We start from the raw sequence: 43,332 nt of genomic DNA, 5'->3' as shown, positions 1-43,332 counted from the left end.
CGATAATGTCGCGGAACTGGCGCTGCGTCTCCCACGCCTGCATCGCGCGCGGCTGCACCGTGTCGTACGCCTGCTCGCGGCTCCAGCCCTTGTCGATCAGCTTCGTCATGACGCGGCCGGAGAACGGTACGCCGTACGCGCGCTCCATGTTGCGCTTCATGTTTTCCGGGAACACCGTAAGGTTCTTGATGATGTTGCCGAGACGGTTCAGCATATAGTTCAGCAGCATCGTCGCGTCGGGCAGGATGATGCGCTCGACCGACGAGTGGCTGATGTCGCGTTCGTGCCACAACGGCACGTTCTCGTACGCGGAAATCATGTGGCCGCGAATGACGCGCGCGAGGCCGGACATGTTCTCGCAGCCGATCGGGTTGCGCTTGTGCGGCATCGCCGACGAGCCCTTCTGTCCCTTGGCGAACGGCTCTTCGACTTCGCGGAACTCGGACTTCTGCAGCGCCCGGATTTCCGTCGCGAACTTATCCATCGAGGTCGCGATCAGCGCCAGCGTCGCCATATATTCGGCGTGGCGGTCGCGCTGCAGCGTCTGCGTCGAGATCGGCGCCGGCTTGATGCCGAGCTTCTTGCAGACGGACGCTTCGACGTGCGGGTCGATGTTCGCGTACGTGCCGACCGCGCCGGAAATTTTCCCGAACTGCACGCCATCGGCAGCATGGCGGAACCGCTCCAGGTTCCGCTTCATCTCTTCGTACCAGAGGGCGAGCTTCAAGCCGAACGTCGTCGGTTCCGCGTGCACGCCGTGCGTGCGGCCCATCATGGCGGTGTCCTTGTAGCGAACGGCTTGCTCCTTGAGGATGTCAATGAATCGAATGATGTCGGCTTCGAGAATCGCGTTCGCTTGCTTCAGCAAGTAGCCGAGCGCCGTGTCGACGACGTCCGTCGACGTCAGACCGTAGTGCACCCACTTCCGCTCCGGACCGACCGTCTCGGATACCGCGCGCGTGAACGCGATGACGTCGTGGCGCGTCTCCAGCTCGATCTCGCTAATGCGATCGATATCGAAGCCCGCCTTCGCGCGCAGCGCCTCCACGTCCTCCTTCGGAATGACGCCGAGCTCGCTCCACGCCTCGCAAGCCGCGAGCTCCACCTCGAGCCACGCTTGGAACTTGTTTTGCTCCGTCCAGATCGCGGCCATCTCGGGCCGGCTGTAACGTTCGATCATCGTATGGTTCCTCCTCCGTCTATCTAGCCTTCCTTAACTTATTCGCTGCATCATCCGCTCCGCGGCTACGACCAAATCCCGCACGTCTCGATCCAGCGCAGCGCCTTGTCCGGGTCGTCGGCCAGCAGGTTCACGTGCCCCATCTTCCGGCCCGGCTTCGATTCCGCCTTGCCGTAGAGATGAAGCTTCGCGACCACGCCTTCCGGCAGCGTCCGCTCGCCGCCCGCTTCCATCCAATGCAGCAGCGGCGCGACGTGCTCGCCGAGCACGTTGACCATCACGACCGGCGTCAGCAGCTTCGGCTCCGGCAGCGGCAAGCCGCAGACGGCTCGCAGGTGGAGCTCGAATTGCGACGCGGTGCAGGCGTCCATCGAATAATGGCCTGAGTTATGAGGCCGCGGCGCCAGCTCGTTGACGTATAGCGTACCGTCCGCCTTCAGGAACATCTCGACGGCGATGAGGCCGACGACGTTCAGCGAGGCGGCGATGTCCGCCGCCATCTTGCGCGCGCGGGCGTCGACGTCGGCCGGGATGAGCCCCGGCGCCGCCGTCGACGTGTGCAGCACGCCGTTCACGTGCACGTTCCACGCCGGGGGGAACGTCCGCACCTCGCCGTCCAGCCCCCGCGCCGCGACGATCGACAGCTCGCGCACGAAGTCGACGAACTGTTCGACGATCAGTTCTACGTTCCCGCCGCCGAGCGACGTGAACGCCTCGGCCGCTTGTTCGTGCCGCCGAATGACGAACTGCCCCTTGCCGTCGTAGCCGCCGGTCGCCGTCTTCAGCACGCACGGCGCGCCGAACGCTTGCAGCGCCTCGCGCAGATCGGCGATCGTCGCGATCTCGCGATAAGGCGCCACCGGCACGCCCGCGGCTTCGACCGCCCGCTTCTCGCGCAGCCGATGCTGCGTCGTGCGCAGCAGCTCGCTGCCTTGCGGGACGTACGACTCCCGCTCGAGCACGGCCGCGACGCCGGCGTTCACATTTTCGAACTCGTACGTAATGACGTCCGCGATGCGCCCGAGCTCCCGCGCCGCTCCCTCGTCTCCGTAATGCGCCGTCACCTGGCGGTCGCACACTTGCCCGCAGGGCGAATCCGGCGTCGGGTCGAGCGTCGCGAACCGATACCCCATCTCGCGTCCCTTCAGCGCCAACATGCGGCCGAGCTGGCCGCCGCCGAGCACGCCGATCGTGGCGCCCGGCAAAATCCGCTTCATGTTAAGAGTTTCCATGTCGGTAGTATTCTCCAATTCACGGCAGGTTATCGCCGATCGATTCCACTTCCGCGCGGGTACGGTCCCGCCGCTCCTTCAGCCGCGCCGCGACCTCAGGGTCGTACGCGCCAACGATTTGCGCCGCGAGCAGCCCCGCGTTCGTCGCCCCGGCCGCGCCGATCGCGACCGTCGCCACCGGCACGCCGGCCGGCATCTGCACGATCGACAACAGCGAGTCGAGCCCGCTCAGCGCCTTCGATTGCACCGGCACGCCGATGACCGGCAGCTCCGTCTTCGCCGCGATCATGCCCGGCAGATGCGCCGCGCCGCCCGCCCCCGCGATAATGACCTTGAGCCCCCGCTCCCGGGCTTGCTCCGCATACGTAAACATCAGATCCGGCGTACGGTGGGCGGAGACGACGCGCTTCTCGTACGGGACGCCGAGCGCCTCCAGCATATCGCACGCGAGCTTCATCGTTTCCCAGTCGGACTTGCTGCCCATGACGACGCCGACGATCGGTGTTGACACGATTAAAGCACTCCTTCGCTTCGTATAATATAGGTACGCTTGCCGCGTTTACAAAACAAAAGTCCGGGCGCCATCGTGCAGCCCCAGGACATATGTCGCCGTTCCGGTAAATTCTCCGTTTCGTCTTTAGTGTACCAATGCTTACATGGCAATGTCAACGTAAAAAGCGAACATTCCCCGATCGACTTGAGATATAGTTCGTATTTTTAAGGTTTTGCAAACTGCAAAAATAATAGTGACCGAAGTTCCAACTTATGGTATTGTAATGGTAAATTAGTAGCACACCGAACGTGCATCCGCAAGCGAAGCGCATAGGACAGGGTAACGGCAAACTTTTCCGAAAGGGAAGGACGCAAAGCTATGGGTCTACCGCTTCCGCCGGAGGCTACGATCGCCAAGCCGCCCTAGAGACGGACGACATACAGGCGGGTCTAGTTTTATGGAAGCGTTGCGTTCTTCCTTCGCGGGCGCGAGGGGGTAAGGCGTTGTACAAGCTCGAAGACTCCGATTCATTGCAACCGCTTCATTCGTCCGGCAGCGATCACGAGCTGCTCCTTACGGACGACGAAGACTCGCTGCGGCTTATGGTGCTGCGCATCACCGCCGCTCTCGTCGGATCGTGCAAGCATTGTCTTATGATTTCCACCGACATCGCCGACGACGCCCCGATCTATTGCGGGAAATCGAACGATCTGTGCTATATGCGGAAGATTAACGTGGAAAGCTGCCTGGACTGCGGAGAGTACAAGAACCGCGCTCCCTCCTAAGAACCGAATACGCCCTCGGACGTTAAGTCCGGAGGGCGTATTTTCGTGTTGCGCTTATTTCTTCGTGCCTTTGCCGTTTTCGTAGCCTTGCCCTTTGCCGTTGCCGACGCCTCTCGCGAACAGATCTACTTGGGCGAGCAGCGGGTCGTGGTCGCTGACGCGGCCGTCGCGTTCGCTGAAATCCGCGTTGATGTGGATGATATCCAGCGTCGTCGCGGGCGCGAGCCGTTCGGTCACGAGGAAGGAATCCAGCGTCTGCGAGTTGCCTTGATACACGTAGGAGTAGCGCTCCGGAAGCGGCAGCAGGTCCACCATATTGACGAGCTCGTCGCCCTTCAATAGGTCGAGCGTCTTCGAAAACTGGAAGTCGTTAAAGTCTCCCAACAGGACGACGTTCGCTTTGTGGTCCTCCTTCAGCACGCCCGCGACGAAGTCGTTCACGACGTTCGCGATTTTATGGCGCTGCGCTTCGCTGCCGAGCGTCGGCGGCAGCGGCTGCACGGCGCCGAACGGCGCTTCGTCTCCGCCCTTCGAGTTGAAGTGGTTGTTGACGACGATCACGCGCTCCCCTTTGAACTCGAATTCGGCGGCGAGCGGCTTGCGGGAGCTGTCGAACGCGTCGTTCGTCGGCGCGATCCGTCCCGGGTTATGCGATAAGCCGTACTTCTTGTCGTACGACACCGCCGTCGTCGCGTCCCCTCTCGGCTTCTCCGTCAGCGTCACCCGGTCCGGGTTGTACAAGTAACCGACTCGGATGTTGCCGCCGGGCGCGCCGCCGTCCCGGTTGTTCTCCGGCGCGATATCCGTATATGCGTACTTCGGTCCGCCCGCCGCCGCGATCGCCGCGATCAGCGCCTCGTAGCTCTTGCTCGCGTCGGTCGTGCCGTCGTCCGTCTGCCCGTTATTATCCTGCACTTCGATAAGACCGATAATATCCGGGGCGTTCAGGTTTTCGACGATCGCCAACGCGATTTTGCGCTTTTTCTCGGCGCCGGACGCGCTCGGGTTATCCCAGAAGTTTTCGATATTGAACCCGGCGATCGTCAGTTTATCTTCGTCGAACGCGATCGAGGTTCGTTCGCGCGTCGCCGCACCCTTTTCCGCCGCAGGCAAATTGCCTTCCGGAATGACCTTGAAGTTGCTGTAATCGTAGCCGAGCACGCCGACGATCGGCGCTAGGAACCGGTCCCCCGTCTTATAGCCGTCGACTTCCTTCTTCACCAGCACGCGCTGCGGGTTGAGGTCTTCGCCGGTGAGCAGAATGCCGCCGTTCGGCGTCATCGTCTCGCCCGGCTGTTCGCCGAGCACGACCGGAATTTCGTAATCGAGCGGCCCCACGACGCGGGCGTCCCGCAGCTCGAGGCGCATCGACTCCAAGCTTTCGTAGAAATCAAGGGCGTCTTCTTCCGGATCGAAAACGGTCATCCCGTCGTTGTCCACGATCGACTTCGGGATCATGCGGTCCCGCTCCAGCGCGACCGGCGCCGGCAGCGCGTTCCCGCGGCTCGCCCGAGTGACGAACGCCGAGCCGATCGCCGTCGTCAGCAGGTCGTTCGCATCGTCGTAGCCTTCTTCCTTCCGCTCCTCGACCGTTCCGTCGACGAGCACGCGGTCGCCGGGCGCCACGCTGTACGAGGAGTACACCAGAATCGCTTCCGACGTCCGGTCGTCTCCGTCTTCTTGAGCGGTGACCGTCTGCATGTAAAATTTGCTCGTGCCGATCCGCTGCGTGACGATGCCCTCGAGATCGTTCACCTTATGCCCTTCGAACGGGGAGGCGTGTCCCGCCGATTGCACGTCGTGGATGGCGAGGCCTTCGTAAGTCTTTTGCTTCACATAATGGAAGGAGTAGACCTCGCTGACCTTCCCGTCGACCGCGGCGATCGCGCGGATCGTCACCTCGTCGTCGCGGACGACGATCGGCCCCGCGTACGGCGTCCCCGTCTCCGGCGTCGGCTCGGAGCCGTCCGTCGTATAATAGACGGCCGCTCCCGGCTGCGGCGAGAACAGGGCGATGCCCGTCCCCGGCGGCACGATGCCCGGCGGCGTCTCCGCGATCACCGAAAACGTCTTCTCGACGACGTCGAACCGATTGCGCGGAACGAGCATGTAATCGCCGAAGGAATACGTAAGAACGCCGGCGATCTGATCGTACGTCTTCCCGGATTCGATCCAGCCGGACTTCACGATCGCCGCGCCGTATTCGTCTTGGATCGTAAATTCGTTAAACTCGTTGCCCGGCCCGATCGTCGCGGACTCCAGCTTGACGAGGCGCGCCTCGTTCGGCTCGGCGAACCCGCGCGAATCGACGACGATCGGCGCCGGAACGCCCGCCTGCGGCGCCAGGACGGCAACTTGGCCGGCCGCGGTCTGCAGCTGCGCCAGTCCGAAGTAATCGGTCAGCGTCCCCGATACGCGGATGCGGTCCCCCGGGTTCGGCGTCAGGTTCGCGCCGCGGACGACGATGCCCGCCGTCTCGTCCTGCACATACAAGTTGTTCTGGCCGCCGGCAGACTCCTTGTAGGTGACGACGCCTTCGATGCTCGCGGCGGCGTTCGCCGGCAGCGTACGCGCCTCGGCGATCGAGAGCGTTTCGACGACGTCGTAGGCGAACGTCCGCACCTCGCTGCGCACGGCACCTTTCTGCGCGTAAGCTTCGATCGTCGTCGCTTGCGTAATCGGGATCGGCCCCGCGTAGGGCGCATCGATCACGATCGCCGCTCCGTCCGCCGCGTATACGCTGTAGTACACGGTCGCCGTAACGGTCGCGCTGCTCAGCGTGACCTCCGTCCCTCTTTCGACGGCGCCCGGCGCCGGCGAAGCCGAGACGCCCGCCACCACGTCGTCGCCGAGCGGCGGCTCCGCGGGCGAGGCGGCGTTCCGCGGCGTCGGAGCGGCGGTGAAGAAGTCGGTCTTGTTATCGTTGGCGTCGTAGCCGTTGCCTTGCCCCGGCACGTACCCCGCCGCGTCGCTCTTGCGCTGCGCGCTGACCGAGCTCGAAGGCGTCGGCGTCCCGCCGCTTCCCTCGTACGCGCCGGCGCCGCCGTAACCGACGAAGTCGACGACGTCCGGGTCGTCCTTCCCGGCAATCGCTTCGCCGTTCGAGACGAGCGCCACCTTGCCGCTTCCCGCCGCCATCGCGATGCCGCCTTCGTCGTCCGGCGACGGCAGCGAGACGTTGCCGCCGCTCCCGTCGGCGGCCTTCACGAGATAATACCCGTGAGGCGCGACGATCCCGGTCAGCTCGACATACATATTCGACGCCAAGCTGAAGCTGCCGGAGGACGACGCATACTGTATGGTCCAACCCGTTACGTTAACGGCCGTCTCCGTCGGGTTGTACAGCTCGATGAAATCGCTCCTCCATGTCGATCCGCTATTTCCTCCCCCTCCGTATACTTCGCTGATCACTAGATGCCCCGCTCCCGTCGCGTTCGCCGACGGCACGGCCGCCGGCGACAGCGGCGAAGCCGAGATCGCCGCGGCCAGCGCGAGGCTCGTCCACCTGACCCATTTCTTGTTCCGCTTCATCCTCTCTCCTGCCTTCCGAATAAGTAGTAGAATAGCTGCAATCCATTGACGATGCTAACCATCGGTCAATCCTTGCTATCGTTATCGTTGCATAGTTTTCGGAGATTTTCACCTCCTTTTTAACAACCCTACATGATTCTGGCAGAGGATTGTTAACTGCGTTCGCGATTCATATAAAGAAATTATTGCGCCGATTTCATTTTCCGCTGTCTCCATTCCCTCCGTTTCCGTTTCCATTTCCGTTTCCATTTCCGTTTCCATTTCCTGTTGCTTCCAGTCCCTTCTGTTCTGTTTCCGGGCTTCTTTACGACCTGCTTCCCTCTGCTCAGTCTCGGACGGTGTTGCCCCTCTGTTGCTCCTTTTCGACCTGTTTCCCTTTAGCTCAGCACAGAGGGGCGTCTTCACGCATGGTAAGCCGCTTCTTTTGAAACATTGGAATTCATCCTTTACACGGGAACATCTGTTCGGTATAATGAAGTTGTCAGGAGGCGATGGGGATGGGGTTTATTTCTTCCAACGATGAGTTTTTTCAGCGACGGTGGCCGGACGGCTTCGTCTGTCCGCAATGCGATTATCGCGCTTACTATTTGATCCAGACTCGAAAATCGCCGTTGTATCAGTGCCGCCTATGCCGTCATCAGACGAGCGTAACCGCCGGAACGATTATGGACAAGAGCCGCACCCCGCTGGAGAAGTGGGCCGCCGCCATCGACCTGCTCGGCTCGACGAACGGCATCAATGCCAAACGATTGAGCGCCGTCATCGGCGTTTCGCATAAGGTGGCATGGACGATGCTTCGGAAGTTTCGCGGCGCCATTCGGGAGCTCGAAGCCGAACGCAAGCTTTCCGGGACAGTCCATGCGGGGCTTCGCGCCTTGGCGCCGAAAGCCATTTTCACCTTCCTTCCCCATCGACATTACCGCTGCGAGCGCGTTGTCAGCGTCAGCGCCGCCGTCGATTCGTTCGGCATGCCGAGCGAACTGAAAATCAATGCGGTTCGAACCGAGGACTTGTATCTCGGCTGGAAAGAGTTGACGGGGCAAGGCAAGGAACGTATCACTTCGGAAGTTGCCTCCCCTGGCTCGACAATCCAATGGTTGAACGACCGGAGGATGGAATGCAGCCCGCTCCGCGAGTGTTTCCGCGAAGCAAGCCATTGGCTTATCCGCCTGTTTAACGGCATCGGTTCCGCCTATCTTCAGAGCTACCTCGACGAGTTTTGTTTTCGCTGGAATGCGGCGGCGAAGGGCGCCTCCTTGCGCGACGAGTGGCATAAGCTTTGCTTTCGAAGCCCGAACCGTAAACCCGCTGCGAATCATGCCAAGTTGCGCTCCGCTGCATGAACGACTCACCGGACCGTTCTTCCGGCGCGAACAGCTATCCTTCTTTGGTGCCTGACAGCGTAAAAGCTGATCAGAGGGAAACAGGTCGTAAAGAGACGCGAAGGACGATGATCCCCTTTCCAATCGATACGACGACTTATTGCGAAACGTAAAAACTCCCGCCCCTTCGACGCGGCGGCTCGAGCGACGAGCCTTCCGGCGAAAGCGGCGGGAGCTTCCAACTTACTCTTTAATCGCGCCGATCATGACGCCTTTCACGAAATACTTCTGCAAGAACGGGTACAGAAACAGGATCGGCAGCGTCGCCACCATAATCGTCGCGTACTTGATCGTCTCGCCCACCGGCATCTCGTCGCCCGAAGGCACGTTGCCCATCATGCTGCTGGTGTCGTTGGCGATCAGAATTTCCCGTAGAATGAGCTGCAGCGGCAGCAGCTCGCGCGTCTGCAAATAGATCATCGCGGGAAACCACGAGTTCCAATGGTACACGCCGTAAAACAGCACCATGACGGCGACGACCGGCAGCGACAGCGGCAGCACGACGCGGAACAAGATCGTCCAGTCTCCCGCGCCGTCCAGCCGCGCCGACTCCTCCAGACTGACCGGCACGCCTTGGAACGCCGTGCGCATAATGATTAAATTGAAGGCGCTCACGGCCGTCGGGAGGATGAGCGCCAGGCGCGTATCCAGCATCCCCAGATTGCCGACGAGCAAGTAGAGCGGAATGAGGCCGCCTTCGAAAAACATCGTAAACACGATCATGAACATAATCGCGTTCTTCCACAGCACGTTCCGCCTCGATAAGCCGTAGGCGCCCAGCGACGTCATGACGAGGTTGACCGTCGTGCCGCAGACGACGTAGACGAGCGTATTCAAGTACGCGGTCCTGATGTTCGGGTTGTCGAACACCAGCCGATAAGCGTCCAGATTAAACCCTTTGGGATATAACAGCAGCCCTCGGTTCCTTACGACCTCGGCCGGGTCGCTCAGCGAGGAAAACAACACGAAAACGAGCGGATACAGCGTAATCAGCGACAGCGCCAGCATGAAGGCGATATTGCCGGCGTCGAAGGATCGCTCCCCCCAGCTTCTGCGCATACGGTGTTACCTCCATTACCACAGTTTAGTCTCGCCGACGCGTCTGGCGATCGTATTGGCCAGAATGAGCAAGGCGAAGCTGATCGCCGCGTTGAACAGTCCGATCGCGGCGCTGTAGCTGAAGTCCGCCTGCAGAATCCCTTTGCGATACACATAGGTTTGAATGACGTCCGCCGTCTCGTACGTAACCGGGTTGTACATGAGCAGGATTTTCTCGGCGCCTACGGTCATGAATCGGCCGATGAACAAGATCAGCAGTATCGTGACGGTCGGCAAAATCCCGGGGAACGTAATATGCACCGCTTGCTTGAATCGGTTGGCGCCGTCGATTCGGGCTGCCTCGTACAGCGCCGGATCGATGTTGCTGATCGCGGCGAGGAAGATGATCGAGCTCCACCCGAGGTTTTGCCACAGCTCCGAGCCGATGAACAGCGTTCGGAACCAGCCCGGGGTCCGCATGAACGGGATCGGTTCGATCCCGAAGACGGAGACGAGCAAATTGTTGATCAGCCCGTTCGAGGACAAGAAGTCGACCATCATGCCGACGATGACGACGAGCGAGATGAAGTGCGGCATGTACGTAATCGTCTGCACCGCCCGCTTGAACTTCGGATTCGCCACTTCGTTAAGCAAGAGCGCTAGCACGATCCCCGCCGGGAAAAAGAAAATCAAGCTGTAGAAGCTTAACAGCATCGTATTCCCCAGCAACCGCCAGAAGTAATAGCTTTCGAAAAATTCTTGGAAATGCTTCAACCCTACCCAAGGGCTGCCCGCGAACCCCTTCGCCGGAATGTAATCCTTGAAGGCGATCTGAAGCCCGTACATCGGACCGTATTGGAAAATGAGATAATACAGCACCACCGGAAGCAGCATGAGGTAGACGGTTCGGTTGAGCTTGAAGTCGCGCAGGACGCGAGCCCCGAACCGGTTGCTCTTGAACTCCGGGGCCGGGATGAGCTCTCGCTGTAACCGAGCCATGGGCGTTCCCCCTATCGATTATTGAAACGATCGAGCGCCGCTTGCTGAATATCGATAGCCTCCTGAATCCCCATGCCCTTCAGCGTCTCCGCGTATTGATCGAATCGGTCGAGCGGCTCGACGCCCATTATGAATTTGGTTACCATCTCGTCGGAGTACGTGTTCAGGTCCGTCATGATCGACGCGAACCGCTTGTTCTCGTCCGCCGTCATCGTCACCTTCGGCATCTGGATTTTATTTTCCGGCTCGCTCCAGATTTGAATGGCTTCCTTCTGGGAATCCCGCTCCATGTACTGCTCGATATACCGTTTATCCTGGACGAACGGTCCGTTATACGCCGCCCGGAAGTGCATGCTCATCGCTTGGGAGACGTTCAGACCCTCCGGATTTTTCATAATGTGATCGGAATATTTCGGATACCCGTCGACCCAATCGTAGGACACGCCTTCCTTCCCGAAGTTGAACAGGTTATGCCCTTCCTCGCTGTAGGCGAAGTCGAGCCACTTCACGATGCGTTCGGGGTTCATGGCCTTGCCCGTAATCGCCGCCGCGATGCCCGAGAAGGCCGTATCGCGCTGGCCGAGCGCCGCCTTGCCGCCCTTCTCCAACGCCGGATAAGGCGCCGGCCACAGCTCCGCTTCCGGATGGTCCTTCTCCATCAGTCCCATATATCGGCCGATGCCGCTGCCGGCATACCAATAGAAGGCGCCCAGCTGGTCGCCCGTCACCTTCGCGTCTCGCAGCGCGCCGTCCGTGGCGGCGAAGTCCGGGTCGAGCAGCCCTTTCTCGTACCACCGGTTCAGCACGGTCAGGAATTCCTTGAATTCCGGTTGAATTTCGCCGTATCGCACCTTCCCGTCCACCTGGTAGAACTGCGCGCCGATGCCGAACGTGCCGATCAGCTGGTTCATGCCCGGGTCCTTCACGTTGCCGTCGTACTTAATGAAGAACGGAATTTCGTCCGCCTGTCCGTTGCCGTTCGGATCCTTCTCCTTGAAGGCGGTCAGTACCGCTTCCCATTCGTCGATCGTCGTCGGGATGTCCATGCCGACGCGCTCCAGCCAGTCCTTGCGGATGATCGGCCCGTGGAACACCATAAGGCTCTCGTGGCCGCGGATGAACGGGAAGCCGTAGATGCTGCCTTCGTCCGTCTTGATCAGCTTCTCGATATCGGGATGTTCGTCGAGATACTTCCGGAAGTTCGGCGCGTGCTTCTCGATCAGCTCGTTCAGCCGCAAAATCGTTCCTTCTTGAATGGCGTTCTCCGGCCCGCGGGAAATGTTGAGCCAGTTCGTCTCTACGACGTCCGGCAAGTTCTGGGAGGCGATCATCAGATTCAATTGTTCGGTAATTTGGTCGCCTTCGCCGCTCGGATGCTTAAACTCCACCTTCGTGCCCGTGATTCGTTCCAGCTCCTGATATAACGTCACTTCGTTCATCGTGGTGGCGTGCCCTTTGATATGGTCGACCATCGGGATCCAATACGTAATCGTCTCGGGATACCCGATCTCCGCGCCGTCCCCCTCGCTTCCGCCCGCCTCGGCGTTCGGCGGCGTCGTCTCTCCTCCGGCGTCGGCGCCGGCGTCCCCGCCGCTTCCGCTTCCGGTGCAGCCCGCCAATAAGGCGAGCGCGGACATCGCCGCGGCCGTCGACAGGGTCAACCTTCTTGCCCGCTTGCTGCGCTTCTTCATTCGTGATCCTCCCTTTGTTTCATTGATCGTCCGTTCCAAGCCAAGCATAAACAGAGGAGGAAACAAAGAAAATCGTACCTTCGCTTGATCCGTTATCCGATTTTTGGAACCGCCGTTATCGATTTTTTAGAACGGTTATCCGTTCTTCGTTTTCCAGGTTCGCGCGGTATTGCCCCGGGGTGATGCCCTCGATCTTCTTGAATACCCGAATCAAGCCCACGCTGCCCGCGTAGCCGACTTTCTCGGCGATATCGGCTAACGTCCAGTCGGTGTCCCTCAGCAGCCTCTTGCTCTCGGACACGCGAACGCGCGCGATGTAGTCGGACACATTCTCCCCGCTATGCTTCTTGAAGAACGAGGATAGATACGCGGGATTCATGCCGAAGTGGTCGGCGATGGCGTTCAGGCCGAGATTGCCGTCCGGCACATGCGCTTCCACGTACCGCTGAATGCGTTGATACAGCTGGTCGCCCGGCCGGGGACGCTCGCTGTCGATCCGCTCGCACAGCTGCCGGAACAACGCTTTCGTTCGGCGGAACATCTCCTCGGCGGTGGCCCCGCCCGCCACCCACTTGGCGGGATCCGGATCTCCGAACGGCGTCTCCGCCGGACCCAGCGTCGCCGCGAGCTTGAAGTACGTGCTTACCAGGTCGAAGAAGAGGCACTTGCCCATCTCCGGCGTCAAGCCGCCGGCGTGGAAGTTCACCTCGTAGATTTGGTTCAGCGCCGTCTCCGCGTTTTCGAAATCGCCGCTCTTCGCGTAATTCATCAGCTGCGCCTCGACGGCCGTCGGATAATGGTAATAGCCCGGCTCCAGCTCGGCGAGATCGTCGTAATAGATGACTGAATGATGCCCCTTGATCAGCTTGTAATCGAGCGCCAGAATCGCTTCTCCGTACCCCTCCGCGATCTTGCCGAGCCCCCGGTGCACGCGGCTGATCGCCAAGGTGACCTGCGTCAGGAAGCGGCCGTCCAGCAGCTCGCGGAGCTGACGGACGAAGTCGGGCAAGTACGCCGACGGCTCCGGCTCCCGCTCCGGCAGGCTGATCAAGAACAGCACGCGGTTGCGCTCCATCTCGATCGAGTGGCCGGCCTCGCCGAGCAGCTCGCCGCCTAGATTGCCGATGACGAAGCGGACGAGCGCCCATTCCTTCTCGGAATCTTCCCGCATGAACCGCTTGCCGTCGTCGACGTCCACCAGCACGATGCAGAATCGGTCCGACAGGAAGCTCACGCCCATGAACCGTAAATCCTCGTCCGTGACCGAGGAGGCGTCGACGTGCCCGCGAACGAGCCGGGACAAGAAGTCCGCCTGAATGACCGGCGCCTGCTTCGATATCGTGCGCTGCAGGCGGCGCTCCTCGGCGATGGAGGAGGCGATCGATTGCTTGATGAAATCGTATTCGTTCGAGGAACGGTCCCGAGGCATGCTCCGGCCTTGCACGAGCGCGTTGACGACCTCGCGGATCGGGCGATAATTTTTATAAGCCATGGAATAGGAAGCGACGGCGCCGCCGAGCAGGCAGACGAGCACGAGCGAGACGGCCCAAGACTTGACCGTCATGACCTTCGCCAGCACGATGTGCTTCGGAACGACGGATACGTACGTCCAGCCGTTGTCCGCCGAGAACGTATACGTGACCACCATCTCCTGGCCGGCGTCGTTGACGTAGGATAAGTAATCCCGCCCCGTGTTCAACCGGGACTTCAAGCGGCCGGACAACTCGTCGTCCGCCGCCGTCGTCATGACGATCTCCCGGTCTTCGTTCAGGATATAGATGGACCCGCTGTTCACCGATTCGATCTGCTCGAGCGAATCGCGGATTTGCTTCTCGTCGACGAGGATGATCAAGGTGCCCTTCGGCGCCGTCCGCTCGCCGAGCGGAAGCGATTGCGCGTATGTGACGACGCGGGCGTCGTTCCGCAGCGCGGCGGAGGGGAGGACCGAACGTAGATGATAGCCTTCGAGCACCTGCTCTCGATAGGCGTCGTAGCTTACGTCCTTGTAACCGGAAATTTCGTTGTAGTACATCCGGGAATTCGTGCGCATGCTGGGCGTCAAGACGGTGTCGGTGTTGGCGAAGTACACGTAGAAGTTGTTGATCGAGCTGCTGACCGTGCCGTACCGCGCTAAATCCTTCATGAATTCGATGAACTTGTACAATTCCTGGGAATCGCCGTACTCCTTGCTGTCCAGCAGCCATTGCAGCTTCGGATTGAGCGAGATTTGAATCGCCAACTTCTCTACCTCGGACACGCGGCTGTCGACGGCCAAGCGGACCTGCTCCAGCATCGCCTTATTGGAACGCGAGGCGTTCTCGACCATAATGCCCTCCACCTTGTCGTAGACGACCGCTCCGATCATGACGGGCAGCAAGAAAATCGCGATATACGACGAAAGCAAAGTGAGAAACGCGCTTCGACGCGGATTCGCCCTTCGAATAAAGCGCTTCCAAAAATTCATAATTCCCCTCCCTGTTCGCCAAAGATTTACATTCAGTATACGTCTTCCTCCTTTAGCCTGTCATTATGCCCTTGGACGTAAGACAAGGGCCGCCTCCCTTGGGAGACGGCCCTATGCGAACAACTTTCCGATATGAACGCTTATTCTCCGCCGAAGAACGCGAACCGCGCGATGACGAGCGCCGCCAGCAGCCACATCATCCAGTGAATCGGCGCCTTCTTGAGCGAGAACAAGTTGCAGAAGCCCGCGACGATGACATACGTGACGATGCCCGCCGAGATCCCGTTCGCGATGCTGCCCGTGAACGGCATGAACACGATCGTCAGGAACGCCGGGAGCGCCTGCGTGAAGTCGTCCCATTGAATATCTTTGACCGAGCTCATCATAAGCACGCCGACGATGATGAGCGCCGGAGCGGTCGCCGCGGACGGCACGATGCCGGCAAGCGGCAGAATGAGCAGGGCGAGAATGAACAGGATGCCGGTCGTTACCGACGTCAAGCCGGTGCGGCCGCCTTCGGAGACGCCCGATGCGCTTTCGATGTACGCGGTGATCGTGCTCGTGCCGAGCAGCGCGCCGGTGCTCACGCCCGCCGCATCGACCATCATCGCCTTGCCGATCGTCTTCTTTCCTTCCGGCTGGTTCACGTCGATGCCCGCCTTCGAGACTGTGCCGACGAGCGTGCCGAACGTGTCGAACAGCTCGACGAACGTGAACACGAAGATGATTTCGAGCAAGCCTACGCCGAGCGCCGCGCCGATATCGAGCTGGCCGACGGCGAGGTTGTCGAAGCTGGGAATCCAGTTCGCCGTGCCGAGCGCGCCGAAGTCGACGACGTTCAGGCCGAGGAACGGCAGACCGCCGATGATCGTCGTCGCGACGATGCCGATCAGGAGCGCGCCGCGCACCTTCAGCGCCATCAGAATGCCGATGATGATCAGGCCGAGCAGCGCCAGGAACGTGTCCGGGTGCGTCGCCGGGTTGAACGAACCGAGCATCAGGTTGAAGCTCGAGCCCGGTACCGGAACGGTCGCGTCGACGCCCGGGTTGATCGAGATCGCCACGATGTTGCTAAGCTTGAAGCCGATGATCGCGATGAATAAGCCGATACCGACCGTAATGCCGACTTTGATGCTGTTCGGCACCGCCGTAACCAACATCTGACGTACTTTCGTTACTGTTAAGATGATGAAGATGATCCCCGAGATGAATACGGCGCCCAGCGCCGTCTGCCAAGTGATCTCCCCGTTCGAGCTCAACACGACGCTCATGAAGTACGCGTTAAGTCCCATGCCCGGCGCCAGCGCGACCGGAATATTTACGAAGAGGCCCATCGCGATCGTGACGAGACCCGCTCCGAGCGCCGTCGCGAAAAACACCGCTTCCGCCGGCATGCCCGCGCCGCTCGGTCCCAGGAAGATCTGGTTGACGAACAGGATGTACGCCATCGTCATGAACGTCGTAAGTCCCGCGATCATTTCCGTGCGAACGTTCGTGCCTCTCGCCTTCAGTTGAAATAAGCGATCCATCGGTCGAAACAACTCCCCATCTTTATTCGAATTCATATGTAGTGTCGTCCTTTTTCCAAATATTATTAGGACGATTGATGGACGACGATACTTATTGTAAGCGTGGTTAATTATTTCTGTCAATAAAAAAACCGAACATTGCAAGGGTGCCTACGGATTTACGTTCGGGTTCCAGGTACACCCCATATAACGCTAATCTCAAATAACGAATTGTCAGTAGCGGTAAAGAGTCGGGGACAAAGAAAGGCCTGCGCGATGGCGCAGGCCTTTCTTTCATTTTCCAACCCTTATTCCCACTCGATCGTCGCCGGCGGCTTCGATGTGATGTCGTAGACGACGCGGTTGACGTTGTTCACTTCGTTCACGATGCGCGTCGAGATGTTCTCGAGCACATCCCACGGAATGCGCGCCCAGTCGGCGGTCATGCCGTCGATCGACGTGACGGCGCGGATGCCGACCGTGTACGAGTACGTGCGGGCGTCGCCCATGACGCCGACGCTCTTCATGTTCGGCAGCGCGGTGAAGTATTGCCAGATTTCGCGGTCGAGGCCGGCCTTCGCGATTTCCTCGCGCAGAATGGCGTCGGATTCGCGCACGATCTCGAGCTTGTCCTCCGTCACCTCGCCGAGCACGCGAATCGCGAGACCCGGACCCGGGAACGGCTGGCGCCATACGATTTCCGCCGGCAGGCCGCACTCTTCGCCCACCTTGCGCACCTCGTCCTTGAACAGCGCCTTCAGCGGCTCGACGAGCTTGAACTTGATGTCCTTCGGCAGGCCGCCGACGTTATGATGCGACTTGATCGTCTGCGCCGTCGCCGTGCCGCTCTCCACGATATCGGTGTAGAGCGTGCCCTGCGCCAGGAATTCGAAGTCGTCGAACTTCGCGGACTCTTCCTGGAAGACGTAGATGAACTCGTTGCCGATGATCTTGCGCTTTTGCTCCGGATCGTCCACGCCCGCGAGCTTGCCGAGGAACCGGTCGCGCGCGTCGATCTTCACGACCTTCATGTCGAACTTGCCGACGAACGTCTCCATGACGCTCTCCGCTTCGCCCTTGCGCAAGAGGCCGTGGTCGATGAACATACACGTCAAGCGGTCGCCGATCGCCTTGTGAATAAGGATCGCGACGACGGACGAGTCGACGCCGCCGGACAGCGCGCACAGCACCTTCTTGTCGCCGACCTGCTCGCGGATGTCGCGAATCGCGTCTTCGATGAACGTCGTCATGCTCCAATCGCCTTCGCAGCCGCATACCTCGAACAGGAAGTTTTTGATCATGTCGTTGCCGTACGTCGTATGGCGCACTTCCGGATGGAACTGCACCGCGTACAGGTTCCGTTCGCGATGGCTCATCGCGGCGATCGGCGCATGCTCGGTGCTGGCGTCGATCGCGAAGCCCGCCGGCGCCTCGATGACGAGATCGCTGTGGCTCATCCATACTTGCTGCTCGCCGGTAAGCCCCGACGTCAGGACGCAATCCGGCGCGAAGCGCACCATCGCCTTGCCGTATTCGCGCTTGCCCGCGGCTTCGACTTTGCCTTGCAGCTGATGGCTCATCATTTGCATGCCGTAGCAGATGCCGAGGATCGGCACGCCGAGCTCGTAGACGGCCGGATCGACGAGCGGCGAGTTTTCGCCGTAGACGCTTGCCGGACCTCCGGAGAAGACGATGCCCTTCGGCGCGAGCTCGCGGATTTTCTCGGCGCTCGTGTTATACGGCAGCAATTCGCTGTACACGCCGAGGTCCCGAATGCGTCGGGCGATCAATTGGTTGTACTGCCCGCCGAAGTCGAGGACGACGACGATTTCGTTCGGTTTGTTCATCGGAATGTACGAGCCCCCTAGTAATAATAGAAACTATTCTACAAGATCGTTCGACCCCATGGCAACCTCTAAAGTTTCGAGAGCCATGCGGACAGTGCCTCGTTGAAAAGCTCGGGGCGCTCGAGATTGGACAGATGGCCCGCCTCCGGGACGACGCGGAGCTCCGCGCCGGGGATCGCGTCCGCCATCTTTCCGGCGACGTCGGGCGGCGTGATCGCGTCGTCCTCGCCGACGATGACGAGCGTCGGGACGCGAATGCCGCCGAGCGAGGCCGTCCGATCCGGCCGGGCGGCCATGCCGAGCGCCGCGGCCGCGATCGCGGACGGCGGCGCCGACAGCATGATGCGCTCGGCTTCGCGTTGGACGTCCGGACGGCGATCGGCCGTCTTCGGCGACAGCAGCTTATGCAGCATCGCATCGACGGCCGCCTGCGGCCCTTGCTCCAGCGCGTTCGCCGCCAGTGCGCGCCGCCCCGCCTTCCCTTCCTCGCTGTCGGCCTCCGCCCGCGTATCCGCGAGCGCGAGTCCGGCCACCCGGTCGCCGTATCGCTCGAGCAGCGAGAACGCGACGTACCCGCCCATCGAGAACCCGACGACGACGGCCTTCGCCGCGCGGCCGGCCGCCGCGTCGAGCGCCTCGATCGCCTTGTCGGCCATCGCGTCCATCGTGGCGGGCGACGTCTCGAGCCGCAAATCCGGCGCGACGACGCGGAAGCCTTGCGCTTCGAACGCCTCCCGCTGCGGCGCCCACATTTCCGGACTGAACGGGAATCCATGCAAGAACAGTAAAGCGATATCGTTGTGCGTCATGCGCTAGAGCGCCCCTTTCGTTTCCCGAATCGGTTCTGCTCTTATTATAGCCATTATTTGGCTCGTTTCGCGATCGTACGCCAGACGTCCTTCACCCAGCGCCGCGACACCGGCCGTCCCGAGCCGCCGCCGTAGCGAATCGCCTCGTCGCGGCGAACGAGCTCGAGCAGCGCCGCCCGCGCCTCCGGCGTCTCCGCCGGCAGCCGTGCGGCATAGTCGCGCAGCGTCTCCTCCGGCGTGCGGGGGCCGTGGCGCCGATAGAGGCGGCGCCACAGCCGGTCGAGCCGGCGGCGCTGGGGCGGCGCGGGGAACGCCGCGTAACCGGGCGCCGCCCCGCGGCGGACGAACCGCGCCAGCGCGAAGGCCGCGCCGAGCGCCGCGGCGGCGGTCGCGCCGCCGGCGAGCGCCCAGCCGAGCGGCGCCGCCCATTCGCGCGGCACGCGCTGCGCCGCGGCGTCGTAGACGGCGGCCGCCGCGTCGAGGCCGCCGCGCAGCCGCTCCCGCGCGGACGCGAGCCACGCCTCGACGGAGGCGGCCGCGCCCCCGCCCGCTTCGGCTTCGTCCGCAGCCGACGCCGATGCCGACGCCGATGCGGAAGCGGTCGCCGCCGTCGCGAGCACGGTGCCCTGCGGCAGCTGCATGTTGGCCGGCTCCGCGCCAAGCCCCGCGAAGCCGGCTTCGACGCCTTCGGCCGACGCCGGCGGCGTCGCCTCGAACGCCACCCAGCCCGCGTCCGCGAACCGCACCTCGACCCAGGAGTGGGCGTCGGACTGCCGCACCGCGTACGTACCCGGCCGATCCGGATCCGGCGTGCCCGGCGCGAAGCCCTTCACCCATCGCGCCTCGACGCCGATCGAACGAAGCAGCACGACCATCGCCGTCGAGAAATGGTTGCAATACCCCGCCCCCGTCTCGAACAGGAAGTGATCGACGAAGTCGGCCCCTTCCGGCGGTACGTCCGTCTCCAGCGTGTAGCGGTAATGCTCCTGCAAATACGACTGCACGGCGACCGCCTGCAAATACGGGTGCGCCGGCACGTCCCGCACGATGTCGCGGGACAAATCGCGCACCCGCTGCGGCAGCGAGCCCGGCAGTTGCAAATGCCGCGCCGAGGACGCGTCCGCCTCCGGCGACCCGTCCGCGATCAGCGCCGCCGGATCGCTCGCCGCGAGCGCCGTCTCCATCCGGTACGAGCCGAGCCGCACCGCATTCGTCCCGACGAAATACGAGCCGTCGTCCGCGTCGTATCGCAGGTGGATGTCGGACAGCCGCGAGCCGTCGTCGTCCGTCAGCTCCGGGAAGCGCAGCACCTGCCCGCCGGCGAAGACGTTGCGCTCCAGGGCGCGCGACAGCACGTCGACCTGCTGCGAGATGACGACGGCCCCCTCGGGGGCTTCGGCGGCGCGGAACGTCGCGGCCGTCTCGCCGAGCGCGCTGCTCCGCCAGCCTCGGCCGGTGTAGACGTCCTTGCTCTCGCCTCGCCAATACGTCGCGAGCTCCGTCGTCGCCGTGAAGGCGAGCGCGTCGTCCGGCGACACCGCCCGGCCGAGCCGGCTGTCGTCCGCGCCGTACCCGGTCGCCGCCGGGAGGACGGAGGCGAACGCCCCCTCCCCCCGCGACGTCGCCGCGCTCCGCGCCCAGTCGGCCCATCGCTCGAGCGACACCGGCTCGACCGCCGCGGTTTCCCGCGCGGACAAGCCATAGCCCGAGCCGAGCGCGATCGCGGCGCATAATGCGCCGGCGGCGATGCGGGAGAGCGCCGCCCCCCGGCTTTCCGCGAAGCGATTCCCAAGCAGCCGCTCCCACTTCGTCCCGTGCTGCGTCGTGAGCAGCAGCAGCCCGAACGCGGCCGACCGCAAGATGCCGCCGGTCGTGTCGAGCCCCGGCCACAGCTGAAGCAGGACGAGGAACAGCAGCGTCGACCCGACGAACCACAACGCCTGGCCGCGCTCCGTCACGATCCGCTGCACCGCGTACGCAAGCGCCGCCCAGCCGGCGAGGAACAGCAGCGTTCGCGTCTCCGGACTGACGAGCCAGACGCCGGACAGCAAGCCGCTCGCATCCTCCAAGACGAGCGTCGGGAAGTCGATCAGCCATCGTCCGGAAGAAAGCGCCTCGGGCTGGAACCAATATCCGATCCACAGCGCCGTAAAAATCAGCTTGAGCGGCCAGCCGATCGCCCCGTGAAGTCGTCCCGCGTCGATCGCCATATAAAACGCGAGCGCCCCAAGGAACGGAAGCAGCCGGTACATGTCCGTCGCCTCCGCCATCGAGGCGAGCGGACGCAGCCATTCGGAGAACAAGCCGAACAGCAGCGCCGTGACGAACAAATTACGAAGGAACGGAGAACCGGCCGTCGTCATCGCGCCCGCCTCCTTCCGCAGCGATTCGGTCGCCGGCGGCGTCCGTCACGGCGATGCGGACGCCCGCGCGCCGCAGCCAAGACGCCAGCTCCTCCGGAAGCTCCGCGTCGCCGGGGCGAACGCCGGGTTCCCCGCGCGCGAGCAGGAGCAGCACGTCGCGGCCGCCGGTTTGCCACTCGCGGCACAGCGCCGCCGTCTCCGGCCGCAAGGCCCCGCCCGCGACGACGACGACGCCGGAGGCGCCGCCCAGCGTCGCCGCGCCGGCCCGGATCGGCGGCGCGGCGACTTCGAGCGCGGCCAACCGCCGGCGCCAACCGCCGGCGTTGCCGGCGGCGACGGCGGCGGCGTACAGCCGGAACGTCCGCCGGCGCACGCCGAGGGCGACGAGCACCCCCGCGGCCGCCTCGGCGCAGTCGTCCGTCGCCGCGGCGACGGCGGCGTCCACGACGACCGCCGTCTCCGTCGCGGCGCGCGGCGGCTCCTCCGTGCGGACGTACCACTCGTCCGAACGAGCGGCCCGCTTCCAGAGCACGCGGGCGAGCGAATCGCCGTCGCGGTACGCGCGGACGTCCGTCCGCTCGCCGCCGTCCCGCCGCAAGCCGGCAGCCCGTCCGTCGCCTAGCGATAGGATCGCGTGCTCCACCTCATACCCGAACCGCCGCGCCCGCGGCGCGACGATCACCTCCGGGATCGCCGTTCCTCGGGCGCGAACGCGCTGCTGCACGATGCCGAACGGGTCTCCCGCCCACAGCTCCGTCGGCTCGAAGGCGAACACGCCCCGGCTCGGCAGCGGCAGCGCGTAACGATACGTCGCGCGCGTCGACCACCACGGGCCGTGAAGCAAGTCGTGCTCCGCCTCGCCGATCCTTTCCCGGGCGACGAGCCAAGGGATCGGCAGCGCGAACGGCCGACGCAACGTCACCTCGACGATCGCTTCTTCTCCGGCTTCGAACGCGCCGTCCGGCGGCGCGGCTCCGTCCGGGCACCGCACCGCGCGCGTGACGCGAACGCCGCGGAGCCCGATCCAGCGGACGGCCCATCCGTAAGCGACGATGAAGCTGTACGAATAAAACAAAAAGGAGAAGGCGAACCCGCCTCTCGCGGCCATTCCCCACCCCAATAACGCCCATACCGCCAGTGCGGCCCACCGATGCGTCCGCATTAGCCCGCGCCCCCCGCCTTCGAGGCGACCGGGGCCGACGGCACCGGCGTCGTCGTGAGCAGACGCGCCATAACGCTCTCGGCCGTATGCCCGGCGTAGCTCGCTTCCGGGCGCACGGCGAGTCGATGCGCCAGCACCGGCATCGCGAGCTCGCGCACGTCGTCCGGGACGACGTACGTCCGCCCGCGCAGCAGCGCAAGCGCCTGCGCCGCGCGGTACAAGCCCAGCGATGCGCGGGGACTCGCGCCGAGCGACAGCTCCGCGCACGTCCGCGTCGCCTGTACGAGCGACACGATATACAGCTTCACAGGCTCGTCGACGTGGACGGCCGCCGCCGCGCGCTGCAGCTCGCGAAGCTCCTCGACGAGCAAGAGCGCCCGCGACGACGCAGACTCGGTGGAGGAGCGCGACAGCAATGCGGCTTCTTCCGCCGCCGTCGGATAACCGAGGCGCAGCTTCAGCAGGAAGCGGTCCAGTTGCGCTTCCGGCAGCGGGTACGCCCCTTCGAAGCCGTGCGGGTTTTGCGTGGCGATGACCATGAACGGCTCCGGCAGCGGATGCGTCTCGCCGTCCACCGTCACGTGCCGTTCTTCCATCGCTTCCAAGAGCGCCGACTGCGTCTTCGGCGTCGTGCGGTTCAGCTCGTCCGCCAGCACGACGTTGGCCATGATCGGCCCCGGGCGGAACTCGAACGTCTCCGTCGATCGGCGGTACACCGACACGCCGGTAATGTCCGAGGGCAGCACGTCCGGCGTGCATTGGATGCGCCCGAACGTGCAGCCGAGCGTCCGCGCCGCCGTCTTCGCCAGCAGCGTCTTTCCGACGCCCGGCACGTCCTCCAGCAGCGCATGCCCTCCGCATAACAAAGCTACCAATAAGTGCTCTATCGTCTCTCGCTTGCCGACGACGATTCTCTCGATTTGACGCACGACGCTTTCTAGCAGCGCCTGCGGGCGATCCCATAACATGCCATTCCCGGACAATCGCATACCTTCTCCTCCTTGACTTCGTAACCGTCAGATTACTGTCAAGTGTTTCCGGTTTGCGAATCTTTTAGACGTGTGTTTTCTCGTATAAGAGAACATGATATATTGAAGAATAGCGCTTACATGGAAAATGGTCCCTCCGTCACCGATAGATTTCAAGCTTCATCGCTCGTTCGGCGAGACGGTCCAGCTCTTCCTTCGGAAGCGGGCTCTCCTCGTGACGATGCTTGAAGTCGCTGATCGCGTCGGCGATGTCGTGCACGTCGGCGAAGCCGACCGTGAGCGCCACGCCCTTCAGCGTGTGCGTCTGGCGATAGAGACGGTCCACCAATCGATCGTCCGTGACCGTTCCGAGGCGCCATCGTTCGATCGTCTCCGCGATGTCCGCGCTTTTGGCTCGCAGTTCTTCCAGGAACAACGATTTCGTGCTTTCCAGGATTCGTCGGTATCGTTCTTCGCTCATCACGCGCGAACCACCTCGCTTTATCCATTATTCCCAAATTATATCATGAAATCGAAGGCCCGTTCGTGGGAAAAAGAATCGCTATGATCGACGACTCCAGCGCGTTCCGCCTGTTGATCGCTTCGCTGCTGGATATCGACGGCTTGGAAGTCGCGCCGTTCCCGCGCTGAAGTCCGGCGCGCGGACCGCCTCGATTCCGGTGCTGCCGCTGACCGGCGACGCCGGTTACATCGCCAAGCCGATCATCCGGAATCGATCGTCGAGCGCGTGCGCATCGTCTTGGAGCTCGGGTAGGGATTAGCACGCCGGCCCCGCTGCCCGTTTCGGGTCACCCGCGCCCGCCCGCTCCGCTCCCTGACCCGATCCGGGTCAACTCGCCGGCCGTTCGGCGCCCCTGGCCCGTTTCGGGTCACCCGCGGCCGACGCGCTCCGCTCCCTGACCCGATCCGGGTCAACTCGCCGGCCGTTCGGCGCCCCTGGCCCGTTTCGGGTCACCCGCGGCCGACGCGCTCCGCTCCCTGACCCGATCCGGGTCAACGCGCCAGCCGTTCGGCGCCCCTGGCCCGCTTCGGGTCACCCGCGGCCGACGCGCTCCGCCTCCTGACCCGATCCGGGTCAACGCGCCGGCCGTTCGGCGCCCCTGGCCCGTCTCGGGTCACCCGCGGCCGACGCGCTCCGCTCCCTGACCCGATCCGGGGCTGCTAGCGGATTGGCCGGCCGTAGAAAAAGGAGCCCTGGCGGCCATGGCCGTCGGAGCTCCCTTGAATCTCTATTTCGTCTTCATATGCTCGACCAAGCGGTACAGCGTCTGCGACGCCTCCTCGAGCTGCCGCATGGAGCCGGCGAGCCGATCCATCCGCGCGTACTGCTCGGACGCGTAGCCGCTCAGCTCGCCGGCCCGCTCCGCGGCTTCGGCGGAGAACGCCGACATCTCCTCCACGGAGGCGCTCACCTGCTCCGAGCCCGCGGCGAGCTGCTGCGCGACGGCGGACACGTCTTCGACCTGGCCGCCGACGGACGCCATCGCGCCGCGAATGTCGCCGAAGCGCTCGAACGCGACGTCCAGCTTCCGCGCGCCGTCGCCGACCTCGAGCGCCGCCCGCTGCAGCGAAGCCGCCGTCTGCGCGGCGCCCTCGCGCACCGCGTCGAGCAGCCCCGCGACGCGGGCGGTCGCTTCGCCGGACTGCTCGGCGAGCTTGCGCACTTCGCCGGCGACGACGGCGAAGCCGCGCCCGGCCTCGCCCGCGCGAGCCGCCTCGATCGACGCGTTCAGCGCCAGCAGGTTCGTCTGCTTCGACACGGACGAGATCAGCTCGAGCACCTCGGCCACGCGGTTCGCCGACTCGCGCTGCGCATCGGCCGCGGCGACGGACGCTTCCATCGAGCGCTGCATCTCCCGCATCTGTACGATCGCCGCTTCCATGAGCGCGCCGCCGCTAGCTGCCAGACCGTTGGCGTCATGCGCCGTCTCCGTCACCGAAGCGGCCGCCCCCGCGATGCGGCCGATGCCGACGGCCATCTCCTGCATCGACTGCGCGCTGTCCGCGGCGCTCGCCTGCCGCTGGCGCGCCCCGGCCGCCAGCTCCGAGACGGAGACGTTCATCCGCTCGCCGTCCGCCTTGGACGTATCGGCGAGCGCCGCCGTCTCCGTGGCGGATTCGCTCAGCCGCTCGGACAGCGCGCGCACGTCGCCGACGACGCGGCTGAAGCTCTCGCGCATCGTCTCGTAGGACAACGTAAGCACCCCGATCTCGTCGGGCCGCGACCGATCCTTGGCATCGGTCGCCGCGCTCAGGTCGCCTCCGGCGACGGCGCCGAGCGCGCCGGCGATGCGCTGCACCGGGCGCACGATGTCGAACCGCAGCCAGAGGAGCAGCACGACGGCCGCGAGAACGATCGTGCCGCCGACGAGGGCGAGCGTCAGCCGCATGTTCGCCTGCGCCCGCTCCGACGCCTCGAGCGGAGCCGCGACCGTCAGAGACCCGACGTTCTCTCCGTTCCAGCCGGCCAGCGCGACGACCGCCTCCCCGACGCGCCCTGCATCCGAGGAGACGATTCGAAACCCTTCCGCCGGAGCGCCCGCGCCGCCGACGGCCGAGACGCGGGCATGCAGCACCTTCCCGAGCTGCGCGACGACCGCTTCGTCGACGTACCGGCCGAAGACGAGCGCGCCGGTCGGCGCCTTCGTCGCTTCCTCGTTCGTCGCGCCGGAGACGACGACGACCGCGAGCCGGCCGCCGACGACCATGAGCCCGTGGAAGTCCGGCGTCGACCGAAACTTCTCCATCACCGCGGGATCGAACGAGGTGCCGAACTCGCCCGCGTCTCCCGCCGTTCCGATCACGTGCCCGTCGGGATCCGCAAGCGCGGCGAAATGAACGGTGGAGACGACGTCCGTCACCGAAAGCACGTTCTCTTCGATCCACGGCATATCCTTCGCTTCGGCGGCCGCCCGAAACTCCTCCCAATACGTATACGATTTCGCGACGTTCAGCGCATCCTCCCCCATCTGGCGGAGCAGTTCGACGCCCGACGCGCTCAAGCTCTTCAGTTGCGCCTCTTCGACGCTGCCGAGATCCCGATCCAAACTATAGTAAAAATATGCCCCTACAGCCGCCAATGGCACGACCATAATGACGACCAGCACCGCGACGATTCTCGCCTGCAACGTTCTTAACGACATCCGTTCTCCGCCTCTTCGATTAACGTCATAAATCTTTAGACCTAAATATAACCGAAACATGCGACGAAAGCACGAAAAAAGCGGACAAAGCTCGGCTTCGGTCCGCTTGCGGTCGGGATCGATTCCCGGACGTATTCGATTGTCCTGACTTCAACAAGGCGACGCCTTCGCCGTCCCCTCCGCCGCGCCGTGGGCGAGCGCCCATTCGCGAAGATGCTCGATGACCGGACGCAGCGCGGCGCCCCGTTCCGTCAACGTATATTCGATGCGGACCGGCGTCTCCGGGTAGACGATCCGGCGGATGATGCCCGCTTCTTCAAGCTCCTTGAACCGCTCGGACAACATCCGGTCGCTTACGCCGGGAACGCTCTCGGCCACTTCCTTGAACCGGCGCTGCCCGTTCAACAGCGCCTGCAGAATGAGCCCCGTCCACCGCTTGCCCAATAGCTCAAACGCTGACTCTACGCTTGGGGACGAAACGCAGTCCCGGTTTAGCATAGGACAGCCCTCCTACCTCGAATGCGCTGCAAAGCAGGTCGACGTGCTGCGTCGCGAGCGGGAGCACCTCGTCGTACGTCAGTTCGAACTGGATCGCGTACGAAATAAGACCGTGCAACGCCATGAACAAATTCCACGGCAGCGTGAACTGCAGCTTCTCCCGGTCGGGATGGTCGTTCAAGCATTCCTGAATGATCGAGGCGAACAAATTCATGTTCTCCGCCTGTTCCGTGCGGGAATAACGCTTCAGCTCCGGATCGCGAATCAAGAACATAATCTCGTAATGATGCGGATTGTCCAATCCGAATCGCACGAATTCCAGCATGAGCTGCTTGAGCGCCTGAACGTCGCGCTGCTGCAGCCGGAACAACAAAGACGTCTGCCGCACGATGAGCGCATTGAAATCTTCCACGACGAGCGCATAAAACAATTCCGCCTTGTCTTGGAAATAATAGTAAATCGATCCGTGACTGTAGCCGAGCTTCCCCGCGATCTTGCGCATCGACACCGACCGATATCCTTCGCTGACAAACAGCTCTCGGGCCGCGTCCAATATACGCTCCCGGCTAAGTTCTTGCTCAACGATCCTTCTAGCCACCGTTATCCCTCCCCTATTTCGTATAATTATACGCAAGGAAGTATAATGCTTCAACACTTTTTTGCATAAAAGCATTAAAGCAAGTTCGATGGAAGTTGACTATGCTCCACATACTCCGCGCCATCCACTTGAATCTGTGTTTGACCAGCAGTCAAATCAGTAATCCATTCGATAAAACGCGCACTTTCGGACGCGTTCGGCAAGCATCGAACTGTCACTTTGTCCGTGTATTCAATGTCTCCGAACCGGACGCCGCGTCCGCGAAGCTCGTATTCGACCGTCCCGAGCAGCGAATAATCGAACGTCAGCGTGACCGGCGTATGCAAAACTTTATACACCGCGCCCGCCGCGGCGAGCCCCGCGACCGCTCCGTCCGTGTATGCCCGCACGAGCCCGCCGGCCCCGAGCATGATCCCGCCGAAATACCGCGTCACGACGACGGCGACGTTCTTCAGCTGCTGGTGCTTGATCACCTCGAGAATCGGCTTCCCCGCCGTGCCGCTCGGCTCGCCGTCGTCGGACGCCTTCTGGTGCTGGTCCCGCTCGCCGACCATATACGCGGAGCAGTTATGCGTGGCTTGCTTATGGCGCGACTTGATCTCCTCGATGAAGGCGACCGCCTCCTCCTCGGTGTCGACCGGCTTCGCATGGCCGATGAATTGCGACCGCTTGATGACGATCTCCGCTTCCCCGTACGCGCGTACGGTCTTGTAATACGGCAAATTCACTCCGATCCCCCCTTTTACGGAAAACGGCCCACCCGGCGTCTCCGCCGAGTGAGCCTATGCGCCCGCTCTTCTCTTACAACCCGCGCAGTCTCGCTTCGAGCTCCGCCTTCTTCGCTTCGAAGCCCGGCTTGCCGAGCAGCGCGAACATGTTGACCTTGTACGCTTCGACGCCCGGCTGGTCGAACGGATTGACGCCGAGCAGGTACCCGCTGACGCCGCAGGCTTTCTCGAAGAAATACACCAGATGGCCGAACGTATACGGCTTCGTGTCCGCGAGCGTCACGACCGTATTCGGCACGTTGCCGTCCGTGTGCGCGAGCAGCGTGCCTTGGAACGCCTTCTTGTTCACGAAGTCGATCGATTGCCCGGACAGGAAGTTCAGTCCGTCGACGTTCTCCGGATCGTGCGGGACGTTCAGCTCGATGGCGGCCTTTTCCACTTGGATGACGGTTTCGAACAGGTTGCGAGTGCCCTCCTGGATGAACTGGCCCATGGAATGCAGGTCCGTGCTGAAGTCGACCGACGCCGGATAGATGCCCTTGTTGTCCTTGCCTTCGCTCTCGCCGTACAGCTGCTTCCACCATTCGGAGACGAAGTGCAGGCTCGGCTCGTAGTTGACGAGAATTTCGATCGCCTTGCCCTTCTTATAGAGCGCGTTCCGCACCGCGGCGTACTGATACGCTTGGTTCGAATCTAAGCTCGGGTTCGCGTACAGCGCCTGCGCGTCGGCCGCGCCCGCCATGATCGCGTCGATGTCGACGCCCGCCACCGCGATCGGGAGCAGGCCGACCGCCGTCAGCACCGAATACCGGCCGCCGACGTCGTCCGGAATGACGAACGACTCGTAGCCTTCGGCGTCGGCCAGCTTCTTCAGCGCGCCCTTCGCCATGTCGGTCGTCGCGTAGATGCGCTTCCGGGCGGCTTCCTTGCCGTATTTCGTCTCGAGCGCCTCTTTGAAAATGCGGAACGCGACGGCCGGCTCGGTCGTCGTGCCCGACTTCGAGATGACGTTCACGGAGAAATCCTTGCCTTCGAGCGCTTCGAGCAGCTGCGCCATGTAGGTGGAGGAGATGTTGTTGCCCGCGTAGAAAATGTGCGGCGCATTGCGCTTCTCCTTGGACAGATGCGCGCCGAACGGATTCGTCAACATCTCGATCGCGGCGCGCGCGCCGAGGTACGAGCCGCCGATGCCGATGACGACGAGCGCCTCGGAGTCGCTGCGGATGCGCTCCGCCGCCTGCTTGATGCGCGAGAATTCGTCGCGGTTAAAGTTCGTCGGCAGGTCGATCCAGCCGAGGTAATCGCTGCCTGCGCCGGATTTCGCGTGGAGCTGCTCGTGCGCGAGGCGCACCGCCGCAGCGCTGTAGTCGATTTCGTGCTGCTGCACGAACGGCAGCGCCGGCTTGTAGTCGTATTTCACGGGAGATGTCAAGGGAAATCCTCCTTATAGACTGATCTGATATATATCTCCACATAGGATACTTGAACGATTCGGACGAATGCAAGCGAAGCGGTCGCCGCGCGGACGAGCCGCATCTGTTCAATCGTCGGAAAGTAGTGGTAAGATGGAGCGAGAGAATCATTTTTTCGCGAATAACGTCGGAGGTGCTCGCATGCGGATCATCGGATTTATCGGTCTGGGCACGATGGGTTCGCCCATGGCTTTAAACTTATTGAACAAGGGCTACGAGGTCGTATTGTACAATCGCACGCGCGGCGTCGCCGAGTCGCTCGCCGCGGGACGCCCTTCCGCGTCGGTCGCCGCTTCGCCGAAGGAGGTCGCTCGGGAAGCCGACATCGTCGTCACGATGCTCGGGGACGACGCGTCCGTAGAATCGATCTACTACGGCGCCAACGGCCTGTTCGGGGGACTTCGCGCCGGCATGACGGTCGTCGACTGCAGCACGGTGTCCCCGGAGCTGAGCCGCCGTCTCGCCGCCGACATGGAAGAGCATCTCGCGGACTTCCTCGACGCGCCCGTCACCGGCAGCAAGCCGGCCGCGGAGAGCGGTACGCTGCTCTTCATGGTCGGCGGCCGCGAGGAAGCGCTCGACGGCGTGCGCGACGTGCTGTCCGCCATGGGACGCGCCGTCGTTCACATGGGTCCGTCCGGCGCCGGTTCCCAGACGAAGCTCGCGCATAACGCGATCGCCGGCATCATCGGCGCCGCGGTGGCGGAAGGGCTGGCGATGGCGGTCAAGGCCGGCGTCGATCCGGCCAAGTTCCTTGACGTCGTCGGCAGCGGCGGCGCGGCGAGCCGGTTCCTCGAGCTGAAGAAGGACAAGCTGCTCGCAGGGGACTTCAGCAATCAATTCTCGCTGAAGCTCATGTTTAAGGACTTGAAGCTCGCCTCCGCGTTCGCGGGCGAACTTCAGGTGCCGACGCCCGTCTTGTCCGCTACGAAGGAGCTGTTCGCGATCGGCGAGTCCCGCGGCCTCGGCGAGCTCGACTTCTCTTCGATCGCGCGCGTCTATGAGGACTGGATTCGCGTCTCCGTCCGCGGCGCTTCGGCCCCGGCGGACGCCGCTTCCGAAGCGTCCGCGGCGCCGACCGCCGAAGCCGCTTCCGCCGCCGCCAACGGGAAGAGCGACGACCGCCGCCGCGCCCCGCGCGTCGCCTTGAACATCCCGCTCCATATTTCCGTCTACCAGTGGGAGCAGGAAGGCTCCTTCTCGGGGCAGCAGATCGAAGCGACGTTGTACGACCTGTCCGAGAGCGGCCTGCAGGTGCGGTCCTCGTTCCCGCTGGCGGTCGACATGTTCGTCGTCATCCACTTCCCGCAGGAGGCCGATCTGCCGCCGATCACCGGCAAGATCATCCGCGTCGTGCCGGATCGCGGCGCCTTCCGGTACGGCTGCATGCTGTCCGGCCTGCCGCCGTTCGTGCGGCTGCAGCTCGAGGAGTATTTACAGCGCAAAGCGACATCTTGACGAATGCAAATACGGGCTGTCCCGGTCGATCGCGACCGGGACAGCCCTTCTTTCATCGATCCGTCGCGTCGCGCGCGACGGTCACCATCTGTTGCAGGTTGCCGCGTTCGTCCGTAACGGGCATGCCCCGAATATCCACCACCACCCAGCTCCCGTTCGCATGCCGGAACCGCAGCGCGATCCGATACGGCGAATTCGTCTCGACCGACTGCCGGAAAGCCGAGAGCAGTCGCGGGACATCCTCCGGATGGATGATGTCGAGCACCTCCATGCCGAGCATCGATTCGGGCGAATGACCGAGGACGCGCCGATGGGAGGGCGAGACGTACACCAAGTTTCCTTCCGCGTCGGATATCGAGATCAGGTCCGTTACATTTTCCACAATGAGCTTATACTGCTTATGGACCCGATGGAGCTCCTCTTCGGCTCGCTTGCGCTCGGTGATGTCGATGGCGGAACCGACCACCTCGACGACGACTCCGCCGCGGCGGATCGGCGTTAGCGAGGCGAGACACCACACGCCCAGAACCTTCGCCTCGTAAGTAACCTCTTCCTCCCCGTCCCAAGCTTTTTGGTATTGCTCGTTGAGCGGCGCGACCTCGTCGGGAGCGACGATTTCGCTGACATGCTTGCCGACGACCTCTTCGGCGTCGACGCCGAAGCGTCGCAGCAATTGCCCGCCGCATAACGTAATCACGAACCGACCGTCGACCTTCTTATATTTGAACGTTAAGCCCTGCTGCAGCCGCAGCGTCTCTTCCAGCTCCTTGCGGGCGAGCCGCAGCTGCTCCCGCATCCACATTCGCTCGGAATACGCGGCGCCGACGCCCAGCTCCCTCACGATGTTCGGAATCGAATCCAGCATTCCTTTGAGCTCCTCCGCGGAAACCGGACGTTGGAACAGATAACCCTGCGCCTCGTCGCATAATTGCCGCTGAAGAAAAATGAGCTGCTCCTTCGTCTCTACCCCTTCCGCCACCACCCGCAGGTTCAAGTTATGGGCCATCGAGATGATCGTTCGCACGATCGTAGCGTCGTTCTCGTCCTTCGTGCATTCCCGAATGAACGACTTGTCGATCTTCAGCGTATGCAGCGGGAATCGCTTCAAGTACGAGAGCGAGCTGTATCCCGTACCGAAGTCGTCCACGCTGATCCGAACGCCGAGCCGCTTCAACCGGTTCAAGATCGCGATCGCGGATTCGACGTCCATCGTCATGCTCTCCGTAATTTCCAGTTCGAGCTGCTGCGGAGGCAGCCCGGTCTCCCGTAAGATCGACCATACCGTATCCACCACGTCGCCTTGCGCGAATTGCCGGGGCGACAGGTTCACCGATACGACGAGCCGGTCGAAGCCGGCCGTTCTCCATGCCGCCGCTTGGGCGCACGCCTGGCGCAGCGTCCACTCCCCGATCGGCAGGATCAGGCCGCTCTCTTCGGCGATCGGGATGAACGCCGCCGGCGAGATCGAACCGAGCGTCGGGTGACTCCACCGCAGGAGCGCTTCCGCGCCGACGACGTCGCCCGTTCGGATGTCGACCCTCGGTTGGTAGTAGACCTTAAGCTGGCCGTCGCCCACGGCGGTTCGGAGCGCGTCCAATAAGCGGATCGAGGAGAGGTTTCCGTTATCCATGGCGTCTCCCTCCGTCCCGATCACGTTCGTCATTATGTCAGCATTACCACTATTTGTAGTCCATAGTCGAAGCCGCCCGTTTCCTCGCTAGGTCGTACCGGTAATATTCCATCACGACGTCGTCCAACTGCTGGCTGATCGCCACGACGTCCGGGTGGGTCAGCGCTCCGAGAGCGCCGTGCGCCTGAATCATCGTAGCCCGAAGGCGCTCCATCTTGTCCGCGACTGTCATCCTTCTCTCTCCCGCCATACGATTCTAGTATGCTTTGCTTGTCCTTCATTGTGCACGACTTCGCGCTAGGCAGCTATCGACCGCCGCTCTTATTTCGCGTCTCGACGCGAGTAAGAGCGCGCTCCTATCCGGCGGCTCCGGGCGACGCGCGGGGGACGTCGAACGAAACAGGCCGGTCCCCTGGGGGGCCGGCCTGTTCGAATCCTTACCTTTACTTCGCTTTCCTGTACAGCTTCTCTCCGCGGTGCACGTCCTCGTAGCGATCCGCGTACCTCGTGTACGCGACCGTCTCCTTGTCGCCGAGGCCGAGGATGCCGAACAAGCCCAAGCTTTCGTAAAACAGCGTATGCACCTTCTCCTGCAGCGCCTTATTGAAGTAAATCAGCACGTTCCTGCAGAAGATGACGTTGAATTCGTTGAACGAACCGTCGGTCACTAAGTTATGCTGCGCGAACACTACGTTCTTCGTCAGGCGCGAATCGAATTTGACCCCGTTGTCCGTGACATGATAGTAATCGGAGAAGGCTCCCTTCCCCCCGGACTTGATATAATTGCCGGTGAATTTCTTCATATCGGACAGCGGGAAAACGCCGGCCTTCGCCGTCTTTAGCGCATTCGCGTTCACGTCCGTCGCGTAGATCGTCGACTTTTCGTACAATCCTTCCTCCTGGAGCAGAATCGCCATCGAGTACACTTCTTCGCCCGTCGCGCAGCCCGCATGCCAGATCCGGATCGACGGATACGTCCGCAGCGCGGGCACGGCCTTCTCCCGGAACGCGGCGAAGAACGCCGGATCGCGGAACATCTCGGTCACGTTGATGGAGAAGTCCGCGATGAGCCGCCGCAAGCATTCGGAATCGTGCAGCAGCTTGTCCAGCAGCGCGGTCACGGTCGGCGCTTTCTCCGCTTGCATGCGATACCGGATCCGCCGGCGGATGGAGGAATACGCGTAGTCTCGATAATCGTAGCCGCACCAGGCATACAATCCCTGGAGCAGCAGCTCGATCTCGATCCGCTCCAGATCCTTCTCCGCGTTCTCCATCATGCCTCCCCCTCCGGATACACCCACACCTTCATCAAGGAAAGCAGCTGCGCCGGATCGACGGGCTTCGCGATATAATCCGACGCCCCGACCTCGAGGCACCGCTCTCGATCCTCTCGCATCGCCTTCGCGGTCAGCGCGATGACCGGAAGACGCTCGAACGCCGGCTTCGCCCGCAGCCGTCGAATCGTCTCGTAACCGTCCATCTCGGGCATCATAATGTCCGTCAGCACGATGTCGAACGGCGGGCTCCGCTCCAGCAGCTCCAGCCCCTCCGCCCCGTTCTCCGCGAACGTGACGTCCATGCCTTGCGCCTCGAGCGCGCTCGACAGCGCGAACACGTTCCTCACGTCGTCGTCGATGAGCAGCGCCCGCTTCCCTTCCAGCCCCGATCGACGTTCGGCCGGAGAAGCGTCGAGCCCGGCCGACGCCTCCGAACGGCCCGCGCCGGAGGAGAGGAACAGCTCCAGCTCGTCCATCAGCCGCTCGGGCGAATGGGAATCCTTAATAATGATCGTATGCGCGTATTTCTTCAGTTGGATTTCTTCTTTCGACGTCAAGTCGCGGCCCGTATAAATAAACACGGTCACCTGCTCCTGCGTTCCGTCCGTCTTGATCGTCTCGAGCAGCTCGAAGCCCGTCGTGTCCGTCAGCCCGAGATCGAGCACCATGCAGTCGAACGTATCGACCTTCAGCTGTTCGAGCGCTTCCTTGCCCGTCGGTACGGCCTTAATGATGACGTCTTTGCCGCCGAGCAGCTCCATTAAGCTGCTGCGCTGTCGGACGTCGTCGTCGACGATCAGCAGTTTCTTGATGTGAGGGACGGGCGGAATCGGACTGGGATTCGGCGTCGGTTCGACGGCGCCCGGCGTCGGAGGAGGCCCGGCGTTCTCGACCGCCGCGGCCGCTTCGACCGCGGCTTCCGCGAGACTGCGCGCGTCGTCCGTCCCCTCGTAATCGCCTACGTAGAACGTAAAGACGCTCCCCTCGCCCTCGCGGCTCTCGACGGCGATCTCCCCGCCCAACAGCTCCGCGATTTCCCGGCAGATGGACAGCCCCAGCCCCGTTCCGCCGTACTTGCGGCTGGTCGTCCCGTCGGCTTGTTGGAACGCTTGGAAGATCAGCTCCAGCTTGTCCTCCGCGATGCCGATGCCGGTGTCGGCCACCGAGAAGGCGATCGCCTTCTTCCCTCGGTCGGCGACGCCGATCTCGAGCGCGACGTCGCCTTCGTGCGTGAATTTGAACGCGTTCGACAATAAGTTTCGAAGCACCTGCTGCAGCCGGCGTTCGTCGCTGTAGACCGTCTCCGGCAAACCGTCCCGCAGGACGACCCGGAACCCGAGCCCCTTCTCGCTCGCCACCGCGCGGAAGCTCGCTTCGGCGAATTCCGCCAATTCCGCGAGGCGGACGTCGCTCGGCGCCGCGTCCATCTTCCCGGATTCGATCTTGGCCAAATCCAGAATGTCGTTAATGAGCGCCAGCAGGTCGCTGCCGGAGGAATAAATGATTTTCGCGTATTCGATCTGCTTCTCCGTCAGGTTCCCCCCGTTGTTGTCGGCCAGCAGCTTGGACAAAATCAACAAGCTGTTCAGCGGGGTGCGCAGCTCGTGCGACATATTGGCCAGAAATTCGGATTTGTACTTGGAACTGAGCGCGAGCTGTCTCGCCTGCTCGACCAGACCGACGCGGGCGATCTCGATCTCCTTGTTCGTCTCTTCGAACCGCTTGTTCTGCAGCTCCAGCCGTTCCGCCTTGTCCTTCAGCTCGGCGTTCGTCTGCTCCAGCTCCTCTTGCTGCGCCTGAAGCTTCTCCTCGGATCGTCTCAACGCCAGCGTCTGCTCCTCGAGCTCTTCGTTCGTCGCGCGCAGCTCTTCCTGCTGGGACTGGAGCTCCTCGGACTGGGCTTGCAGCTCCTCCGTCAGCGCTTGCGACTGCTCCAGCATAGCCGCCAATCGAATGCGGCTCGCGACGCTGTCGAGAATGATCCCTAGATAAGACCTCATCTCCTCCAAAAACTCTTGCTGGATCGGCGAGAACGGCTTGAAGGAAGCGATCTCGACGACCGCGAGCACTTCTTCCTTGAAGCTGATCGGCAATACGTACACATTCATCGGGGGCGCTTCGCCCAATCCGGAGCGCACGGTGACGTAATCCGACGGCACGGAGGTGAGAAGGATGGGGGCATTTTCCAAGGCGGCTTGTCCGATCAATCCTTCGCCCATCAAGAACGTGTTGGCGAGATGCTTCCGTTCCTTGAACGCATACGACGCCGTCAATTTCAATGCGGGTTCGTCCCGGAACGCCTCCGGTTCGATCGCGTAAAACACCGCATGACAGCCCCCCACCGCCGGCACCGCCTTGGAGAGGAACGCCTTGGCGACGGCTTCCGCGTCCCGGGCTCCCGTAAGGAGCCCTGTAATTTCCGCGACATGGGACTTGAGCCAATGCTCGTCCCGCTCCCGATCCCGCTGCTCCGCGAGCGATGCGGCCATGCGGTTGAACGACCGCGCGACGTCGTCGATCTCGTCTTGCGACGTCGCTTCGATCTTCGTCCGAAGATCGGACGTTCCGTCGGCGACGCTCGCGATGATGCCGGATACGCGGTTCAGCCGCACGGCGACCGTCCATACCCGCCAATACAAGGAAGCCGCGGTCAGCACGACGCCAAGGAGCGACGCCATGCCGAGGATGAACAGGTTGCGTTGGGAATCGCGCGGGACTTCGGTAAGGGCGCTCTTCATCTGGGACTCCAGATCGTCGGTCAACTTCGAGATCGCTTCGAAAAACCGGTCGTGGATCTCATGCCCCCGTTCGTTGATCAACGCGACGCCTTCGGCGCGCCGGCCCTCGGCGAAATGCCGCACCACCTCGTCCTTGTACTCGATGAACTCGTGGTTTACGTCGTGCACCCTCTCCACGAGCACCCGCTGCTCGGGCGTCTCCACCATCGATTGGAGCATCGCGATGTCGGCCATGACGGACTCGCTCTCCGCCTGCAGCAGCTCGATTTCCTTGTCGATGGACGCATCGTCTTCGAATAACGCGATATTCCGCAAGTAGATCGCTTCGTTTTTCACTTTTCGATGAATGTTCTCGGCAAGAAACGCGGTGTCGTAATCCTCCTGAAGGGAAGCGCTCATGCTCTTCAAAGTCGCATTCTGAATCCAGCCGACGGCGACCAGCAGCACGAAGAGGACGGGCAGCGCGCTGAGCCCCAGCATCAACTTCGTCTTAATTTTCATCAGGAACCCCTTCTCTCCCGGCCGACCCTACCCGGACATTCGGTTCGCTCGAACCGCTTTCCCTTCGTCGATGCACGTCTGATAAATTTTAGCCATCGCCTGGACGCGATCGTTGACGTTGAGCTTCTGGAAAATGTGCGTAATATGGTTCTTCACCGTATGCTCGCTAATAAACAGCTTATCCGAGATTTCCTTGTTGTTGAACCCGTTCACCATCAAATGGAACACGTCGAATTCCCGCGGGGAAATCGAGTACGTCTCTTTCGTATGAAGGAGCGCCCGGTTCAGGATTTCCTGGTTTTGGCTTTCCGAAGGCTCGTCCCGAACGACGTGCAGCCGCTCTTGCGGGACGCCGGGGGTATTCGTTCCGTCCGGCTTGCCCGGATGGTCCGGCCGGTTCGCCTGGCAGCGGGTTAGGAACGCTTCGAAATCCGCCGCCTCGACGGGAGGGCAGAACAAGTATCCTTGGAACTCGTCGCAATGCAGCTCTCGCAGCTTGCTAAGCTGCCCTTCCGTCTCTACGCCTTCCGCAATAACGGTCAAGCGCAGACTTTGCGCCAACGAGACGATCGCCTGAACGAACGGCGTGCTGTCGGACGCGCTCTTGCCCAAATCTTGCACGAACGACTTGTCGATCTTGATCGAATCGACGGGGAACCGCCGCAAGTAGTTGAAGGACGAGAAGCCCGTCCCGAAGTCGTCGATGCTGACGGCGACGCCGGACGACTTCAACTGCTGCAGCGTTCTCGTTACGCTCTCCTCGTTCCCCATGAGCGCCGTCTCCGTAATCTCGATCTCCAGCAGCTCGGGGCGCAGCTCGTTCTGTTCGAGAATGCGCCGAATCCGTTCGCCCGCGTCCCGATGCAGAAACTGGTGAGCGGAAAAGTTCACCGCAACGCGGATCGGCGCGATGCCGGCCCGCTGCCAATGTACGCTCTGCTTGCAGGCCGTCCGCAGCACCCACTCGCCGAGCTCGGCCATCTGTCCGCTCTCCTCGGCGAGCGGGATGAATTCCGAAGGCAGGACGGTGCCCCAGTTCGGATGCTTCCACCGAAGCAGCGCCTCCGCGCTCGTCGCCGCTCCGGTCTTGACGTCGATTCGCGGCTGGTAGACGAGCCTGAGCTCCTCGCGCTCGATCGCCTTGCGTAATTCGTTTTGCAGCATGAAGTTCCGATAGGAGCTTAAGTTCATGCCGGTGTGAAACACCTTGTACCGGTTTTTCCCTTGCTCCTTCGCGCGGTAGAGCGCCGCGTCCGCGTGTTTCATCAGCTGCTGCGCGTCGTCGCCGTCGTACGGGAAGACGCTGATGCCGATGCTGGTCGTCGCGAACAATTCGTACGGGTCGAGGTGAATCGGCTTCTGGAACGCCTCGAGAACGCGTTCGGCGCATTCGAGCGCGGTCTCCCGATTCGCGCCCGGCAGCAGCACGCCAAATTCGTCGCCGCCGATTCGGGCCGCGAAGTCGCCCGCGCGCATGCAGCCCGACAGCCGGTCGGCGACCTCCTTCAGCAGCTTGTCGCCGATCGCGTGCCCTAGGGAATCGTTTACATACTTAAACCGATCCATGTCCAAATACATCATCGACAAGTTCCCGGCGCTCCGCTTGGCGACTTGCAGCGCTTCGGCGAGCCGCTCGTTGAACCTTCTGCGATTCGGCAGCCGCGTCAGCCCGTCGTGATACGCCATATGCGCGATCGTCTCTTGGTCGCGCTTCTTCTTCGTAACGTCTCGAATCGTGCATGCGACGATGCTGCGGTCCGACACGTACCGGCTGCCGAATTGAACCTCCGCCGGGAAGGCGCTGCCGTCTTTGCGCGTCGCGACCATCTCCGCGAGCGGTTCGGCCGAAAGCGCGAGGTCCATCCGGGCGGCGGCTTCGAGCGCGGACGCGACGATCTTCCGCGAGGGCTCGTCCGAAAACAACGAGAAGACGGTGCCGCCGACCATCTCCGTTTCGGCATAACCGAACATCGTTCCGACCGCCGGGTTCGCCCGCAGAACGACCCCGCGCTCGTCCATGACGAGCATCGAATCGATCGACGTGCCGCTGATGACGTTCGCCAGCGCTTCGGAGACGCGCAGCTCCGCGTTCGTCCGCTCGACCTCCTTCGACTTCTCGGCGAGCGCCTCGGTCTGGCGAAGCAGCTTCTGATTCAGTTTATATAATTCTACGAATCCCTCGACCTTCGCCTTCAGCACGATCGGATCGAACGGCTTCAAAATATAGTCGATCGCGCCGACGGAATATCCGGTGAAAATATGGTTCGAATCCATGTAATTCGCCGTAATGAAGAGAATCGGAATGTTCTTCGTCTTCTCCCGCGCCTTGATGATCTTCGCGGTGGCGAAGCCGTCGATGCCCGGCATCTGCACGTCGAGCAAGATGACGGCGAAGTCGTATTTCAAGAGGCACTTTAGCGCTTCCTCGCCGGAGGACGCCTTGATAAGCCGGTAGTCGTCCCGTTCGATGATCGCTTCCAGCGCGAGCAGATTTTCGGGGCGGTCGTCCACCATCAAAATATTAATCACGGGTTCATCGCTGTTCATTCCGGGGCTTCCCCTTTCGAATGCATTCAGGACATCGAATGAGACAAAAAAATCCGGCCGAAAAAAAAAGGGCCGGATGACTCTTTCCACGTTCGGCAGCTGGCTGGCATAGTGTACACGTTAGCCCCTATAGCTTTGCGCCCCCAATTTTCAATGGGTTTGCCTATTTTTCCTGAGGATGTATATTCTACTAGGTCTTTCAAATCATTCTCTCAAAATTATTATAACGCTATTTAATGGATGAGGATATACTTTTCAACGAAAAAGCGCCGCCCTCCCTCTTGCGAGGGGGGAGCGGCGCGATTCGCGCTTACTTCAGCAGCGCCTTCACCTTGGCGACGACGTTCGGCACCGTGAAGCCGTATTCCTCGATGACTTTCGGTCCCGGCGCCGATGCGCCGTACGTCGAGATGCCGAGGATGTCGCCTTCGTCGCCGGCGTACTTATGCCAGCCGAACGGCGACGCCATCTCGATGACGAGGCGCGCCTTCACGTCCGGCAGAATGACGGATTGGCGGTACGCCTTGTCTTGCGCTTCGAAGCGATCCATGCTCGGCATCGAGACGACGCGAACGTGGATGCCTTCGGCGGCGAGCGCCTTCTGCGCGTCCACGGCGAGCTGCACTTCGGAGCCCGTCGCGATGATTTGCGCCGCCGGCGTCGTGCCCGTCGGCGCGTCCGCGATGACGTAGGCGCCGCGAGCGATGCCTTCGCGCGCGTTCTCCGCCGTGCCCGCGAGCACCGGCAGGTTTTGGCGAGTCAGGATGAGCGCGACCGGACGGTCCTTGCTCGACAACGCGTAGCGCCATGCTTCCGCGGTTTCGTTCGCGTCGGCCGGGCGGATGACCGTGACGTCGATCATCGAGCGGATCGCCGCGAGCTGCTCGATCGGCTCATGCGTCGGGCCGTCTTCGCCGACCGCGATCGAGTCATGCGTGAACACGTACACGACCGGCAGCTTTTGGATCGCCGCGAGGCGAATCGCCGGACGCAGGTAGTCGGAGAACACGAAGAACGTGCCGCCGAACGCCTTCACGCCGCCGTGCAGCGCCATGCCGTTCATCGCCGCGCCCATCGCGAACTCGCGCACGCCGAAGTAGACGTTCCGCTCGGCGTAGCTGCCCGGCTGGAACTTGCCCGTGTCGTTCAGATGCGTGTTCGTCGACGACTCGAGGTCCGCGGAGCCGCCGAAGAACGTCGGCAGGTTCGGAGAGATCGCGTTAATGACCTTGCCGGACGCCGCGCGAGTCGCCATCGGCTTCTCGTCCGCCTGGAACGTCGGAATCGCCGCGTCCCAACCCGCCGGGTTTTCGCCCGCGAACGCCGTTTCGAATTGCGCTGCCAGCGCCGGATGCGCGTCGCGGTACTTCGCGAACAGCTCCTTCCATGCCGCAGCCGCCGCATCGCCCTTCGCCTTCAGCTCGGCGAAGTTCGCCGCGACCGCTTCCGGCACGTGGAACTCCTCGTGCGGCCACTCGTAGAACGCCTTCGTCAGCTTCGCCTCGTCGCCGCCGAGCGGCGAACCGTGCGGGCCAGCATGGCCGCCCTTGCCTTGCTTGTTCGGGGAGCCGTAGCCGATGACCGTCTTCACTTCGATGAGCGTCGGCGCGTCGCTGTTCTTCGCCGCCGCGATCGCTTGGTTGATCTCGGCGAGATCGTTGCCATCGTTCACGCGGACAACGTTCCAGCCGTAGCCCTTGAAGCGCGTCTCCACGTTCTCGGAGAACGCGAGATTCAGATCGCCGTCGAGCGAGATGTCGTTGGAATCGTAGAGGACGACCAGCTTGTTCAGCTTCAGGTGAGCCGCGAGCGACGCCGCTTCGCCGGAGATGCCCTCCATCAGGTCGCCGTCGCCGCAGATGACGTACGTGTAGTGATCGATGACGTTATACCCGTCGCGGTTGTATACCGCCGCCGTGTGCGCTTCCGCCATCGCCATGCCGACCGCCATCGCGAACCCTTGGCCGAGCGGCCCCGTCGTCGCGTCGACGCCCGCCGTGTGGCCGAATTCCGGATGACCCGGCGTCTTCGAGCCCCATTGGCGGAACTGCTTCAGTTGCTCCATCGGCGTGTCTTCGTATCCGAATAAGTGAAGAAGGCTGTATAACAGCATCGAACCGTGACCCGCGGACAGGACGAACCGGTCGCGGTTCACCCACGTCGGATTCGCGGAGCTGTGGTTCATGAATCTCGCCCAAAGCTCGTAGGCCATCGGGGCGGCGCCCATCGGCATGCCCGGGTGGCCGGATTTCGCCTTCTCGATCGCGTCGATCGACAGCGTGCGGATCGTGTCGATCGACAGCTGGTCGATCGTTCTGCTTGCAGTTGTCATGCTTTCTCTACTCCTCCTTGGCGTTTCAGACAATTGGTTTCATTGTACCATTGTGCCGATGCCTTTGCCACAGCGCCGTGCGAAAGCGGGCGGGGTCCATGGCCCGCGCCGTGGCCGTGCAGCGCGAGGGGGCGGCGGTTGCGGCGGCGATTGCGGCGGGACTCCGCAATTTTCGGGGCGGCGCGTCGCAATAATTGGGGAATCCCTCCCCAATTGACGTAGTAATTTGCCTTGGCGGGCGGCGTGGGTGCGGCGGTTGTGGCGGGATTCCTCAATATTTGGTGCAGCGTGGTGCGATAATTGGGGAGTTCCTCCTCAATTGGGGCAGTAATTTGTCTTGGCGGGCGGCGTAGGTGCGGCGGTTGTGGCGGGACTCCTCAATATTTGGTGCAGCGTGTCGCGATAATTAGGGTATCCCTACCCAATTAGCCCAGTAATTTATCTTGCGGGAGGCGGGGGTGCGGCGATTGTGGCGGGACTCCTCAATTTTCGGGGCAGCGTGCCGCGATAATTGGGGAATCCCTCCCCAATTGGGGCAGTAATTTGACTTGGCGGGCGGCGGGTGTGAGGCGGTTGGGCGGGATTCCTCAATATTTGGTGCAGCGTGTCGCGATAATTGGGGAATCCCGCCACAATTGGGGCAGTAATTTGACTTGGCGGGCGGCGGGGTCCGGCGGTTGTGGCGGGACTCCTCAATTGTCGGGGCAGCGTGTCACGATAATTGAGGAATCCCTACCCAATTGACCCAGTAATCTGACTCGGCGGGCGGCGGGGTGCGGCGATTGTGGCGGGATTCCTCAATTTTCGGGGCAGCGTGTCGCGATAATTGAGCAATCCCTACCCAATTGACCCGGTAATCTGACTCGGCGTGCGGACGTCGGCGTCGGCCAGGTCGGCCGGGGAGGCCAGGTGGCCCAGGACGGCGGTGGCCGCCGCG

The 43,332-nt window shown here is 62.5% G+C and carries 29 protein-coding genes and 2 riboswitches; of the genes, 3 read left to right on the top strand and 26 right to left on the bottom strand.

The window, feature by feature from the left end; all coding sequences use genetic code 11:
• From purB to purE, 3 genes are all read right to left on the bottom strand, one after another.
• Nucleotides 1-1,180 (bottom strand): adenylosuccinate lyase (purB, locus tag RIN49_RS26895; protein WP_309123200.1); only part of this gene is annotated, 1,180 nt, incomplete at its 3' end.
• Between the two features lie 65 nt (nt 1,181-1,245).
• Nucleotides 1,246-2,412 carry a 5-(carboxyamino)imidazole ribonucleotide synthase gene (purK, locus tag RIN49_RS26890; RefSeq protein WP_309123199.1) on the bottom strand — a complete coding sequence of 389 codons (1,167 nt, stop codon included), beginning with the start codon at nt 2,410-2,412 and terminating at the stop codon, nt 1,246-1,248.
• A 19-nt stretch (nt 2,413-2,431) separates the two neighbouring features.
• Complete coding sequence (gene purE / locus RIN49_RS26885) at nt 2,432-2,896, bottom strand: 5-(carboxyamino)imidazole ribonucleotide mutase (RefSeq protein ID WP_309123202.1); 465 nt, start codon at nt 2,894-2,896, stop codon at nt 2,432-2,434.
• 343 nt (nt 2,897-3,239) lie between these two features.
• Nucleotides 3,240-3,330: riboswitch (cyclic di-GMP riboswitch) on the top strand.
• 78 nt (nt 3,331-3,408) lie between these two features.
• On the opposite strand from purE, the gene RIN49_RS26880 reads away from it, so the two are divergent.
• Nucleotides 3,409-3,690: a hypothetical protein gene (locus RIN49_RS26880; protein WP_309123198.1), complete on the top strand. Its 282-nt coding sequence runs from the start codon at nt 3,409-3,411 to the stop codon at nt 3,688-3,690.
• A 54-nt stretch (nt 3,691-3,744) separates the two neighbouring features.
• Here RIN49_RS26880 and RIN49_RS26875 read toward each other — a convergent pair whose 3' ends face one another.
• The gene (locus tag RIN49_RS26875) at nt 3,745-7,221 is read right to left on the bottom strand and encodes a chitobiase/beta-hexosaminidase C-terminal domain-containing protein (RefSeq protein ID WP_309123197.1); all 3,477 of its coding nucleotides are present in this window, start codon (nt 7,219-7,221) and stop codon (nt 3,745-3,747) included.
• A 497-nt stretch (nt 7,222-7,718) separates the two neighbouring features.
• On the opposite strand from RIN49_RS26875, the gene RIN49_RS26870 reads away from it, so the two are divergent.
• Nucleotides 7,719-8,564: a transposase gene (locus RIN49_RS26870; protein ID WP_309123196.1), complete on the top strand. Its 846-nt coding sequence runs from the start codon at nt 7,719-7,721 to the stop codon at nt 8,562-8,564.
• Between the two features lie 222 nt (nt 8,565-8,786).
• On the opposite strand, the gene RIN49_RS26865 is transcribed toward RIN49_RS26870, so the two are convergent.
• From RIN49_RS26865 to RIN49_RS26790, 16 genes are all read right to left on the bottom strand, one after another.
• Entirely contained in the window at nt 8,787-9,662 is an 876-nt protein-coding gene (locus RIN49_RS26865; RefSeq protein WP_309123195.1) for a carbohydrate ABC transporter permease, read from the bottom strand.
• 15 nt (nt 9,663-9,677) lie between these two features.
• Nucleotides 9,678-10,640, bottom strand: coding sequence for an ABC transporter permease (locus tag RIN49_RS26860; RefSeq protein WP_309123194.1), 963 nt, complete (start codon nt 10,638-10,640; stop codon nt 9,678-9,680).
• Nucleotides 10,641-10,651: 11 nt separating this feature from the next.
• Nucleotides 10,652-12,331 (bottom strand): extracellular solute-binding protein, encoded by a 1,680-nt coding sequence (locus RIN49_RS26855; RefSeq protein ID WP_309123193.1) that lies wholly within the window; start codon nt 12,329-12,331, stop codon nt 10,652-10,654.
• A gap of 115 nt (nt 12,332-12,446) precedes the next feature.
• Nucleotides 12,447-14,795 carry a helix-turn-helix domain-containing protein gene (locus tag RIN49_RS26850; RefSeq protein ID WP_309123192.1) on the bottom strand — a complete coding sequence of 783 codons (2,349 nt, stop codon included), beginning with the start codon at nt 14,793-14,795 and terminating at the stop codon, nt 12,447-12,449.
• A 140-nt stretch (nt 14,796-14,935) separates the two neighbouring features.
• A complete protein-coding gene (locus RIN49_RS26845) occupies nt 14,936-16,324 on the bottom strand; it encodes an NCS2 family permease (protein WP_309123191.1) in 1,389 nt (462 codons plus the stop codon).
• 287 nt (nt 16,325-16,611) lie between these two features.
• Nucleotides 16,612-18,150 (bottom strand): glutamine-hydrolyzing GMP synthase, encoded by a 1,539-nt coding sequence (guaA, locus tag RIN49_RS26840; RefSeq protein WP_309123190.1) that lies wholly within the window; start codon nt 18,148-18,150, stop codon nt 16,612-16,614.
• A gap of 68 nt (nt 18,151-18,218) precedes the next feature.
• A complete protein-coding gene (locus tag RIN49_RS26835; RefSeq protein WP_309123189.1) occupies nt 18,219-18,959 on the bottom strand; it encodes an alpha/beta fold hydrolase in 741 nt (246 codons plus the stop codon).
• Between the two features lie 53 nt (nt 18,960-19,012).
• The gene (locus tag RIN49_RS26830) at nt 19,013-21,322 is read right to left on the bottom strand and encodes a DUF4129 domain-containing transglutaminase family protein (RefSeq protein WP_309123188.1); all 2,310 of its coding nucleotides are present in this window, start codon (nt 21,320-21,322) and stop codon (nt 19,013-19,015) included.
• The gene (locus tag RIN49_RS26825) at nt 21,291-22,484 is read right to left on the bottom strand and encodes a DUF58 domain-containing protein (RefSeq protein WP_309123187.1); all 1,194 of its coding nucleotides are present in this window, start codon (nt 22,482-22,484) and stop codon (nt 21,291-21,293) included. Before RIN49_RS26825 ends, RIN49_RS26830 begins: the two co-directional genes overlap by 32 nt.
• Nucleotides 22,484-23,473, bottom strand: a complete 990-nt coding sequence (locus RIN49_RS26820; RefSeq protein ID WP_309123186.1) for an AAA family ATPase — start codon at nt 23,471-23,473, stop codon at nt 22,484-22,486. The genes RIN49_RS26825 and RIN49_RS26820 overlap by 1 nt, the downstream gene beginning before the upstream one ends.
• Before the next feature lie 139 nt (nt 23,474-23,612).
• Nucleotides 23,613-23,933 (bottom strand): Hpt domain-containing protein, encoded by a 321-nt coding sequence (locus RIN49_RS26815; protein ID WP_309123185.1) that lies wholly within the window; start codon nt 23,931-23,933, stop codon nt 23,613-23,615.
• Between the two features lie 769 nt (nt 23,934-24,702).
• A complete protein-coding gene (locus tag RIN49_RS26810) occupies nt 24,703-26,616 on the bottom strand; it encodes a methyl-accepting chemotaxis protein (RefSeq protein ID WP_309123184.1) in 1,914 nt (637 codons plus the stop codon).
• Nucleotides 26,617-26,766: 150 nt separating this feature from the next.
• A complete protein-coding gene (locus RIN49_RS26805) occupies nt 26,767-27,114 on the bottom strand; it encodes a winged helix-turn-helix transcriptional regulator (protein ID WP_309123183.1) in 348 nt (115 codons plus the stop codon).
• Nucleotides 27,065-27,712, bottom strand: a complete 648-nt coding sequence (locus tag RIN49_RS26800) for a TetR/AcrR family transcriptional regulator (RefSeq protein WP_309123182.1) — start codon at nt 27,710-27,712, stop codon at nt 27,065-27,067. Before RIN49_RS26800 ends, RIN49_RS26805 begins: the two co-directional genes overlap by 50 nt.
• Before the next feature lie 74 nt (nt 27,713-27,786).
• The gene (locus tag RIN49_RS26795) at nt 27,787-28,440 is read right to left on the bottom strand and encodes a YigZ family protein (protein WP_309123181.1); all 654 of its coding nucleotides are present in this window, start codon (nt 28,438-28,440) and stop codon (nt 27,787-27,789) included.
• Nucleotides 28,441-28,513: 73 nt separating this feature from the next.
• Nucleotides 28,514-29,872 carry a glucose-6-phosphate isomerase gene (locus tag RIN49_RS26790; protein WP_309123180.1) on the bottom strand — a complete coding sequence of 453 codons (1,359 nt, stop codon included), beginning with the start codon at nt 29,870-29,872 and terminating at the stop codon, nt 28,514-28,516.
• 181 nt (nt 29,873-30,053) lie between these two features.
• Here RIN49_RS26790 and RIN49_RS26785 point away from each other — a divergent pair, with 181 nt between their 5' ends.
• A complete protein-coding gene (locus RIN49_RS26785) occupies nt 30,054-31,370 on the top strand; it encodes an NAD(P)-binding domain-containing protein (protein ID WP_309123179.1) in 1,317 nt (438 codons plus the stop codon).
• A 52-nt stretch (nt 31,371-31,422) separates the two neighbouring features.
• Here the strand turns inward: RIN49_RS26785 and RIN49_RS26780 are convergent, their stop codons facing one another.
• From RIN49_RS26780 to tkt, 6 genes are all read right to left on the bottom strand, one after another.
• Nucleotides 31,423-33,000, bottom strand: a complete 1,578-nt coding sequence (locus RIN49_RS26780; protein ID WP_309123178.1) for an EAL domain-containing protein — start codon at nt 32,998-33,000, stop codon at nt 31,423-31,425.
• 49 nt (nt 33,001-33,049) lie between these two features.
• Complete coding sequence (locus RIN49_RS26775) at nt 33,050-33,232, bottom strand: aspartyl-phosphate phosphatase Spo0E family protein (RefSeq protein WP_309123177.1); 183 nt, start codon at nt 33,230-33,232, stop codon at nt 33,050-33,052.
• A 211-nt stretch (nt 33,233-33,443) separates the two neighbouring features.
• Nucleotides 33,444-34,274: a CheR family methyltransferase gene (locus RIN49_RS26770; RefSeq protein WP_309123201.1), complete on the bottom strand. Its 831-nt coding sequence runs from the start codon at nt 34,272-34,274 to the stop codon at nt 33,444-33,446.
• The gene (locus RIN49_RS26765; RefSeq protein WP_309123176.1) at nt 34,274-37,516 is read right to left on the bottom strand and encodes a response regulator; all 3,243 of its coding nucleotides are present in this window, start codon (nt 37,514-37,516) and stop codon (nt 34,274-34,276) included. The genes RIN49_RS26770 and RIN49_RS26765 overlap by 1 nt, the downstream gene beginning before the upstream one ends.
• 27 nt (nt 37,517-37,543) lie before the next feature.
• Nucleotides 37,544-40,063: an EAL domain-containing protein gene (locus tag RIN49_RS26760; protein ID WP_309123175.1), complete on the bottom strand. Its 2,520-nt coding sequence runs from the start codon at nt 40,061-40,063 to the stop codon at nt 37,544-37,546.
• A gap of 91 nt (nt 40,064-40,154) precedes the next feature.
• Nucleotides 40,155-40,237, bottom strand: a riboswitch (cyclic di-GMP riboswitch).
• A 136-nt stretch (nt 40,238-40,373) separates the two neighbouring features.
• A complete protein-coding gene (gene tkt, locus RIN49_RS26755) occupies nt 40,374-42,395 on the bottom strand; it encodes a transketolase (RefSeq protein WP_309123174.1) in 2,022 nt (673 codons plus the stop codon).
• Nucleotides 42,396-43,332 lie beyond the last annotated feature (937 nt).

This window comes from Paenibacillus sp. (assembly GCF_031177825.1).
Taxonomy (GTDB): Bacteria; Bacillota; Bacilli; order Paenibacillales; family YIM-B00363; genus Paenibacillus_AE.
This window is presented reverse-complemented; position numbering and strand designations above follow the sequence as displayed.

What these genes read in the sequence shown, in the direction of transcription:
- purK (WP_309123199.1), bottom strand. Translation starts at nt 2,412, where the DNA reads ATGGAAACTCTTAACATGAAGCGGATTTTGCCGGGCGCCACGATCGGC.
- purE (WP_309123202.1), bottom strand. Translation starts at nt 2,896, where the DNA reads ATGGGCAGCAAGTCCGACTGGGAAACGATGAAGCTCGCGTGCGATATG.
- RIN49_RS26875 (WP_309123197.1), bottom strand. Translation starts at nt 7,221, where the DNA reads ATGAAGCGGAACAAGAAATGGGTCAGGTGGACGAGCCTCGCGCTGGCC.
- RIN49_RS26870 (WP_309123196.1), top strand. Translation starts at nt 7,719, where the DNA reads ATGGGGTTTATTTCTTCCAACGATGAGTTTTTTCAGCGACGGTGGCCG.
- RIN49_RS26865 (WP_309123195.1), bottom strand. Translation starts at nt 9,662, where the DNA reads ATGCGCAGAAGCTGGGGGGAGCGATCCTTCGACGCCGGCAATATCGCC.
- RIN49_RS26860 (WP_309123194.1), bottom strand. Translation starts at nt 10,640, where the DNA reads ATGGCTCGGTTACAGCGAGAGCTCATCCCGGCCCCGGAGTTCAAGAGC.
- RIN49_RS26855 (WP_309123193.1), bottom strand. Translation starts at nt 12,331, where the DNA reads ATGAAGAAGCGCAGCAAGCGGGCAAGAAGGTTGACCCTGTCGACGGCC.
- RIN49_RS26850 (WP_309123192.1), bottom strand. Translation starts at nt 14,795, where the DNA reads ATGAATTTTTGGAAGCGCTTTATTCGAAGGGCGAATCCGCGTCGAAGC.
- RIN49_RS26845 (WP_309123191.1), bottom strand. Translation starts at nt 16,324, where the DNA reads ATGGATCGCTTATTTCAACTGAAGGCGAGAGGCACGAACGTTCGCACG.
- guaA (WP_309123190.1), bottom strand. Translation starts at nt 18,150, where the DNA reads ATGAACAAACCGAACGAAATCGTCGTCGTCCTCGACTTCGGCGGGCAG.
- RIN49_RS26835 (WP_309123189.1), bottom strand. Translation starts at nt 18,959, where the DNA reads ATGACGCACAACGATATCGCTTTACTGTTCTTGCATGGATTCCCGTTC.
- RIN49_RS26830 (WP_309123188.1), bottom strand. Translation starts at nt 21,322, where the DNA reads ATGACGACGGCCGGTTCTCCGTTCCTTCGTAATTTGTTCGTCACGGCG.
- RIN49_RS26825 (WP_309123187.1), bottom strand. Translation starts at nt 22,484, where the DNA reads ATGCGGACGCATCGGTGGGCCGCACTGGCGGTATGGGCGTTATTGGGG.
- RIN49_RS26820 (WP_309123186.1), bottom strand. Translation starts at nt 23,473, where the DNA reads ATGCGATTGTCCGGGAATGGCATGTTATGGGATCGCCCGCAGGCGCTG.
- RIN49_RS26815 (WP_309123185.1), bottom strand. Translation starts at nt 23,933, where the DNA reads ATGAGCGAAGAACGATACCGACGAATCCTGGAAAGCACGAAATCGTTG.
- RIN49_RS26810 (WP_309123184.1), bottom strand. Translation starts at nt 26,616, where the DNA reads ATGTCGTTAAGAACGTTGCAGGCGAGAATCGTCGCGGTGCTGGTCGTC.
- RIN49_RS26805 (WP_309123183.1), bottom strand. Translation starts at nt 27,114, where the DNA reads ATGCTAAACCGGGACTGCGTTTCGTCCCCAAGCGTAGAGTCAGCGTTT.
- RIN49_RS26785 (WP_309123179.1), top strand. Translation starts at nt 30,054, where the DNA reads ATGCGGATCATCGGATTTATCGGTCTGGGCACGATGGGTTCGCCCATG.
- RIN49_RS26780 (WP_309123178.1), bottom strand. Translation starts at nt 33,000, where the DNA reads ATGGATAACGGAAACCTCTCCTCGATCCGCTTATTGGACGCGCTCCGA.
- RIN49_RS26775 (WP_309123177.1), bottom strand. Translation starts at nt 33,232, where the DNA reads ATGACAGTCGCGGACAAGATGGAGCGCCTTCGGGCTACGATGATTCAG.
- RIN49_RS26770 (WP_309123201.1), bottom strand. Translation starts at nt 34,274, where the DNA reads ATGGAGAACGCGGAGAAGGATCTGGAGCGGATCGAGATCGAGCTGCTG.
- RIN49_RS26765 (WP_309123176.1), bottom strand. Translation starts at nt 37,516, where the DNA reads ATGAAAATTAAGACGAAGTTGATGCTGGGGCTCAGCGCGCTGCCCGTC.
- RIN49_RS26760 (WP_309123175.1), bottom strand. Translation starts at nt 40,063, where the DNA reads ATGAACAGCGATGAACCCGTGATTAATATTTTGATGGTGGACGACCGC.
- tkt (WP_309123174.1), bottom strand. Translation starts at nt 42,395, where the DNA reads ATGACAACTGCAAGCAGAACGATCGACCAGCTGTCGATCGACACGATC.